Annotated in this window: 52 protein-coding genes and 4 pseudogenes; 28 read left to right on the forward strand and 28 right to left on the reverse strand. The window is 68.3% G+C overall.

Annotation, left to right across the window (positions count from 1 at the left end; all coding sequences use genetic code 11):
* Positions 1 to 205: 205 nt before the first annotated feature.
* Positions 206 to 1,141 (reverse strand): ADP-ribosylglycohydrolase family protein, encoded by a 936-nt coding sequence (locus ACFY3I_RS17380; protein WP_390861307.1) that lies wholly within the window; start codon positions 1,139 to 1,141, stop codon positions 206 to 208.
* A 165-nt stretch (positions 1,142 to 1,306) separates the two neighbouring features.
* Between ACFY3I_RS17380 and ACFY3I_RS17385 the strand changes: the two genes are divergently transcribed.
* The 8 genes from ACFY3I_RS17385 to ACFY3I_RS17420 all read left to right on the forward strand — a co-directional run bounded on the left by ACFY3I_RS17385 (position 1,307) and on the right by ACFY3I_RS17420 (position 11,023).
* Positions 1,307 to 1,708, forward strand: coding sequence for a PPOX class F420-dependent oxidoreductase (locus ACFY3I_RS17385; RefSeq protein ID WP_390861308.1), 402 nt, complete (start codon positions 1,307 to 1,309; stop codon positions 1,706 to 1,708).
* 276 nt (positions 1,709 to 1,984) lie between these two features.
* A complete protein-coding gene (locus ACFY3I_RS17390) occupies positions 1,985 to 3,034 on the forward strand; it encodes a LacI family DNA-binding transcriptional regulator (RefSeq protein ID WP_390861309.1) in 1,050 nt (349 codons plus the stop codon).
* A gap of 121 nt (positions 3,035 to 3,155) precedes the next feature.
* The gene (locus ACFY3I_RS17395) at positions 3,156 to 4,448 is read left to right on the forward strand and encodes an ABC transporter substrate-binding protein (RefSeq protein ID WP_390861310.1); all 1,293 of its coding nucleotides are present in this window, start codon (positions 3,156 to 3,158) and stop codon (positions 4,446 to 4,448) included.
* Positions 4,449 to 4,565: 117 nt separating this feature from the next.
* Positions 4,566 to 5,588: a carbohydrate ABC transporter permease gene (locus tag ACFY3I_RS17400; RefSeq protein WP_390861311.1), complete on the forward strand. Its 1,023-nt coding sequence runs from the start codon at positions 4,566 to 4,568 to the stop codon at positions 5,586 to 5,588.
* Position 5,589: 1 nt separating this feature from the next.
* The gene (locus ACFY3I_RS17405) at positions 5,590 to 6,486 is read left to right on the forward strand and encodes a carbohydrate ABC transporter permease (protein WP_390861312.1); all 897 of its coding nucleotides are present in this window, start codon (positions 5,590 to 5,592) and stop codon (positions 6,484 to 6,486) included.
* A gap of 101 nt (positions 6,487 to 6,587) precedes the next feature.
* On the forward strand, positions 6,588 to 8,396 hold the full coding sequence (locus ACFY3I_RS17410) for a glycoside hydrolase family 76 protein (RefSeq protein WP_390861313.1): 1,809 nt from the start codon (positions 6,588 to 6,590) through the stop codon (positions 8,394 to 8,396).
* A gap of 306 nt (positions 8,397 to 8,702) precedes the next feature.
* Positions 8,703 to 10,403 carry an alpha-glucosidase gene (locus ACFY3I_RS17415; protein ID WP_390861314.1) on the forward strand — a complete coding sequence of 567 codons (1,701 nt, stop codon included), beginning with the start codon at positions 8,703 to 8,705 and terminating at the stop codon, positions 10,401 to 10,403.
* Positions 10,404 to 10,483: 80 nt separating this feature from the next.
* Positions 10,484 to 11,023: a hypothetical protein gene (locus ACFY3I_RS17420; protein WP_390861315.1), complete on the forward strand. Its 540-nt coding sequence runs from the start codon at positions 10,484 to 10,486 to the stop codon at positions 11,021 to 11,023.
* A 347-nt stretch (positions 11,024 to 11,370) separates the two neighbouring features.
* Here the strand turns inward: ACFY3I_RS17420 and ACFY3I_RS17425 are convergent, their stop codons facing one another.
* The 3 genes from ACFY3I_RS17425 to ACFY3I_RS17435 are packed head-to-tail and all read right to left on the reverse strand — an operon-like array spanning position 11,371 to position 14,302.
* Positions 11,371 to 12,207: an aldo/keto reductase gene (locus tag ACFY3I_RS17425; RefSeq protein ID WP_390861316.1), complete on the reverse strand. Its 837-nt coding sequence runs from the start codon at positions 12,205 to 12,207 to the stop codon at positions 11,371 to 11,373.
* Positions 12,208 to 12,246: 39 nt separating this feature from the next.
* Entirely contained in the window at positions 12,247 to 13,275 is a 1,029-nt protein-coding gene (locus ACFY3I_RS17430) for a zinc-binding dehydrogenase (protein WP_390861317.1), read from the reverse strand.
* Positions 13,276 to 13,324: 49 nt separating this feature from the next.
* A complete protein-coding gene (locus tag ACFY3I_RS17435; RefSeq protein ID WP_365293671.1) occupies positions 13,325 to 14,302 on the reverse strand; it encodes an aldo/keto reductase in 978 nt (325 codons plus the stop codon).
* A gap of 217 nt (positions 14,303 to 14,519) precedes the next feature.
* Here ACFY3I_RS17435 and ACFY3I_RS17440 point away from each other — a divergent pair, with 217 nt between their 5' ends.
* The 5 genes from ACFY3I_RS17440 to ACFY3I_RS17460 all read left to right on the forward strand — a co-directional run bounded on the left by ACFY3I_RS17440 (position 14,520) and on the right by ACFY3I_RS17460 (position 20,040).
* Positions 14,520 to 15,410 carry a helix-turn-helix transcriptional regulator gene (locus ACFY3I_RS17440; protein ID WP_390861318.1) on the forward strand — a complete coding sequence of 297 codons (891 nt, stop codon included), beginning with the start codon at positions 14,520 to 14,522 and terminating at the stop codon, positions 15,408 to 15,410.
* Between the two features lie 294 nt (positions 15,411 to 15,704).
* A complete protein-coding gene (locus ACFY3I_RS17445) occupies positions 15,705 to 16,382 on the forward strand; it encodes a helix-turn-helix domain-containing protein (protein ID WP_390861319.1) in 678 nt (225 codons plus the stop codon).
* A gap of 338 nt (positions 16,383 to 16,720) precedes the next feature.
* Positions 16,721 to 18,235 carry a GMC family oxidoreductase gene (locus ACFY3I_RS17450; RefSeq protein WP_390861320.1) on the forward strand — a complete coding sequence of 505 codons (1,515 nt, stop codon included), beginning with the start codon at positions 16,721 to 16,723 and terminating at the stop codon, positions 18,233 to 18,235.
* Positions 18,236 to 18,416: 181 nt separating this feature from the next.
* On the forward strand, positions 18,417 to 19,874 hold the full coding sequence (locus ACFY3I_RS17455) for an aldehyde dehydrogenase family protein (protein WP_390861321.1): 1,458 nt from the start codon (positions 18,417 to 18,419) through the stop codon (positions 19,872 to 19,874).
* A 31-nt stretch (positions 19,875 to 19,905) separates the two neighbouring features.
* Positions 19,906 to 20,040 carry a hypothetical protein gene (locus tag ACFY3I_RS17460; RefSeq protein ID WP_390861322.1) on the forward strand — a complete coding sequence of 45 codons (135 nt, stop codon included), beginning with the start codon at positions 19,906 to 19,908 and terminating at the stop codon, positions 20,038 to 20,040.
* A gap of 510 nt (positions 20,041 to 20,550) precedes the next feature.
* On the opposite strand, the gene ACFY3I_RS17465 is transcribed toward ACFY3I_RS17460, so the two are convergent.
* The 4 genes from ACFY3I_RS17465 to ACFY3I_RS17480 all read right to left on the reverse strand — a co-directional run bounded on the left by ACFY3I_RS17465 (position 20,551) and on the right by ACFY3I_RS17480 (position 23,548).
* On the reverse strand, positions 20,551 to 21,609 hold the full coding sequence (locus tag ACFY3I_RS17465; protein WP_365293681.1) for a low specificity L-threonine aldolase: 1,059 nt from the start codon (positions 21,607 to 21,609) through the stop codon (positions 20,551 to 20,553).
* A 17-nt stretch (positions 21,610 to 21,626) separates the two neighbouring features.
* The gene (locus ACFY3I_RS17470; RefSeq protein ID WP_390861369.1) at positions 21,627 to 22,421 is read right to left on the reverse strand and encodes a methyltransferase domain-containing protein; all 795 of its coding nucleotides are present in this window, start codon (positions 22,419 to 22,421) and stop codon (positions 21,627 to 21,629) included.
* Complete coding sequence (locus ACFY3I_RS17475) at positions 22,396 to 22,557, reverse strand: nucleotidyltransferase domain-containing protein (protein ID WP_390861323.1); 162 nt, start codon at positions 22,555 to 22,557, stop codon at positions 22,396 to 22,398. The genes ACFY3I_RS17470 and ACFY3I_RS17475 overlap by 26 nt, the downstream gene beginning before the upstream one ends.
* A 112-nt stretch (positions 22,558 to 22,669) precedes the next feature.
* The gene (locus ACFY3I_RS17480; protein ID WP_390861324.1) at positions 22,670 to 23,548 is read right to left on the reverse strand and encodes an alpha/beta fold hydrolase; all 879 of its coding nucleotides are present in this window, start codon (positions 23,546 to 23,548) and stop codon (positions 22,670 to 22,672) included.
* Between the two features lie 110 nt (positions 23,549 to 23,658).
* On the opposite strand from ACFY3I_RS17480, the gene ACFY3I_RS17485 reads away from it, so the two are divergent.
* The gene (locus ACFY3I_RS17485) at positions 23,659 to 25,596 is read left to right on the forward strand and encodes a BTAD domain-containing putative transcriptional regulator (RefSeq protein ID WP_390861325.1); all 1,938 of its coding nucleotides are present in this window, start codon (positions 23,659 to 23,661) and stop codon (positions 25,594 to 25,596) included.
* 161 nt (positions 25,597 to 25,757) lie between these two features.
* Here ACFY3I_RS17485 and ACFY3I_RS17490 read toward each other — a convergent pair whose 3' ends face one another.
* Complete coding sequence (locus ACFY3I_RS17490; RefSeq protein ID WP_390861326.1) at positions 25,758 to 26,090, reverse strand: SMI1/KNR4 family protein; 333 nt, start codon at positions 26,088 to 26,090, stop codon at positions 25,758 to 25,760.
* Positions 26,091 to 26,212: 122 nt separating this feature from the next.
* The gene (locus ACFY3I_RS17495; protein ID WP_390861327.1) at positions 26,213 to 27,205 is read right to left on the reverse strand and encodes a 4,5-dihydroxyphthalate decarboxylase; all 993 of its coding nucleotides are present in this window, start codon (positions 27,203 to 27,205) and stop codon (positions 26,213 to 26,215) included.
* A 101-nt stretch (positions 27,206 to 27,306) separates the two neighbouring features.
* Here ACFY3I_RS17495 and ACFY3I_RS17500 point away from each other — a divergent pair, with 101 nt between their 5' ends.
* Positions 27,307 to 27,951 (forward strand): TetR/AcrR family transcriptional regulator, encoded by a 645-nt coding sequence (locus ACFY3I_RS17500; RefSeq protein ID WP_390861328.1) that lies wholly within the window; start codon positions 27,307 to 27,309, stop codon positions 27,949 to 27,951.
* 537 nt (positions 27,952 to 28,488) lie between these two features.
* Here ACFY3I_RS17500 and ACFY3I_RS17505 read toward each other — a convergent pair.
* From ACFY3I_RS17505 to ACFY3I_RS17515, 3 genes are all read right to left on the reverse strand, one after another.
* Complete coding sequence (locus tag ACFY3I_RS17505) at positions 28,489 to 28,659, reverse strand: hypothetical protein (protein WP_390861329.1); 171 nt, start codon at positions 28,657 to 28,659, stop codon at positions 28,489 to 28,491.
* A 269-nt stretch (positions 28,660 to 28,928) separates the two neighbouring features.
* Positions 28,929 to 29,207, reverse strand: a complete 279-nt coding sequence (locus tag ACFY3I_RS17510; protein WP_390861330.1) for a hypothetical protein — start codon at positions 29,205 to 29,207, stop codon at positions 28,929 to 28,931.
* A 298-nt stretch (positions 29,208 to 29,505) separates the two neighbouring features.
* Positions 29,506 to 29,916, reverse strand: coding sequence for an organic hydroperoxide resistance protein (locus ACFY3I_RS17515; RefSeq protein WP_365293697.1), 411 nt, complete (start codon positions 29,914 to 29,916; stop codon positions 29,506 to 29,508).
* Between the two features lie 143 nt (positions 29,917 to 30,059).
* On the opposite strand from ACFY3I_RS17515, the gene ACFY3I_RS17520 reads away from it, so the two are divergent.
* On the forward strand, positions 30,060 to 30,974 hold the full coding sequence (locus ACFY3I_RS17520) for an AraC family transcriptional regulator (protein WP_390861331.1): 915 nt from the start codon (positions 30,060 to 30,062) through the stop codon (positions 30,972 to 30,974).
* Here ACFY3I_RS17520 and ACFY3I_RS17525 read toward each other — a convergent pair.
* A complete protein-coding gene (locus tag ACFY3I_RS17525) occupies positions 30,919 to 31,629 on the reverse strand; it encodes a tetratricopeptide repeat protein (RefSeq protein ID WP_390861332.1) in 711 nt (236 codons plus the stop codon). The two genes, ACFY3I_RS17520 and ACFY3I_RS17525, sit on opposite strands and share 56 nt — an antisense overlap.
* Between ACFY3I_RS17525 and ACFY3I_RS17530 the strand changes: the two are divergent.
* Positions 31,598 to 31,975 (forward strand): annotated as a pseudogene (locus tag ACFY3I_RS17530) (aldo/keto reductase); the annotation flags it as partial. The gene ACFY3I_RS17525 and the pseudogene ACFY3I_RS17530 sit on opposite strands and share 32 nt — an antisense overlap.
* Positions 31,976 to 32,045: 70 nt before the next feature.
* Here the strand turns inward: ACFY3I_RS17530 and ACFY3I_RS17535 are convergent.
* Positions 32,046 to 33,452: an amidase gene (locus tag ACFY3I_RS17535; RefSeq protein ID WP_390861333.1), complete on the reverse strand. Its 1,407-nt coding sequence runs from the start codon at positions 33,450 to 33,452 to the stop codon at positions 32,046 to 32,048.
* Between the two features lie 495 nt (positions 33,453 to 33,947).
* On the opposite strand from ACFY3I_RS17535, the gene ACFY3I_RS17540 reads away from it, so the two are divergent.
* Both ACFY3I_RS17540 and ACFY3I_RS17545 read left to right on the forward strand, forming a co-directional pair.
* Positions 33,948 to 34,490: a hypothetical protein gene (locus ACFY3I_RS17540; RefSeq protein WP_390861334.1), complete on the forward strand. Its 543-nt coding sequence runs from the start codon at positions 33,948 to 33,950 to the stop codon at positions 34,488 to 34,490.
* Positions 34,487 to 34,816: a hypothetical protein gene (locus ACFY3I_RS17545; RefSeq protein ID WP_390861335.1), complete on the forward strand. Its 330-nt coding sequence runs from the start codon at positions 34,487 to 34,489 to the stop codon at positions 34,814 to 34,816. The genes ACFY3I_RS17540 and ACFY3I_RS17545 overlap by 4 nt, the downstream gene beginning before the upstream one ends.
* Here the strand turns inward: ACFY3I_RS17545 and ACFY3I_RS17550 are convergent.
* The 5 genes and pseudogenes from ACFY3I_RS17550 to ACFY3I_RS17570 all read right to left on the reverse strand — a co-directional run bounded on the left by ACFY3I_RS17550 (position 34,793) and on the right by ACFY3I_RS17570 (position 37,674).
* Complete coding sequence (locus ACFY3I_RS17550; RefSeq protein WP_390861336.1) at positions 34,793 to 35,155, reverse strand: hypothetical protein; 363 nt, start codon at positions 35,153 to 35,155, stop codon at positions 34,793 to 34,795. The genes ACFY3I_RS17545 and ACFY3I_RS17550 overlap by 24 nt on opposite strands.
* Positions 35,152 to 36,345 (reverse strand): annotated as a pseudogene (locus tag ACFY3I_RS17555) (transposase). The gene ACFY3I_RS17550 and the pseudogene ACFY3I_RS17555 overlap by 4 nt, the downstream one beginning before the upstream one ends.
* Positions 36,318 to 36,578, reverse strand: a complete 261-nt coding sequence (locus ACFY3I_RS17560; protein ID WP_390861337.1) for a hypothetical protein — start codon at positions 36,576 to 36,578, stop codon at positions 36,318 to 36,320. Before ACFY3I_RS17560 ends, ACFY3I_RS17555 begins: the two are co-directional and overlap by 28 nt.
* A 27-nt stretch (positions 36,579 to 36,605) precedes the next feature.
* Positions 36,606 to 36,815, reverse strand: a pseudogene (locus tag ACFY3I_RS17565) (transposase); the annotation flags it as partial.
* Positions 36,816 to 36,888: 73 nt separating this feature from the next.
* On the reverse strand, positions 36,889 to 37,674 hold the full coding sequence (locus ACFY3I_RS17570) for an alpha/beta fold hydrolase (protein ID WP_390861338.1): 786 nt from the start codon (positions 37,672 to 37,674) through the stop codon (positions 36,889 to 36,891).
* A 150-nt stretch (positions 37,675 to 37,824) separates the two neighbouring features.
* Between ACFY3I_RS17570 and ACFY3I_RS17575 the strand changes: the two genes are divergently transcribed.
* Positions 37,825 to 38,127, forward strand: coding sequence for a hypothetical protein (locus ACFY3I_RS17575; protein WP_390861339.1), 303 nt, complete (start codon positions 37,825 to 37,827; stop codon positions 38,125 to 38,127).
* Positions 38,128 to 38,165: 38 nt separating this feature from the next.
* Here the strand turns inward: ACFY3I_RS17575 and ACFY3I_RS17580 are convergent, their stop codons facing one another.
* Positions 38,166 to 38,765 carry a TetR/AcrR family transcriptional regulator gene (locus ACFY3I_RS17580; protein WP_390861340.1) on the reverse strand — a complete coding sequence of 200 codons (600 nt, stop codon included), beginning with the start codon at positions 38,763 to 38,765 and terminating at the stop codon, positions 38,166 to 38,168.
* Between the two features lie 190 nt (positions 38,766 to 38,955).
* On the opposite strand from ACFY3I_RS17580, the gene ACFY3I_RS17585 reads away from it, so the two are divergent.
* On the forward strand, positions 38,956 to 39,510 hold the full coding sequence (locus tag ACFY3I_RS17585) for an ATP-binding protein (RefSeq protein WP_390861341.1): 555 nt from the start codon (positions 38,956 to 38,958) through the stop codon (positions 39,508 to 39,510).
* A 281-nt stretch (positions 39,511 to 39,791) separates the two neighbouring features.
* Here the strand turns inward: ACFY3I_RS17585 and ACFY3I_RS17590 are convergent, their stop codons facing one another.
* The 3 genes from ACFY3I_RS17590 to ACFY3I_RS17600 form a co-directional block, all read right to left on the reverse strand.
* Entirely contained in the window at positions 39,792 to 40,424 is a 633-nt protein-coding gene (locus ACFY3I_RS17590; protein ID WP_390861342.1) for a hypothetical protein, read from the reverse strand.
* 40 nt (positions 40,425 to 40,464) lie between these two features.
* Positions 40,465 to 40,785 (reverse strand): hypothetical protein, encoded by a 321-nt coding sequence (locus ACFY3I_RS17595; RefSeq protein ID WP_390861370.1) that lies wholly within the window; start codon positions 40,783 to 40,785, stop codon positions 40,465 to 40,467.
* A 518-nt stretch (positions 40,786 to 41,303) separates the two neighbouring features.
* Positions 41,304 to 41,615, reverse strand: coding sequence for a hypothetical protein (locus tag ACFY3I_RS17600; protein WP_390861343.1), 312 nt, complete (start codon positions 41,613 to 41,615; stop codon positions 41,304 to 41,306).
* A gap of 73 nt (positions 41,616 to 41,688) precedes the next feature.
* Between ACFY3I_RS17600 and ACFY3I_RS17605 the strand changes: the two are divergent.
* From ACFY3I_RS17605 to ACFY3I_RS17620, 4 genes and pseudogenes are all read left to right on the forward strand, one after another.
* Positions 41,689 to 41,979, forward strand: a pseudogene (locus ACFY3I_RS17605) (transposase); the annotation flags it as partial.
* Positions 41,892 to 42,215, forward strand: coding sequence for a hypothetical protein (locus tag ACFY3I_RS17610; protein WP_390861371.1), 324 nt, complete (start codon positions 41,892 to 41,894; stop codon positions 42,213 to 42,215). The pseudogene ACFY3I_RS17605 and the gene ACFY3I_RS17610, both read left to right, overlap by 88 nt.
* 415 nt (positions 42,216 to 42,630) lie before the next feature.
* On the forward strand, positions 42,631 to 42,855 hold the full coding sequence (locus ACFY3I_RS17615) for a hypothetical protein (protein ID WP_390861344.1): 225 nt from the start codon (positions 42,631 to 42,633) through the stop codon (positions 42,853 to 42,855).
* Positions 42,856 to 43,133: 278 nt separating this feature from the next.
* Positions 43,134 to 43,481 (forward strand): hypothetical protein, encoded by a 348-nt coding sequence (locus ACFY3I_RS17620; RefSeq protein ID WP_390861345.1) that lies wholly within the window; start codon positions 43,134 to 43,136, stop codon positions 43,479 to 43,481.
* Here ACFY3I_RS17620 and ACFY3I_RS17625 read toward each other — a convergent pair.
* The 3 genes from ACFY3I_RS17625 to ACFY3I_RS17635 form a co-directional block, all read right to left on the reverse strand.
* A complete protein-coding gene (locus tag ACFY3I_RS17625; protein WP_390861346.1) occupies positions 43,478 to 44,194 on the reverse strand; it encodes an ATP-binding protein in 717 nt (238 codons plus the stop codon). The two genes, ACFY3I_RS17620 and ACFY3I_RS17625, sit on opposite strands and share 4 nt — an antisense overlap.
* A 197-nt stretch (positions 44,195 to 44,391) precedes the next feature.
* Positions 44,392 to 44,841 carry a DUF6233 domain-containing protein gene (locus ACFY3I_RS17630; protein ID WP_390861347.1) on the reverse strand — a complete coding sequence of 150 codons (450 nt, stop codon included), beginning with the start codon at positions 44,839 to 44,841 and terminating at the stop codon, positions 44,392 to 44,394.
* Positions 44,842 to 44,866: 25 nt separating this feature from the next.
* A complete protein-coding gene (locus ACFY3I_RS17635) occupies positions 44,867 to 45,274 on the reverse strand; it encodes a hypothetical protein (protein ID WP_390861348.1) in 408 nt (135 codons plus the stop codon).
* A 444-nt stretch (positions 45,275 to 45,718) separates the two neighbouring features.
* Here ACFY3I_RS17635 and ACFY3I_RS17640 point away from each other — a divergent pair, with 444 nt between their 5' ends.
* Positions 45,719 to 46,621, forward strand: a complete 903-nt coding sequence (locus ACFY3I_RS17640) for an NmrA family NAD(P)-binding protein (protein ID WP_390861349.1) — start codon at positions 45,719 to 45,721, stop codon at positions 46,619 to 46,621.
* Between the two features lie 411 nt (positions 46,622 to 47,032).
* The gene (locus ACFY3I_RS17645) at positions 47,033 to 47,371 is read left to right on the forward strand and encodes a YciI family protein (protein WP_390861350.1); all 339 of its coding nucleotides are present in this window, start codon (positions 47,033 to 47,035) and stop codon (positions 47,369 to 47,371) included.
* Positions 47,372 to 47,780: 409 nt separating this feature from the next.
* Here the strand turns inward: ACFY3I_RS17645 and ACFY3I_RS17650 are convergent, their stop codons facing one another.
* Entirely contained in the window at positions 47,781 to 48,377 is a 597-nt protein-coding gene (locus ACFY3I_RS17650; protein ID WP_390861351.1) for a TetR/AcrR family transcriptional regulator, read from the reverse strand.
* Between the two features lie 183 nt (positions 48,378 to 48,560).
* On the opposite strand from ACFY3I_RS17650, the gene ACFY3I_RS17655 reads away from it, so the two are divergent.
* Complete coding sequence (locus ACFY3I_RS17655; protein ID WP_390861352.1) at positions 48,561 to 50,189, forward strand: MFS transporter; 1,629 nt, start codon at positions 48,561 to 48,563, stop codon at positions 50,187 to 50,189.
* The last annotated feature ends 1,026 nt before the right edge of the window (positions 50,190 to 51,215 follow it).

Here is a 51,215-nt window from a genome sequence, read left to right on the forward strand (position 1 = left end):
CGGGGGGGGTCCCCCGCGGTGGACCGCGGGGGGGGGGGGGCGGGGGGGGGGCCCCCCCCCGCCCCCCCCCCCCGCCGCCCCCCCCCCCCCCGGGGCGGGGGGGGGCCCCCACGGCCGGGTCACACGGCTCCTCGGAAGAGGGTCTCGACCGGTCCAACTGTCCGAACACCCTGAATCCCCTTACCCGAGAGCCACGTGGGGGCCGTCAACGCCCGCCTCCGAGACGGTCCGCCAGTTGGAGCAGGTCCGCCAGGTGGAGCACCCGCCCGTCGAATCCGGGGAGGGGGACATGGAGCGGCCGGGTCCAACGAGCCGGTATTGCGTCCAGACCGTAGTACGCCCCGGCGAGGCCTCCGGTCACGGCGGCGACCGTGTCGGTGTCACCGCCCAGGTCGATCGCCGCGCGTATCGCGTCTTCGAAGCTGTCGGTGGTACGCAGGGCCCAGACGGCGGAGCCCAGGCAGGGCCAGACGGCACCGTTGAACTCGGTCGCCTGGTCGGGGTGCCAGTCGGGCGCGAGGACCGTGGCGTAGCGGCCGCGGTGGTCGGGGTGAACAAGACCAAGGATGCCCGGAAGCGCGGTGACGGGGTCGGTGCCCTCGAACGTGACGCGGATGAGTTCGTGGAAGAGCGCGGTGCCCTCCCAGGCCGCGCGGTCACCGTGGGTGAGAGCGGCGATGCGGCGGGCCGCGTCCATGGTGGCTTCCGGTCCGGCGGGCGCGAAGTAGACCGCGGAGGTCGATGCCCGCATGAGGGAGCCGTTTCCTGCCGCTCGTTGGTTGACCTGGAAATGGATCTTGGCGGCGAGGTCCCAGGACATGCCGTTGGTCAGGACGTCCTCGGTCTGCAGGCCGATGTCCTTGGGATCCGCTGCCGCCCAGCGCTGGAAGCGGTCGAAGATGTCCGGCAGATCCAGTCCACCCCGCCCCAGCAGGGACTCCGCGACGAGGACGGCCATCTGCGTGTCATCGGTGGCCTCGCCGGGGTCCCAGCCACCACCCCCGCACATCTCGCGCCCCGCACCGGGCGTCGGGAACCGGGCGGAGAAGGCCCCTTCGGGACCGAACTCGAAGGGGCCGCCCAGGGCGTCACCCACCGCCGAGCCCACGACCACGCCGGCGGCCCGTTGAAACCGATTCACTCAGGCAGGCTATCTGCGCCGCTGCGCGCCGTCGGTCGCGCGGCTCTGCGTTCGTGTCACCCTGGGGTGATCCGCGCCGCGTGGGATTCCGGGGCGCTGTGAGGACCGGTCCGCCCACGTGGATACCGTGGGCCCCATCCGCCGGACCTACTCCTGGAGACTCCCGTGCCCGAATCCCTCGGCGAGAACCTGGTGGCGATGCTGCGACGCCCCAGTACCTGCTACATCGCCACGACGATGCCCGACGGCTCGCCCCAGCTCACCCAGACCTGGGTCGACACCGATGGTGAGCACGTTCTGATCAACAGCGTGGAGTCGCACCAGAAGACCCGCAACATCGCGCGCGATCCGCGGGTGGCCATAGCGGTCTCCGACCCTTCGGCACCGTCCTCCTACACTCAGATCCGCGGCCGCGTGGTGCAGGTGACCACCGAGGGCGCGGCCGAACACATCGAGGCGCTGGCGCAGAAGTACCTCGGTGGCCCCTACCCCTGGTTCGGCGGCCGCGACCAGGTCCGCGTGATCTACGTGATCCAGCCCGAACACATCACGAGCCCTCGCGGCTGAACTCAGATCGCGAGGGAGAGATGGGGCCGGGGGAGGGGCCGCCCCGGCCCGCGGTGTCGTGAGGACGCAGCCGCCAAAGCCGTACGGCGAATCGAGGTGTGTGCCTGGAGATATGACTGGTCTCGCACGCCTGGGGCGGTCACCCAGCCGAACCCGTAGCCAACCGTCCGTGACTAGACTTACGCAGCATGTGCGCCACGGAGCAGGATCTCGTGGTGCGGACGTCCTGCGAGTGGTCATACTGGGTGGCTGCGGGGACCTGGGATGGAGGGGACCATGTCCCGCAGTTCTGGTGACAAGGTGCCGACCATGGTCGACGTGGCGCGCCGCGCCGGCGTCTCGCCCAGCACGGTCTCCTACGCCATGACCGGTGCTCGGCCCATCTCCGAGGCCACGCGGATCCGCATCCAGCAGGCGATGCTCGATCTCGGCTACAGGCCGAACGTCTTCGCGCGGGGTCTCAAGAGCAAACGCAGTCACATCATCGCGGTCCTGTTCCCCAAGGGCGAGCCGGGCATGAACCTCGGTTCGATGGAGTACATCTTCGGCGCGTCCGACCACGCCCAGAACCGCGGCTACCACCTGCTGCTCTGGACCTCCGGGGCAGAGCAGCTCGACGATCTCGCCGGGCTGGCCCAGCAGGGTCTGGTGGACGGCGCACTGCTGATGGAGGTCCGCCTGGAAGACCCGCGCGTCGAGGTCCTCTTCAACTCGGAGTTGACCTTCACCATGCTGGGGCAGACCGCTGACCCGGGCGACATGGACTACGTCGACACCGACTTCGACCAGTGCGCACGGCTGGCCGTCGCGCACCTCGCCGACCAGGGGCACCGGCGTCTCGGCTTCGTGCACCAGGATGCCGCGACGATCGCGTCCGGTCGCGGCAACGCGATCCGGTTGCGCGACGGCATGGTGCGGGCGGCACAGGACCTCGGAGTCGCGCTGACCCCGCTGACCTGCCAGAGCCATATCGCCGGTGGCCGCGAGGCATTCGCCGAACTGCTCACCGCCGATCCGCGGGCGACGGCCGTCATCGCGTTCAACGAACAGGCCGCGCCCGGCATCATGGCCGCCGCGGTCGAGCACGGACGGCGCATCCCCGAGGACTTCTCGGTGGTCTCCATCGACATGCCGGCGCAGGCGGCCCTGATGACGACGCCCACGATGACCACGGTCGGGCCGGTCGCCGCCGCCATGGGCAGGGCGGCAACGGAGATGTTGATCCGCCGGATCGAAGGACAGCAGCTCAGCGGCCCTTCGCAGATGCTGTTCGAAGGCGAACTGACCGTCCGGGCCAGTTCCGGCCCCGCTCCTTCCGCGCACTGAGCCGTTATCCATCCGTAACACCCAGGAAGAATCCATGCGTTGACACCCCCTCAGGGGCGCCCTAGCGTGCTCGAAACCCAGTCGAATCGTATCGATGACTGGTGATGAAGGGGAGCGTTTCATGGGTGCAAGACGCGTGTCGGCCGCAGTCGGCCTGCTCAGCGCGACGCTGGTCATAGCCGCCTGCGGCAACGGCGGCTCGGGCGGTGGCGGCGACAGTGCGACGCAGGGAGCGAACGCCCGGGGCCCGATCACGTTCGTCACGGGCAAGGACAACAGTGGCGTCCTTCCGTTCATCGCCGACGAGTGGAACAAGACGCATCCCGACGAGAAGGTGACGATCAAGCAGCAGAGCGACCAGGCCGACCAGCAACTGTCGGACCTCGAACAGCACTTCCAGGCGAAGGACCCCGGCTACGACGTGGTCACCGTGGACGTGGTGTGGACGGCCGAGTTCGCGGCCAAGGGCTGGATCATCCCGCTCACCGGCCCGAACGCCCTGGACACCACCGAACTGCTGCCGGCCACGGTCAAGTCGGCGACCTACAACGGCAAGCTCTACGCGGCACCGTACGGCTCCGACGGAGGACTGCTCTACTACCGCACCGACCTGGCCAAGAACGCCCCCACCACCTGGGAGCAGTTGATCGCCGACTGCAAGGGCAAGACCGCCAAGGGAACCATCACCGGTGCCAAGCCCGCCTGCTACGCGGGTCAGTTCGCCAAGTACGAGGGCCTCACCGTGAACGCCGCCGAAGCGATCAACGCCACGGGCGGCTCGATCGTGGGACCGGACGGACGCAGCGCTACGGTCGACTCCGCACAGTCCGCCACCGGCCTGGACTTCCTCGTGAAGGGCTTCAAGGACGGATACATCCCCAAGGAAGCGCTGGGCTTCCAGGAGACCCAGAGCCTGAACGCGTTCGAGGCCGGCCAACTGATGTTCATGCGCAACTGGCCGTACGCCGTCGCCGTCCTCAACGGCAAGGGCTCCAAGGTCGCCGGAAAGTTCGCCGTCGCCCCCCTTCCGGGCCCGTCCGGTCACGGCGCGTCCACCCTGGGCGGCCACAACCTCGGCATCAGCGCGTACTCCCAGCACAAGGCGACCGCCCTGGACTTCCTGAAGTTCATCGAGTCCGACGCGGTCCAGCGCAACAACCTGACCGTCGGCACGTTGGCGCCGGTCCTCACCTCGATGTACAGCGACCCGGCACTCGTCGCGAAGTTCACCTACCTGCCCGACCTGCTGAAGAGCATCCAGACGGCGGTGCCCCGTCCCATCACCCCGTACTACCCGGGCGTCACCGAGGCGATCGAGACCAACGCCTACGCCGCCCTGCAGGGCCGCATGACCACCCGGCAGGCGTTGACGAACATGCAGGCGGCGATCAAGTCCGCCACCGCCGGCGGCTGACCGGACGGACACAGGCACGAACTGCCGGACCGGCGCGCCCGAACCGGCGCGTCGGCCCCGGCCGATCCTCCCAGCCGATCAAGACCTCGGACGGCGTCCCCACCGCAAGGAGCAGCCATGACCGCAACCGGTCAGGTAGAGCACAGAGTCGTCAAGAAACCGGATGGCGGACGTCGCCGGTCCACGGCACGCCGACGCGCCGGCAACTCCGGCGAAGCACGACTGGCCTATGTGCTGATCGCCCCCACCCTCCTCCTGCTGGCACTCGTCGTCGGCTATCCGGTCGTCAAGGCCGTGTACCAGTCCTTCCTGACCGACCCGGGACTGGACCAGGCCACCGGCCTGTTCACCACGGGGGACACCTGGTTCGGACTGCACAACTACACGCACTGGCTCCTGCAACGGTGCGCCACCCCCGAGGGCGGCTACACCGCATGTCCCAGCGGAACCCCCGGGTCGCAGTTCTGGGGCTCGGTCGGCGTCACGGTCGGCTTCACCGTCGTCGCGTGCACGCTGGAGACCGTGATCGGCATGGTGTTCGCCCTGATGATGCACCGGGCGTTCCGCGGCCGTGCCGCCGTCCGGGTCGCGATCCTCATCCCGTGGGCCATCCCGACGGCGGTCACCTCCAAGCTGTGGCAGGTCATGTTCGACCCGCAGGGCTGCGTCAACAAGGTCCTCGGCACCCACTACGCCTGGACCTCCTCGCTGTGGCCGGCCCGGTCCGCGATCGTCATCGCGGACACCTGGAAGACCACCCCCTTCATCGCACTGCTGGTCCTGGCCGGCCTGCAGAACATCCCCGAGGAGACGTACGAGGCGGCGAAGATCGACGGGGCGAACGCGTGGCGGCGTTTCACCAGCGTGACACTGCCGCTGGTGAGACCGGCCCTGGCCGTCGCGGTCATCTTCCGCGCTCTGGACACCCTGCGCATGTACGACCTGCCGAAGATCCTGACCGGTGGTGCCAACGGAACGACGACAAGTTCGATCCTCGTGGTCGACCAACTCACCAGGGGAGTCAACTCGGCATCCGCGCTGTCCACGATCACCTTCGTCCTCATCTTCGTGATCGCGTTCGGACTGGTCCGACTGTTGAACGCCAACATCCTCGGCGCGCACGCGAAGGCGGTGAGGTGAGATGGCCACCGTCACCGCAGTCCCCGCCCGCACCACCGAGACGTCGGTCCGGCCGCGGCCGCGTCGGAAGATCCGCTGGAACACCGTCGGCACCGCCGCCACCACGGTGGTCATCCTCGTGTGGTGTCTGGCGCCGTTCTACTGGATGCTCGTGCTCTCCTTCCGGGACAGCGCCTACACCTTCTCGACCGACCTGTGGTTCAGCCACGTCACGTTCGACAACTTCACGTACGCGTTCAACGCGGACTACAACCCCTTCGCGCGGTCGCTGCTGAACAGCCTCGTCATCGGCACGGTGGTCACCGTCCTGTCCATGGTGATCGGGGTCTTCGCGGCGTACGCACTGGCCCGCCTGTCCTTCCGCGGCAAGGGCGTCGTGCTGGCGGTGATCCTCGGAGCCTCGATGTTCCCCGGCGTCGCCATCCTGACCCCGCTCTTCCAGCTCTTCAGCGGTTGGCACTGGCTGGGCACCTACCAGGCCCTGGTCCTGCCGCAGATCTCCTTCTCGCTGCCGCTGGCCGTCTACACGCTGACCAGCTTCTTCGCCGCCATGCCATGGAACCTCGAAGACGCGGCCCGGGTCGACGGCGCCACCGCCGGGCAGGCATTCCGACTGGTCATCCTGCCGCTGGCCGCCCCGGCCCTGTTCACCACGTCCATCCTGGTCTTCCTCGCATCGTGGAACGAGTACCTGCTGTCCAGCGTGCTCTCCAACGGCTCCACAGCGGTGGCGCCCTCGACGGTCGCCATCGCGAACTTCACCGCGGGACCCCACATCGTCCCCTACACGCAGACGATGGCCGCCGGCCTCGTCGTGACGATCCCGCTGATCGTCGTCGTACTGCTCCTGCAACGCCGCATCGTGAGCGGCCTGACCGCGGGCGGTCTCAAAGGCTGACCCTGCGCCCTCGCCGCCCTGTCGTCCTGCGGGAACACCGGGAACCACTCCGCGCCACTCGCGTCACGCCGTTCACCGACACCCACAAGGAGCCGCAGTCCATGAGGAACCAAACCCACGCGCTGAGAGCGACAGGGTTCGTGATCGCGTTCGCCCTGCTCGTCACCGGCCTGCTGGCCAACATCACGAAAGCGAGCGCGGCCGCGACCTTCAGCCAGTCCGACCTCGTCAGAACGATGAACTCCTTCCTCAGCAACTACTACATCAACGGAGGTGACTTCAAGACCAGCCTGACCGACGGCGGAGCCATTCACTTCTGGGAGGCGTCCTTCGACCGGGAGACCCTGACCGACGCCTCGCGACTCACCGGACAGTGGAAGGACAAGATCAGCGAGACGTACTACCGGTACGAGAACACCCATTCCGCCAACCGCTTCGGGAACCCGAAGACATGGATCGGGAACGACTCGGACTGGAACGACGACTACTCCTGGGCCACGCAGTTCGCCCTCGACGCGTACGAGGCCACGGGTGACCAGCACATGCTCGACCAGGCGAAGTGGCACCTGGACTTCTTCTACAAGGACTACTACGACAGCGCCGACGGCGGCGGCTTCTGGCGCGAGCGCACGACCAAGGACCAGAAGGACGTCCCCTCGAACGGCTTCGGGATCGCGGCGGCCGAACTGGCCCGCTACTACCCGAACGTCACGGTGCACAACAACCCGATGAACACGGACAAGACCTATCTGCAGATCGCCCAGGACACCTACAACTGGCTGAAGACCAGCTTCCTTCGGTCGGACGGCAGTCTCCAGAACTCCTTCTCCGGCCGCGACTGGGACAACAACCTCTACACCTACAACGCCGGCGTCTTCCTGGAAATGGGAGCCAACCTCTACGACCTGACGAAGAACAGCACCTACATCACCGACGGCAGGAAGGTGATCGACTTCGCGAAGGCCCACTTCACGACCGGAAGCAAGCAGATCATCGTCAACGAGGACGCTGTCGGTGAGAGCGGCCTCTACCGGCCCGACCCGGTGAACAGCTACGAGATCGTCTTCAAGGGCATCTTCCTCCGCGGCCTGTACAAGTTCATCACGATGGCCAAGCAGAGCCAGTACCTCGACTGGCTCGGCAACAACGCGCAGTCGTCGTACGACCACCGGAACAATGACCTCCCCTCGGCGGCCTTCGACCAGACCCTGACGAACGGGCGGTCGACAGGGGTGGCCTCCGGCCTCGCGGCGATGACCTACACCCTCGCCGCCCAGAAGCTCTCCGGAAAGATCGAAGCGGAGACCGGCCAGAAATACGGCACCGGGAGGAACGAATCGGCTTCCTTGGCATCGAACGGCCAACTGGTCGGAAGCATCGACAAAGCCGGGGCGGGCGTGGAGTTCCGCAACCTCTCGTCGGCGAGTTCGCTCACCTTCAGAACCGCCAGTGCCAACAACGGAGCCAGGCTCAGCCTCTATGTGAACGGCAGCTACCTCCGCAAAGTCGACTTCCCGTACACGGGGAACTGGAACTCCACGTTCGCTGACACCACCGTGTCGGTATCCGTCCCCGACGGAGCGACGATCAAGCTCCAGTACGACTCCGGTGACGTCGCGGCGAACATCGACTACGTGACCCTCACGGGAACTTCGAGCGCGACGACGTTCTACGAGGACGCCAACTACGCAGGCTCCGCGGTCTCCCTGGCGAAGGGCAGCTACACGGTGGCCCAGATCGAGGCCGCGGGTATCGCGAACGACACGATGAGTTCACTCAAGGTGCCGGCCGGCTGGACGGTCGAGGTCTTCAAGGACGGCAACTTCGACGGTACCGAGTGGACGTACACGGCCGACAACTCGAATGTGGGGGCGGCGAATGACCAGATGTCCTCCGTTCGGATCTCCTGAGCCCGAGGCCGGACTGACCGGACTCGTGGACGCACCGGGCAGGCAGACGCCCAGGTAGCGAACCGAGGACCGGCAGACGGGCGAGGTGGCGCACCGTCGGTTGGTTTGCCGACGGTGCGCCGACCGTAACTCGACAGCGAATCCGCCCCGCAATCGGGACCGGTGACCTGCCGACGGCCCACGCAACACCGAACAGTCCGCGTCGGACGCAAGACATCGATGGTCCGAACAGTCCCGGCATTCACCGATGAGATCAGCCGGCAATGCCCAGGAACGCGTGACGTCGATGCTACGAGAGGAAACACGATGAACCCCTGGTGGAAAAGCGCCGTCGTTTACCAGATCTACCCCCGGAGTTTCGCGGACTCCAACGGCGACGGCGTAGGTGACCTTCGCGGAATCATCAACCACCTGGACCACCTGGCCGGGCTCGGCGTCGACGTCATCTGGCTGTCGCCCGTCTACCCCTCTCCGCAGGACGACAACGGCTACGACATCAGCGACTACCAGAACATCGATCCGATCTTCGGTGACCTCGAAGACTTCGACGAACTGCTCGCCGGCGTCCACCGGCGCGGCATGAAGCTGATCATGGACCTGGTGGTCAACCACAGTTCCGACGAGCACCCGTGGTTCCTCGACAGCCGCAGTGACAGGACCCACCCGAAGCGGGACTGGTACTGGTGGCGGCCCGCCCGCGAAGGCATGGAACCCGGAACACCGGGAGCCGAACCCACCAACTGGAACGCCGCGTTCGGCGGATCGGCATGGGAGTTCGACGAGAAGACCGGCGAGTACTACCTGCACCTGTTCTCCCGCAAGCAACCGGACCTGAACTGGGAGAACGCGGAGGTCCGCCATGCGGTCCACGCGATGATGCGGTGGTGGCTGGACCGCGGTGTGGACGGGTTCAGGATGGACGTGATCAACCTGATCTCCAAGGACGCGACACTGCCGGACGGCCGGGTGACGGGCACCACCGTCTTCCCGGACGACTCGGCGGGTTACGTCAACGGCCCCCGCGTCCACGAGTTCCTGCAGGAGATGCACGAGCGGGTCTTCGCCGGCCGCGACGCGCTGCTGACGGTCGGCGAGATGCCGGGCGTGACCGTCGACGAGGCCATTCGCTTCACCGACCCGCGGCGACGGGAGGTCGACATGGTCTTCCAGTTCGACCATGTCTGGACCGACCGGGGCGTCGACCCGTGGCAGCTCGTCCCGTTCCGGCTCACCAGCCTCAAGGCGATACTCGGACGCTGGCAGGCGGGTCTCGCGGAAGGCGGCTGGAACAGCCTCTACTGGAACAACCATGACCAACCCCGAGCGGTCTCACGTTACGGCGACGACAGCCCTGACAACCGGGTCGCCTCGGCCAAGATGCTCGGGACCGTTCTTCATCTGCACCGCGGCACACCGTACGTGTACCAGGGCGAAGAGCTCGGCATGACCAACTATCCCTTCAGGGACGTCGCCGACTTCCGCGACATCGAGTCCCTGGGGCAGTACGCCGAAGCGATCGAGAAGGAAGGCCGGAACCCCGAAGAGGTACTGACCGTACTCCGGGCCCGGAGCCGCGACAACGCGCGAACACCGATGCAGTGGGACTCCTCGGAGCAGGCAGGCTTCACCACCGGACAGCCATGGCTTCCCGTGAACCCCAACCACGTCCGGATCAACGCCGCAGCCCAGCAGGACGACCCGGATTCGGTCTACCACTACTACCGGCGACTGATCGACCTCCGGCACACCGAACCGGCCGTGGTCGACGGGGACTTCACCATGCTCCTCCCGCACGACGAGCGGCTCTACGCCTTCACCCGCCGCCTCGGCACCACCGAACTCCTGGTCATCGGCAACTTCACGGACGGGACCGTCCGAGCGGAGATCGACGACGCGGCCGCCTGGTCGTCGTCCGAACTGCTACTGACCAACCTCGCGACCCCACCGGCCGACCTCACCATGGAGCCCTGGCAAGCGGCGATCTACCGCCGCACCGTTACCGGCTGAGCAACGAGCACAGCACCCAGCCGACCCGTTTGGTGCCATCGCGGGCGCCGCAGAGGGGCCTGCTCGCAGCCGCGGCGGTGATGGTGCTCTCCAGCTGCAAGGGCGGTGACCTCGTCTCGTACGACCTGCCGGCGAAGTCCGCCCGGTACACGTTCGAGACGAACACCGACGGCGTCAGGACGGTGTGGCACTACACCTCCGCGACGGCGACCAAGGGCGACGCACCGACACAGAGCCCGTGCATCGGCGAGCTGGTCGGCAGCAACAAGGCGGCCTGCCGCCCGGAACCCCTGATCTTCCTGCGCTACGACCTCGGCCTGGCCCTCGACAACACGGCCAAGGGCGGCGAGAACCACCAGGTGACCATCGTCGGCTACTACCAGCAACGCCTCACCGACCTGCCCAAGGTGACGTCCCTGAAGGCGGAGACCACCATCGACGGCGGCGGCACCTGGCAGCCGGCGACCACCAGGGTGACCGGCAAGAACACGTTCACCACGACGATCAAGGACCCCCGGCGGGACAAGGCCGCCAAGGGCGTCGGACTGAGGATCAGCGCGACCGACAGCCAGGGCGACACCGTCACCCAGACCATCCCCACGGCGTACACGCTGCGCTGACGGCACTGGTCGGCGCGACCCGGATCGGCGGCGGCGGGATGTGATCCGCCCACGCCCGCGCCGGAGTCCCTCGGCATACGACCGATCCCCCACTCCGGTGCGGCGGCAGAGCGACGCGGCTACGTGAAGCGTGCGTCGACCACCTCCGCCGGGGGAGTGGGGGATCGGTCGTTCCCGGCCGGGTGGCGGCGCGCAGGTGCCGGACCGGTCTCGTCGGGGCGGGTCCACGCGCCGGAATGGCCGCAGGCCCCACGGCAACCGCGCTCGCTTGTGCGTCCGCCGGCTCCAGCACCGGTTGCGCCGGTGTCCGAACCGCCGGCCGTGGATGGCGCTGAGACGGCGGCCGGTCAGCTCCCGCCACGGCAGCGCGAGGTCGCCTCCCGCCGATGCTGGTACCAGCGGCTGCCGGTGTCGAGGGTGGCGATCTGGGCCATCTGCTCGTCGGTGAGCTCGAAGTCGAAGACGGCGATGTTCTCGGCCATGCGCTCGGCACGCACGGACTTGGGGATGGCGATGACGCCGCGCTGGGTGAGCCAGCGCAGGACGACCTGGGCGACGGACTTGTCGTGTTCCTTGCCGATCTCGGCGAGCTGCGGGTTGGCGAACAGGTCGTTCCTGCCTTCGGCGAAGCCGCCCCAGGACTGGATCTGCACGCCGTGCTCGCGCATGAGGTGCTGGTAGTCGGCGCGCTGGAAGAAGGGGTGGGTCTCGATCTGGTTGACCTGCGGGGTGATCTCGTTGTTCAGGATCAGGTCGATCAGCCGGTCGGGGTAGAAGTTGGCGACACCGATCGACTTGGTCAGGCCCTCGTGGTGGAGGGCTTCCATGGCGCGCCACTGGCCGTAGACGTCGCCGAAGGGCTGGTGCATCAGGTACAGGTCGAGGTGGTCCAGGCCCAGCTTGGTCAGGGATGTTTCGAAGGCACGGCGGGTGTTGTCCTGGGCGGGCGCGTCCTGCACCCACAGCTTGGTGGTGACGAACAGCTCCGCGCGCGGGATGCCGCTGGAGATGATGGCGCGGCCGACGGCTTCCTCGTTGCCGTAGGCGGCGGCGGTGTCCAGCAGGCGGTAGCCGGCGGCCAGGGCCTTGGAGACGGCGCGTTCGGTGTCCTCGGCGGGGATCTGGTAGACGCCGAAGCCGAGGAGCGGCATCTCGACGCCGTTGTTGAGGGTGACGCTCTGCATGAGCGGGATGTCCTTCGCTGTGCGGGTGGGAGTGGGTGGTCAGGGGCGGAAGAGTGCCTTGAGGACCTGGCGGTCGGCCATGGCCCGGTAGGCGTCGGGTGCCTGGTCGAGGGCGAAGGCCTGGTCGAAGACACGGCCGGGGGCGATCGTCCCGTCCAGGACGTCGGGCATCAGCTGCTCGATGTAGGCGCGGGCGGGGCTGGCGCCGCCGGTCAGGGTGATGTTGCGCATGAACTCGGCCGGGCCGATGGGACCCTGTTCGTACTGGGGGACGCCCAGGCGGCTGATGGTGCCGCCGTTCAGGACCGCACCGAGCGCGATGTCGAGCGCCTGGCGGGTGCCGACGGCCTCGATGACCTTGTCCACACCACCGGTCAGCTCGCGGATCCGTGCTATGCCCTCCTCGTCGCGCTCGGCGACCACGTCCGTGGCGCCGAACGCGCGGCCCAGGCGGGTGCGGGCTTCGTGGCGGCCGGCGAGCACGATCCGCTCGGCACCGAGCCGCTTGGCGGCGATCACCGCGCACAGGCCGACCGCGCCGTCGCCGACGACCAGTACCGCATCGCCGCGGCCGACCCCGGCGGTGACGGCGCCATGGTGGCCGGTGGTCATCACGTCGGACAGCGCCAGCAGCGACGGCAGCAGCGCGGAGTCGGCGGCCACCGGCAGCTTCACCAAGGTGCCGTCCGCGTAGGGGACTCGGACGGCTTCGCCCTGCCCGCCGTCGACGCCGTCGAAGCCGTACCGGCCGCCGTTCCCGCACGAGATGTGCAGACCCTTGGCGCAGTTGTCGCAGGTGTTGTCGCTGTAGGTGAACGGGGCGACGACCAGATCACCGCTCTTCAGGCCGGTCACGTCCGCGCCGGTCTCCTCGATGACTCCGAGGAACTCGTGGCCCATGGGGCGGCCGGTGTCCGTGGCGGGCATCGCCCCATACGGCCACAGGTCACTGCCGCACACACATGCGGCCAGCGTGCGTACCACCGCGTCGGTCGGCTGGGCGATCTTCGGGTCGGGCCGGCTTTCGACGCGGACGTCGCCGGCTCCGTACATCACTGCTGCACGCATGAGGGTGCTACTCCAAACGGGGATCGTGCTGGGGGAGGGACGGCGACCTTCAGCGTTCGAGCATGCGGGCCTGCGCCTCGGTGTGGGTGGCGCCGGCGGCGGGCGGCAGGCTGGAGAGCCGGTCGAGCTGCTCGGCGGTCAGCGTGACCGTGTCGGCTGCGGTGTTCTCCTCGACCCGGCTGACGCGCTTGGTGCCGGGGATCGGGGCGATGTCGTCGCCCTGGGCGAGCAGCCAGGCCAGCGCCACCTGGCCGGGCGTGGCACCGGCCTCGTCGGCCAGGGCCTTGACCTCGTCGGCGAGCGCCAGGTTGCGCTGGAAGTTCTCGCCCGTGAAGCGCGGGTTGTCGCGCCGGAAGTCGTTCTCGTCGAACTGGTCGGTGGAGCGGACGGTCCCGGTCAGGAAACCGCGGCCCAGCGGGGAGAACGGCACCAGGCCGATGTTCAGCTCCCGCAGGACGGGCAGCACGCGTTCCTCGATCCCGCGAGTGAACAGGGAGTATTCGGACTGGACCGCGGTGACGGGCTGGACGGCATGGGCCCGGCGGATGGTGTCCGGGCCGGCCTCGGAGAGTCCGAAGGCGCGGACCTTGCCCTCGGTGATCAGCTCGCCAACGGCGCCGGCGGTGTCTTCGATCGGCGTGTTCGGATCGACGCGATGCTGGTAGTACAGGTCGATGTGGTCGGTGCCCAGCCGCTTCAGAGAGCCCTCGACCGCGGTGCGGATGTTGGCCGGTCCGGAGTCGAGGTTCCACGCGCCCTCCCCGGCGTGTGAGACCAGGCCGAACTTGGTGGCCAGCACCACCTGGTCCCGGCGGCCCTTCAGCGCCCGGCCGAGCAGTTCCTCGTTGGTGTAAGGGCCGTAGATCTCGGCGGTGTCGATGAGCGTGACGCCGAGCTCCAGCGCCCGGTGCACGGTCCTGATCGACTCCGCGTCGTCGGTACCGGAGCCGGTGTAGCCGTGGGACATGCCCATCGCGCCCAGCCCGATCCGGGAAACCTCCAGGTCACGCAGCTTGATGTACCGCATCTCGCCCTCTTCCGATCATGGGGTTGTCCGGCCTTTCGCTTCCACCCGGTCCGGCAGGCGGTGCCCGGGAACGCGGGTGGCGGCGAAGGGTGGCCGGCGTCTTCCTCATCCACCTTCGCTCTGACGGCTCAGGCGTGGCAGGGCGGGCTCTTCGGGGGTAATGACAGGGCCCCCCTCCCGCCCGGGCAGCGGGTGCCCATCGGGTGAGACTGGAGTCATGGCATCGACGAACGCGCACAGCGAGGGCGCCGAGCTGGGCCGCTACCTGCGCGCCCGCCGCACCCAGACCAGCCCCGAACACGTCGGCCTCACCGTCGGCGCCGGCATCCGCCGCACCCCCGGCCTGCGCCGCGAGGAGCTGGCCACCCTCGCCGGCATCAGCATCGACTACTACGTGCGCCTGGAACGCGGCAAGGAGACACGCCCCAGCCCCACCGTCCTCGACTCCCTCGCCCGCGCCCTGCACATGGACGATCAAGAGCACCAGCATTTGCGGGAGCTCGCCGCCCGCGCCGCCCGCTACGCCCCCGAACCTCCGCCCGCTCCCAGCCGCACCGTGCGCCCCCACCTGAAACTGCTGCTGGAATCGCTGCGCCCGAACCCCGCCTACGTGATCAGCCGCAGCATGGACCTGCTGGCCTGGAACCCCGGCGGCCTCGCCCTGTACGCGGGCCTGGAGGACTGGCCGGCCAAACACCGCAACCTCGCCCGCTACCTCTTCCTCCACCCGGCCGCGCCGGACCTCTTCGGCGACTGGGACCGGCAGATCACCGGCTGCGTCGCCCGGCTCCGCGCCGTCGCCGGCACCGCCCCCGACGCTCCTGACCTGACCAACCTGGTCGGTGAACTTCTCCTCAAGAGCCCCGACTTCGCCCGGCTGTGGGAGCGCTACGAGGTCACCGGCCGCAAGCCCACCCAGAAGACCTTCAACCATCCCCGCGTCGGCACGGTCACACTCACCTCCCAGTCCATGCATCTGGAAGGCACCCCCGGGCAGCGTATCGGCGTCTACACCGCCGAACCCGGCACCCCCGACCACGACGCCATGATGCTCCTCGACATGACCGCTCCCGCCCCCGCGCCCAGCCAGGAGATCCCGAACACCTGACCTTGACCGTCCCTCTCGCAAATGCGGGGCCGGACGGACTGGCGGGGATGACGCAGTGGGCACTGTCCGTGCGGTCGGGAGGCCGGCGGGTGGGCGGCGGCGGGTCCGGGCTTGGTCCGGATCCGGTCGGCCGTCTGCTCGGCGGGCAGCGCGAGTGCGGTCAGCCGGCCCCGTTGGAGTCCTGCGGTGCCCTTCAGTTGCACGCGTCGCAGCGGGGGCGAGAAAGGGAATATCGCATTACGTTTGGGGTGGAGTGTCCAGCCGGTGCCCTGTCGGCACGCGAAAGGGCGAGCGATGATGGACGGCTTCCCGTCGGAGCGTGTTTCTGCGGGGGGACGCCTGGGCCGGAACGACGGGGTCATCCGTAGTGCCTTTGGGCTCATACGTGTCCTCGCCCAGGCCGGGCATCCGGTGGGCGTCACGAGGCTGGCCGCGGCGGCGGGCCTGCCCAAGGCTACGGCACACCGGATCTTGGAACAGTTGGCGCGTGAGGGTGTGGTCGAGCGCCGTGACCACGAATGGGAACTGGGAACAGGGCTGCACGGGTTGTCACGAGCCACCTTTCAAGCCGACCTGGCCGGTGTGGCTCAACTCCGTATGCATGCGGTGACCCGTGCCACGGGGGCGACGCTCTTCCTGTACCTACAGTCACCTGGACAGCCGCTCGCTGCCGTCACCCGTTCCTACGGGACACGGATGGGCAGTGCCGCGACCGCCTCCGAGCAACGACACGGCGGCGAGCATCCGGCTTCCGCCGTCTGGCGTGCTCTTGACCAGGGACGACTTGCGGCGGAGTACGGGGAGGCACACCCGGAGATCGACTGCATCGCCACGCCCGTGGCCCTACCCGCCGGTGGCGCCGTGATTCTTACCCTCGCTGAGCCCAGGGGCGTGAACCTGGAGCCGTTCAAGCGTCCGCTGGACCGGACCATTGACTTGATCCTTTCCGACTGGCGCCGACTTGATCCCTGACGAAGAAGAATATCCGAGTGCAACGCCACTTCGGACCGGTGCGGCTTGCCAATTCCCTGGGGTGGGATTCGACGTGACATTTTCGAGCCGCATGATCGGTGAACCTCTCGGCTGACGGATAAACCAGGTGCGGCCCGTTCCTCGTGAATCGATCGGAAGCGCGACCGGTGGTTCCAGGGGTGATCGGCATCTCTGTGGCGACTCTCGGGATCCTGTTTCACTCAGCGGAACGAGAAGTCTTCCGGCTGATTTTTCGCGCTATCCCTGTAACAGCGCGCATGGCGCTCCGAAATCCCCTCCCTGGTGATTTCGACGCGTTTGGAGGAGCCATGCCATCGATGATCGAGAACTTCGACCACATTGTGATCGGGGGCGGGACGGCCGGGTGCGTGATCGCCGCCCGGTTGTCCGAGGACGACAGCTTGCGAGTCCTCCTGGTGGAGGCGGGCGCGGCGCGCGCCTCGGCTGTCAAGACCACGCCGCCGGCTTGGCCGGCACTGCTGCGGACATCCGCGAACTGGGGCGATGTGACGGTCCCGCAGCGGGCCACCGGGACCAGAATTCCGGTCGCGAGTGGGCGGGCACTCGGCGGTGGGTCGGCCATCAACGCGATGAATTACGTTCGTGGCCATCGCAGCAGCTACGACGCGTGGGCGAAGGCCGGCCTCGCGGGATGGGGGTTCGAGGACCTGCTGCCCTGTTTCAAGCGTACCGAGACCACCCTCGGACGGGATCCGGCACTGCGCGGGACCAGCGGCCCTTTGCGGGTGGGCGCACCGGACCCTCCACATCCCACTGTCGCGGCCATGCTGGCGGCTGCCGTGGAGTCCGGTCATCCGCGCGCGGCCGACATCAGCGGTGGAGCGGAGGAGGGATTCGGATGGTCTGATCTGAACATCGTCGACGGACAGCGGCAGAGCGCCGCTGACGCCTACCTGGTCCCTGCGATGGGACGTCGCAATCTGACGGTGGTGACCGAAGCGCTCGTGCACCGGTTGCACATCAGCGGCGGCCGGTGCACGGCAGTGGAATATCGCACCGCGGCCGGCAGCGTCTCGGTCGCCTGTGCGGCCGAGGTGGTCCTGGCGGCCGGCAGCCTCAGGTCACCGCAACTGCTGATGCTTTCGGGCATCGGGCCGGCGGGACATCTGCAGGAAATGGGTGTCGACGTTGCGGTGGACCTGCCGGGTGTGGGGGAGAATCTGCACGACCACCCGATGTCCGACGTCGTGTATCGGGCCTCCCGTCATGTCCCGGCGGGGATGAACAATCACGGTGAGGCGTTCGGACTGGTGCGCAGTCGGCCGGGGCTGGACGGTCCGGACCTGCAAATACTCTTCCTCGACGTTCCCGGTCACATTCCGGGGACCGACGTGCCCGAGACGGGACGGGGCTACACCATCGCCGTCGCCCCGATGCTGCCTCGGAGTCGGGGCTCCGTCCGGCTGGCTAGCGCAGATCCGGGCAGCCGGCCGGTGGTGGACCCCAACTACTACGGCGACGAAAGGGACTTGGACGTCGTCGTCAGGGGACTGCGTCTGGCCCGTGAGATCGGCGAGGCGTATGCGCTGGGCGAATGGCGTGAGCGTGAGGTCCTGCCGGGACTGAACGTGACAGACGATGCCGGTTTGCGGAATTTCGTACTCAAGACCCTTACCACCTACAACCATCCGGTCGGCACCTGTCGGATGGGCGTCGACCCGCAGGCTGTTGTCGACGGCAACCTGCGTGTCCGGGGAGTTGAGGGGCTGCGGGTCGCCGACGGTTCGGTCATCCCTTCGATCCCCTCGGCCAACACCAATGCCACTGTCTGCGCCATAGCGGAGCGGGCCGCTGAACTGCTGCGGACCTGACAGGCTCCGGCCCGTGTGCGGCCGAACAGGCAGGCCATCGGCGCGCCGGCCTGGTCGCCGACTGCCGTCGACCGAGGACGGACCGTCGCCTGCCCCCATCCTCGGGCGTCCCGTCGCCTGCCTTCATCCTCGGGCGTTGAGGTCCGAACGCGGCACGACGCCCCGAACACGGAGAACCGTCATGACACTCACTGCCGAAAACGCCGTTCAGCAACTCCTGATCAACGGCACCTGGCAGCACGCTGCCAACGCGGCTGTCTACACGGCACACGACCCGTACACGGGCGGCGTCGCCTCAAGGGCCGCAGCGGCCGGTCCCGAGGACGTCGTCCTCGCGGTCCATGCCGCCCAGCATGCCTTTCCTGCCTGGGCGGCACTGACGCCGGGCGAGCGCCGACGCGTTCTGTGGACGGCGGCCGAAAGGATCGAAGCCCGGTCGGATGAGATCTCCCGGGCCACCACGGCTGAAATGGGCGGTCACGCCCGCTGGGGTGCCTACAACACCGCCGTCCTGGCTGAGAAGTTCCGCTACGCGGCGGGTGCTGTCCACGAAGCCCTCACCGGCGAGGTCATCCCATCCGAAACACCGGGTCGCACCTCGGTCGCGATCAGAAAGCCGGTCGGTGTGATCGCCTGCATGGTTCCTTGGAACGCGCCCGCCCTGCTCGTCGGCAACTCGGTGCCCAATGCGCTGGCTGCCGGCAACACCGTGGTGATGAAGGCGTCGGAGCAGACTCCGCGTACCCATGGTCTGATCGCCGAGTGCCTCACTGAGGCGGGGCCGCCGGACGGGGTGTTCAACCTCGTCACCAACGCACCTCAAGACGCCCCTGCCGTGGTTGACGCGCTGATCGCTCATCCGGCCGTGCGGCGGGTGCACTTCACCGGTTCGACCCGGGTGGGCCGCATCATCGCTGAGAAGGCCGCCGCGCACCTCAAACGGGTCGTGCTCGAACTCGGTGGCAAGGCGCCGATGCTGGTCCTGGCCGACGCTGATCTCGAACAGGCCGTCAGCGTCGCCGCCTTCAGTTCGTTCGCCAACTCCGGCCAGGGCTGCATAGTCACCGAACGCGTCATCGTCGAGCGCACTGTCGCGGAGGAGTTCACACGGCGCCTGGCCGCCCTCGCCGAAACCCTCACCTACGGGGACGGCCGCGACCCGCACACCGCGCTCGGCCCGCTCGTCGGACCGGACAGCACCAGGCGGCTGTCCGACCTGGTGGAGGAAGCGGTGTCGGACGGCGCACGGCTGCTGACCGGCGGTGTGGCCGACGGTCCGTGTTTCGCACCCACCGTGCTGGCAGACGTTGCTTCGGACATGCGGGCCTGGCGTGAGGAGTCTTTCGGCCCGATCGTCGGCGTCGCTGTCGCCGACGGACCGGAGGAAGCCCTGCGGATGGCCAACGACAGTGACTTCGGACTCTCCGGGGCCATATTCACTCGCGACATTCCTCTTGCTCTGGACCTCGCCAAGCGCATGGATGTCGGCATGTGCCACATCAACGGCACGACCCTCGACGACGAACCCCAAGCGCCATTCGGCGGGGTCAAAGGCAGCGGCTACGGAAGATCCGGTGGGCGAGCCGGCCTGCAAGAGTTCACGGAGGTCGAGTGGATCACCGTCGAAGGCCCCCGGTAGCCGCACTCCCTCATCCTGCGGAATCTCCGCCGTGCGGAACAGTCCGCACCCACCGCACCCGGACCAGCCTGCCGGCGACTGCCAGGCCGCCCTCGACGAGTTCCTCGACCGGCTCACGGACGTTCTCATCCCGCCGGGCAACAACTCCGCGCCCGCGCCGAGCTGATCCGCGCCGAGAACCCGTCGGCGTTCGCGCGGAGGGTCCGCTCCGCGTTCCCCTTCGCCGGGCCGTTCGCCGGCGGCACCGGCTGCGCCGAGATCCCCAGGCTCTCGCACGCGGAGACGAACGACGCCGACACATACACCCGGCCCTGGTCCACCACCGTCTCCGGCATGATCACCGGCTGGGCGGCCGCCTGCTCCAGCCGCGCGCGCGGTGCGACCAGCCGTGCGTAGGAGATGACGGACCGCTGCTGTCGGCGAGGGGACCGGTGTCCTGTCTGCGCGCACGGGGGCGACAGGACACCGGCTGCCAATTGAACAATTGAAGCGGTAGGGGATCTGTTTCTCGCTTGACGAGCCTTGCAGCGGCTACTGCCACTGGTCCGAGGCCGTGGCGCCTCCTGGAGCGGTGCGGTGGGTGCCGGGGTGGGCGGGTGCTGTCCGGGTTCGGGCTCGACTCCTCGGGTCGTGAGGGTGTTGTCGCGGGCTGTTCGCCGGTGGGCGGGTTCGGGGTTCAGGCGGTGTGGCGACGGACGGCTTCGAGGAGTTGGTCGATGTCCTCGGTGGTGTGGGAGAAGGCGGTGACGAGGCGGACGACGCCGGGCTCATAGCGGTCGTGGTAGAAGGCGTAGCCGTCGGCGAGCAGGCCCTGGGTGACGTGGGCGGGGAGGCGGCAGAAGAGGATGTTGGCCTGTGGGGTGGCGAGGAGTCCGATGCCGGGGACGGTTTTGAGGCCGTCGCCGAGGCGGGTGGCCATGGCGTTGGCGTGGCGGGCGTTGGTGAGCCACAGGTCGTCGGTGAGGTAGGCGTCGAGCTGGGCGGTCTGGAAGCGCATCTTGGAGTTGAGCTGGCCCGCGCGTTTGGCGCGGAAGGCGAGTTCGTCGGCGAGGGCGGGGTCGAAGGAGATGACGGCGTCGGCGGTCATGGCGCCGTTCTTGGTGGCGCCGAAGGACAGGACGTCGATGCCGGCTTTCCAGGTCATCTCGGCCGGGGTGACGCCGAGGTGGACGAGGGCGTTGGCGAACCGGGCGCCGTCCATATGGGTGCGCAGGCCGGCGTCCTTGGCGATGGCGGTCAGCTCGCGGATCTCGGGCACGCTGTAGACGCTGCCGCTCTCGGTGGCCTGGCTGATGCTCATCGCGGAGGGCTGGACGCTGTGGACGTCGCCGGCGCGGTGGCCGACGGCCGCGCGCAGGGCGTCGGGGTCGAGCTTGCTGTCGTCGCCTGGGAGGCCGACGAGCTTGGCGCCGCCGGTGAAGAATTCGGGGGCACCGCATTCGTCGTGGTGGATGTGGCTGTCGCGGTGGGCCAGGACGCTGCCCCACGGCGGGGTGAGGGCGGCGAGCGCCAGGCCGTTGGCGGCGGATCCGGTGGAGACGGGGAAGACGTGGACCTCGTGGTCGAAGACTTCGGCGAGCCGGGCGCGGGCGCGGTCGCTGAAGGGGTCGTTGCCGTAGGGGAGGACCTGTCCGAGAGCGGCCTCTGCGACGGCCTGGGCTATCCGCGGGGAGGCTCCGGCCATGTTGTCGCTGCTGAAGGACAGCCCGGAGGGGGTGGTGGCAATGGTGGTCATGCGGGGATCCTTATGGTTCAGGTGCTGATGGGGGAGGCGAAGACGACGGTGATGTCCACGGCGTCGGCGCCGGTGCGGTAGAAGTGCGGGGCGTCTCCGGCGAACGCGAGCATGTCGCCCGGGCCGAGGTCCTGCGGGGCGTCGACGGGGCCCGCGGTGACGGATCCGCTGGAGATGAGCAGATGCTCGATCGTGCCGGTGGCGTGGGGGACACCGGCCAGCTCGGTCTCGGGCCGGATCCGCAGGCGCCAGAGCTCCAGGCTGTTGCCGCTGCTGATCCGGCCGACATGGTTGAGGACGAAGTTGCCGACCGTGGCGTCGAACTCGTCGTCGGCGAACGGCACCTGGGGCAGTGCGGCGAGCCGCACGTCTGCTCCCGGAGCCGCCGGCGCGGCCTGGGCGGCCATGTCAGGCTCGGCGTCCACTGCCGTCACCTTCGCTCCCCGCTCACATGCAAGGGCCGCGACGGTGCCCGTGCCCGTCCCCACATCGAGGACCCGCAGACCCTCCCCGACCCCGGCAGCGTCGAGGAGCGCAGACACTGGATATGCGCAGAGCTTGGCAAAACTCGCCGCATAGGCATGCGCCTGTCCCGCCCACCCCCGTCGTTCGGACTCATCGAACGCCGTCTGCACTACGTGTCCCCTCCCCGGAACAGCTTCCGCCGCGACAACATCCTGCTGAGCCGACGCTAGTCCATAGCTGATCAACAACGCCCAGAGATCAGAACCACGGTTCAAAGCAGGAGCGCAGCAGACCAGCGGTCGGCGCAGAGGCGTCCTTCGCTCAGGCGAACCAGTCGATGTCCGCATGGTCACGCGTGACCTCGCCGATGAAGAAGTCCACGGCCCAGCCCCCGCGGAGCCACACCTCCACGCCCAAGGCTTTCGCGATCTCCACCGTCTCGCCGGTCAGCCGGAGCTGCCGAACACTGCGTTCCCTGTCCACAGCCGTGCACGCTCCGTGGCCGTTCCAGCCGTAGCAGCCCCGTCCCGATTGCCGGCCTCGTGAGCGTGCGAACGCTGCCCGTCGTGGCACCGGCTCGTCGAGTGGAGGGGGCTCAGCGGGCCAGAAGGTCCTGGATCAGTGCCGTGATTTCGGCGGGTGCCTCCTCGGCCATGAAGTGCCCTGCTCGGGTCAGCCGGTGCTTCAGGTCGGGCGCCCACGTCTTCCACACCGCTGCAGCGTCATAGCCCAACCGTGCGCCCCAGTCCTGCTGGACGACCGCGACGGGCATGGCCAGCTGCGATCCCGCGTCCAGGTCCGCTTGGTCGTGCACGACATCGATCCCCGCCGAGGCCCGGTAGTCCGCGACGATCGACGTGACCGCCGCGGCGCTCGCCCGCAGGTACTCGGAACGCACGTCCTCGGGCATGGCGGCCGGGTCGTCGGCCCAGGCGTCGAGGAACGACCCGAAGAACGCGTCCGCGCTGTTGGCGATCATCGTCTCGGGCAGTCCCGGCGGCTGCGCCATCAGGAAGAGGTGGTAGCCGACCGCCGCCGGCGCGCCGTGCAGGACGTTCCACATGTCAAGGGTCGGCACGATGTCGAGGATGCCCAGATGCGTGATGGTCTCCGGATGGTCCAGCCCAGCGCGGAAGGCGACCAGGGCTCCCCGGTCGTGGCCGACGAGGGCGAATCGCTCGAGGCCGAGTGCCGCTGTCAGGGCCACGACGTCGGCGGCCATGGTGCGCTTGGCGTACACATCGGGGCCGGTGGCCGCAGGTTTGTCACTGGCACCGTAGCCCCGCAGGTCAGGGCAGATCACCATGTGGTTGTCGGCAAGCCTTTCGGCGACGTGCCGCCACATCAGGTGGGTCTGGGGGAATCCGTGCAACAGCACGACCGGGCTGCCGGTGCCGCCCACGGCTGCAGCCAGCTCCACACCGTCCACGCCGGGCAGTCTGATGTAGTCGAAGCCGGGAATGGTGAGCGTCATGGAAGGCCGTCCTTTCGGTTGGAAACTGACCGGATCAGCCTGGGCTACGCCGATCAGCGATCGATCAGCACGGTCGGGCGCAGCCACTGTCCGGCACGGAGGATGAGGGCATGCGAATCGACGTTCTCGGTGCGGTGCGGGCGCTCCACGACGACGGCGCCCTGGTTGACCTGGGCGGGCCCCGCCATCGCGAGGTCCTGGGCCGGCTCGTCGCCGCAGAGGGTCGGATGGTTACCACCGAGACCCTTGTCAACGACCTGTGGGCGGATCCACCGGCCCGGGCCGTGGGCGCGTTGCGTACGTTCGTCGCCGCGCTGCGCCGGGCCCTCGAACCCGACCGGCCGCCCCGCGACCAGCCGCGCATGCTTGTCACCGAGGGTCCTGGCTACGCTCTGCGCCTGCCCCGCGAAGACGTCGACGCCTATCGGTTCCAGGACGCTCTGGCCCGAGCCCGCAGCACCCCCGACACGGTGACCGACCTCGGCGAGGCACTCGCGGCCTGGCGCGGTCCCGCCTATGCCGACGTGACCGGTTCGGCCTGGGCTCAGCGTGAACGGACACGGCTGGAGGAACTGCGGCTGGAGGGGGTGGAACTACGCGCCCGTCTCCTCCTCCGCTCCGGGGACGGCGCCGATCTCGTCGCCGAACTGGGCGCCCACGTCGCCGAACATCCGTGGCGCGAGCCGGCCTGGGGGCTGCTCGCCCGGGCGCTCCACCGCGCGGGCCGCCAGGCCGACGCGCTGTCCACCCTGCGCCGTGCCCGCACGATGCTCGTTGATCAGCTCGGGCTCGACCCCGGTGCCGAACTCCGGAGTCTCGAGTCGGACATCCTCAACGGAACCGTGTCTCCCGAAGGTGCACGAACCACGTGGGCCGGCCACGGAGTCCGTCTCGGCCCACGCACCACCGTGGACCTGGCCCGCACACTTGCCCTGGCGGGCGGCGACGCACTCGTCCACTCCCGGCGCGATCGCCTGGTCGCCGTCCAGGCGGCGGAGCGCACAGGAGACCTCTCCCTGACCGCCCGGATCATCGGCGCCTACGACGTGCCCGCCCTCTGGAGCCGGTCGGACGACCCCGAGCAGTCCCGCGCCGTCGTCGCGGCTGCCGAACGCACGCTGACCGCGCTCGGCACCGGCGGCCCCACTGATCTGACCGCCCGCCTCCTGGCCACGATCGCGGTGGAGAGCCGCAGCGCCGACCTGTCCGGGGCTGAGCTGAAGCGCGCACACGCAGCGGCACACCAGGCTGAGGCGCTGGCACGGGACCTGGCCGATCCCGCCCTGCTGGCGTTCGCCCTCAACGGGGTGTTCCTGCAGTCGTTCACCCGTCCCGGGCTCGCGGCGGAACGGGACCGGGTCGGCGCTGAGATCCTCGACCTGGCCACCCGGCACGGACTGCCGAACTTCGCCATTCTCGGCCGTCTCGTCCGCCTGCAATCCGCCTCGGCCCTCGGCGACCTCGACGCCGCAACCGCGCATGCTCAGGAAGCCGACCAGCTTGCTGGCACGATCGAGTCGCCCCTTGTCTCCGTCCTTACCAGGTGGTTCAGGGCACGGGTCATGGCGGCCCGCAGCACCGAACCCGGCGGACCGACCGCCGCCACGACCGCAGCGCACTACCGCGCTGCCGAGGAGGCCCTCCGGACAGCCGGAATGCCAGGACTGCACCGCGGACTGTTCCCGCTCGCACTCCTGGGACTGCGCCTGCTGCACAACCGGCCGGCACCCACCGACCCGCACCTCGACTGGGGGCCGTACCGACCCTGGACGCGCCCTCACGTGCTGCTCGCCCAGCACCGGGACAAGGAGGCCCGAACCGCTCTCGCAGCGGTGCCCGACCCACCGCATGGCCATCTGCAGGAGGCCATGCGGTGTCTGATCGCCCGCGCCGCGGTACGCCTCGACGAGCACGGAATCGCCGCACACGCCGCGTCCTTCCTGCGCGATGCCCGTGCCGAACACGCCGGCGCCGCCAGTGGAATGCTGACGCTGGGCCCCGTGGCGCAGTACCTGGCCGAAGCGGAGGGATGCGCCGCGAGACCCTGATCACCTGGCCGACCGATGGCCTCGCCGCTCACTCTTGGCGCGGCCAGCCTGAAGTCGGCGCTTTGAAGCCAGCGACCGTGAACCCGCACGATGGAACCAGTGGACGTCCGTAGTGCGCACCGGACGTCCCTGACGCGCGGGCACTGCGCGCCGACAGCGGCTCAGCCCGTGACGGCCGCCACCCCCACCACATCGCAGCCGCTCGCTCCTGTGGGCCTTTGCTCCTGTGGCCCTTCAGCGAGCAGCACGCACTGGCCTAGCAGAAAGGCGCGACGAGCCTTTGCGCAGCCGGGTTCAGCGGCTCCACCATGTTGCCCCAGCAGTGCCTTGAACTCCGGATGCAGCTCGAAGCCGAGCCGCGACTGCAGCACGATGAGCAGTTCGGGGGCCGCCGGTCTTCGCGACATCGAGTGGATTGCGGGCGAGTTCGCCTGGAGCCATGACTCAAAGCTAGTCCACTCACGCTCGAACGCAGGAAGATCCATCCGCGTCATGCGCCGAACATGCGCGGCCGTACCTCTCGTTCGCTTCCCGGCAAGGTCGCCTGGTCTAACCGACAGGAGTCGAACGCACCTGCTCGGTTCGACGCATGAGACAGGGCTGGTCGCGCTGTCGCTCAGGTGTCGAGCAGGGCGGGGACGATGATGTCCTCGCTGGTCATCAGCCTTTTCGACAGGCCCTGTTGGTAGTGGTAGCGCAGAAAGGTGTCGAGTGCCTTGCGGTTCGCGGCGAGGCCGTAGGGCCACCAGTCCTCGCCCAGCAGCGCCCGGTTCTCCTCGAAGTGCCGACTGAACCAGGGAGTCACCACGCCCATGTGCTGCTTCAGCGCACCGTGGCGGTACTTGTTCTGGGCGATGTCCTTGGCCTCGCAGAAGGCACGGTAGACCGAGGTCATCAGCTCGGTCTGCCCTGCAAGCTCCCGGGGGACGGCGACGATGTGCATGGCGGGGAAGATCCCGGTGCGCCGGTAGTAGTCGCGCTCAACGGTCTCGTAGTCCGGGAACAGGCGGGCGACTTTCGTCGAGCCGTCGAGCAGTGCCTGGGGGACGTCGACCGAGATGAGTGCATCGATCTCGCCGGACTCGAGCATCGCGCCCAGCGTTTCGCTGTCGGCCGCGTGCCGCACGTCCACCCCTTCCGGCACGGGCTGGGGAATCCAGTCGAAGGCGGGTACGGGGTGGTCGGTGCCTCCGATGACCCAGCGGGACTGGTCGGGGGTCACTCCGTACTCGTCGGAGAAGATGCCCTTGATCCACACGCCGGGGTCGTGACCGAACATCGCGAACTCACCGATCGTCCTGCCCGCGAGATCCTGGGGCTTCTCGATCCCCGCCGCGGTGTTCACGAAGACGGACGAGTGCCGGAAGTTGCGGTTCGGGAAGATCGGCAGTGCGAGGAACGGTGATTCATCGAGGTCGAAGGTGCGCAGGAAGTAGGTCAGGCCGTACTCGGCGACGTCGTAACGCCGCTCGACGGTGCGCTGGAAGATGTCCGACACCAGAGAGGCCGTCTCGAAGGCGGCGTCCACGTCGCCGATCGGGACGCGGCCGTCGAGCAGTGCCTCGGTGTGCTCGTAGGCGTAGGCGGCGATGCGTAGCTTCGGGGTCACGATGAGCCCTCACTTCCGTGAATGAGCATTCACTTTTAAGCTAGGGTTACGGGCGACACTCGTCAAGGTAAATGTTCATTCACGTTGAAGGAGGGCCGGCCGTGCCGCGACTCACCCCCGAGCGCCGCGAGGCCAAGCGCGCCGAGATCGTGGCGGCGGCGCGCCGCTGCTTCTCACGCGACGGCTTCCACCAGACCTCGATGCCCGACATCGCCGCCGAGGCCGGAGTCTCGGCCGGGGCGCCCTACCGCTACTACGCGAGCAAGGACGACATCATCCTCGCCATCGCAGGAGACGCGTTCCGCCTGATCTTCACGCCCATCGAGCAACTGGCCGCCGGCGCCACCGGCGCCACCGTCGCCGACCTGGTCGCCGCATCGCTCAAAGCGCTGAGCGCCGAGACCGTCACCGACGCCGCGGGACACGACGTGCCCGTCGAGGAACTGCTGCGCTGCGCCGTGCAGACATGGTCGGAACTGCTCCGCAACGATGCCGCACATGCCCACGCCCTCGAAGGCTTCGAGTCCGTACGCGGCAGCATCGCCGGCGCCCTGCGCCGCGGCCAGACGGCGGGTACCGTGGCGCCCGCGGTGGATCCCGAGCACGGCGCACGCGTGGTGATGGGCCTGCTGCACGGATTCCTGCTGCAGCGCGTGGCCTTCGGCCTCACCGACACCGTGGGCTTCAACGACGACATCCAGACCCTGCTGCAGAACCCGGGGCGGCCGGACACCAGACCGAGGTGAGTGGCAGCGCAGGACCCCGCCCGGCAACTGACGGGCCTGTCCAGTCAGTCGCCGGTCCTGGGCGTTGAGGGGCAGGCGGCTGGCAGGGCTGACGGCCCGGTCGGCGTGGGCGCTGCGGGCCGACTGGGTTCATGGCCGAGGCTGCTGGCTCGCCGAGCGCGAGACCGCCCTGGCCGGCCGCGGTTCTGCCGGAGCGCAGACCCATGAGGTCGACGACGAGGCCGGAGCGCAACGTATCCGCAGGACAGCGACCACCGCGCGGGATGCCCTGAAGGGCCGGCCCAAGCGCAGTGTCGGCCTCATACGGGAGCTCGTGCACGCGGCGAACCACCGGAAGCGATCCCCGGCAGGTCGACATGGACGGCAAGCCGATGGACGGCACCGGTGCGTCGTACGCCTGGTTCGACGGTATTGGAACTGCCCGAATGGTTCCCCCGTTCCGAGAGCCGGCGCTACGATCTGACGAAGTGTGAGGGGAGTACTCCCTCGCGGCGGTGTCGTCAGCACGGGTCCGAGTAACGACCCCGGTGCCGTCGGTCAGCTCTCGTAGCCGGCGGAAGAGACCTCCAGGCCACCAGTCATGTCCTGGTTCGGGTGGAGGTCGAGAAGCTCCCACTTGGGTGAGAGCTCCAGACCTTTCAGCCGGACGAGGCTGAAGGGGTTTCCTGTGAGCGTCCTCTCCGGCATCGATCCACTCGTGTTCGTCATCGGCGTCGTGGTTGTTCCTGTCTGCAGACTGGCCGGGCTCCTGATCGCCCTGCGGGGCACGGATCCTGGTGACCGCCCAGCGATCATTCGTGCGTTGGCGGAGCTCTTCCGAGCCAAGCGGTCAAGGCGTCGGTGAGCTTCCTTGCATGGTCGACGTGGACGGCTGCCCCCCATCAGGTGCTCCGCCGGTGCCCCGCCGGCCGACGTCAGCGGCGTAGGGGCAGTGGTCACAGGACCGGGCCGAGAGGTCTCCGCCCATGCCCGATGAGTTAGCAGGTGGCGAAGTCGCAGGCGAAGCTGAGGAGGAAGAAGAAACCGAGGACGGGCCACAGAACGGCCACCGCGACCAGACATATGGCCGTCCAGCGCGACCGCTTCCGGGCCAGCTGCTGGACACGATCCGGGTCCTCGCCCTGTGCCACCGACGGCTGCCTCCAGTCGGCTGTCCTGACCCAGATCACGACCAGGATGATCCACACGACAACGTCGGAATACCCGAAGTACTTGCTGAGTTGATAGACGGACTGGCCATCAGCGATGAAGATCACGAGCAGAGTGTAGATCCCTGCTCGGCGGGCTCCGGCCTCAACCGCTGCAGGAGCGCCGCGCATGCCGCGTGGCCACCATGGCGTTCAACAACCCATGGCGGCCGACAGCGTACCGACCACGACCGATGCCCTGTGCGCCCGCTCCACGGGTGGTGCCAGAAGCCGGAGGCCCGGTGCTCCGCGGACCGGCCCCCCCGGGGGGGGCGCCGACATTCGTGAGGGAGGTGATCCTGTCGGCACGGTACCGCCCAACGGCGCCGGGTCGGGGCAGGTCAGGCCTCGATCCGGTCGGCGGTGGTTACTCGGCGAGCAGTTCGACCGGGATGTTGCCGCGCGTGGCGTTGGAGTACGGGCAGACCTGGTGGGTGGCTTCGATGAGCCGGTGACCGACTTCTCGCGGCAGGCTGTCCGGTAGCTTCGTCCGCAGGCTGACTTCGAGCTGGAAGCCGCCCTGTCCGTTCGGGACGAGGCCGACCTCGGCGGTGACCGACATGCCCGACACGTTGATCTTTTCCTTCTGCGCCACCAGTTGCATGGAGGTGGCGAAGCAGGCCGCATAGCCCGCCGCGAAGAGCTGTTCGGGGTTGGTGCCGTCGCCGGTGCCGCCCAACTCCTTCTGAAGAGCGAGCTCGACGTCCAACTTGCCGTCCGAACTGAAGGCGCGGCCGTCGCGGCCGGTCGCCTTCGCGACGGCGGTGTACAGGCTCATGTCCTGCCCTCCTGGTAGACCGATCGGTCAATCTGTCTGGCGCACTCAGCGTATGGAGGCCGGGACCTGCTCCCCATGGCTCACCGTCTCCGTTTCATGTCTGATCGTCTTGTGCGTAACGGCCTCCCGAATACGATCGGGCAATGGACCTGCTCAGCGATGCGATCGGCGTCATGCGTACGGGGCGCCCGCACTCCAGTGAGATCCGCAAGCACGCACCGTGGGCAGTACGGGCCGAGCCGTTCTCCGGGACCGGCTTCCATGTGGTCCTGGAAGGGACATGCTGGCTGATCCCGCCGGCAGGCGCCGCGATCGCCCTGAGCGTCGGCGATGTGTTATGCCTTCCGCACGGCTGCGGGCACGCTCTGGCCGACAGCCCGTCGACGACGCTGTCGGGTGCGCCCTCGGCCTCCCTGCGGGAGATGGTGCCGAGCGCCGAGGGCGGCGAGGGAGCCACGACGGTCCTGCTGTGCGGCGCATACACGCTCGACCAGACCCGGCCACATCCACTGTTCGAGGAACTGCCCGAGGTCATCCACCTTCCGGCGCGTCTCGGCCACCGCACGCCGCTCCATACCGCCGTCAGCCTGCTCGGCGACGAGATCGCCCACCCCGTCCACGGAACCGAAGCAGTCGTGTCGGCCCTGCTGGACATCATGCTGCTGTACATCCTGCGGGCCTGGTTCGACGAGCAGACCGACGATGGCCGGGCCACCGGGTGGGCCGCGACGCTGCGCGATCCGGCGATCAGCGCAGCGCTGCGCCATATCCACCAGGATCCCGCCGTGCAGTGGACGGTCGAAGCGCTGGGCGCGAAAGCCGGACTGTCGCGCGCGGCCTTCTCCCGCCGGTTCACCTCGCTGGTCGGTAAACCGCCGCTGGGCTACCTGACCTGGTGGCGGATGACGCTGGCGGCGCAACTGCTGCGCGACAGCGACAAGCCCGTACAGACCGTCGCGCAGCGCACCGGATACACCTCCGAATTCGCCTTCGCCAAAGCGTTCAAACGGGAGTACGGCTTGGCCCCCGGTCGGTACCGCCAGCAGTCGCGGAGGTAGTCCCGTCAGCACCTCGTGACGACGACGGTCTCTTCTCGGACGCCATTCGGGAGCGCTCCGCGTGGGCCCAGGTGTACTCGGGATCGATGGCGAGCGCGCGGTCCAGGTCTGCCAGCGTGTCCTCGCAGCGTCCCTCGATGCGGTAGGCCTCGGCGCGGCTGGCCCGGGCCCACTCCTGCCTGGGGCCGAGTTCGAGGGCATGGTCGAAGTCGGTGAGGGCCGCGGCGCGGTGCCCGGCTGTCAGGTTGATGTGCCCGCGCACCACGTGCGTCCAGGCATCGGGGGTGACGCGGATCGCCTCGTCCGTGTCAGCGAGCGCTGCCGTGGCGTTTCCCATCTGCTGGTGGGTGTGGGCGCGTTCCACGAGGGCGTCGTGATGCTGCGGGTCGAGGGCCAGGGCCGCGGTCAGGTCGGCGAGGGCTGCCTCGTTCCGCTTGGCACGCCGGTGCATGTGCCCGCGCACGATTCGGGCGCGCGGCCGTCCCGTGGTGTCCGTGCCCGCGTGGGCGAGCAGGGCGTCGAGGATGGCCAGGACGGCCGCGGTGTCGTGCCGGGACGCGACGGTCAGCCGTTCTGCCCAGGCCTGCAGGCCGTCGTCCTCGGTGTCGGTCCCGGCCTGGGGCACCACCGTGCAGTCCGAGTACAGCCTGTTCACGCGCGATCCCGAGGCGCGGCTCCTGCCGGTCCTGCGCGAACTGGACATCGGCTTCGTCCCCTTCTCCCCCCTCGGCCGCGGCTTCCTGACCGGCGCCATCCGCTCGCGGGCGGACTTCGACACCACCGACTTCCGCGCCGACAACCCCCGCTTCACCGAAGCCAACTTCCAGCACAACCTGAACCTGGCGGACCAGGTCGCCGCCGTCGCCGCCGAAAGCGAGGCCACCCCCGGACAGGTCGCCCTGGCATGGCTGCTGGCCCAGGGCGAGGACATCGCCCCGATCCCGGGCACCCGCCGCGTGGAAAGCGCTGAGGAGAACACCGCCGCCGACGCCCTCCACCTGAACAGGGCCAGGCAGACCTGCTGGACACAGCATCAGTTTGGCGATGCTGTTGTAGCCCGTTGCCGGCTTGTCACAGGGAGGGGTGCTGGTCGCGGACTGGGCTGAGTGTTTCGAGGAGCGAGGCGAGGTGCAGGATCGTGGACTCCGCGTAGGGGTTGGCGACCAGCTGTACACCGATCGGCATTCCGTCGCTGCTCGTGCCGAACCGCATCGAGAGGGCCGGATGTCCTGTCAGGTTGAACGGGACGGTCGTTGATGACACATGGAAGGCGCCCATGGTCCGGCCGTCGAGTGTGAACTCGCTGAGCTGGTGTTCGTGGGCGGGGATCGTCGTGACCGGCATCAGCAGTGCGTCGTAGTGGTGGAAGTACTCCGCGAATCCGTCCCGGAGCCGTTCGACTGCCTGCTCGGCCTGGACGTAGTCGTCCATGGATGTGTCGGGTAGTTGCGCCACGAACTTGGAGTAGCTGAACATCTGGTCCTCGTGGCCGGCTGTGACCTGCTGGAAGGCTGGTTTCACTTCCATGATGCTCAGCTTGTTCCAGAGTTCCAGTGGGTTGTCGCGCTCGAGAGCCGGGATGCTCACGGAGTCGACCTGCGCTCCAGTTGACCGGAGGGCTTCCGCGGCCGCGCGGACGGTGGCGGCGACCTCTGGGTGGGTGGGACCGAGTCCCGAGTCGACCAGCCAGCCCAGGCGCACGGGCCGGTCGGGTGAGGTGCCCAGGCCTGTGTCGAAGTCGCGCGGGACGGTGGCGAAGCCGTCGTCGCCGTCGGGTCCGGCCAGCAGTGCGTACGCGAGTGCCAGGTCGCGGATGCTGCGGGCCATGGGCCCGACGTGCCAGTTGCGGCGTGGTTGCCGCGGCCAGATGCCCGTCATCGGGATGCGTCCGTGGGTGGGTTTGAGGGCCATGATGCCGGTGTCGGCCGCCGGCCCGCGCACCGAGATCGACAAGTCGGTGCCGAGTCCGAGGGGCGACATGCCGGCCGCGATGGCGGCGGACTCCCCGCCGCTGGACCCGCCGGACGAGCGGTTCACATCCCAGGGGTTGTTCGTCCTGCCGGTCAGGAGGTTGTCCGTCTCGACCCAGTAGGAGAACTCCGGGAGATTGGTCTTTGCCAGAAGGATCGCGCCGGCGCTCTTCATGCGTGCCACCGCGGTGGAGTCCGTGTCCGGGATACGCCCTGCGAAGATCGGGGAACCTCGCTGGGTTGGCACGCCGGCGGTGTCGAAGGAGTCCTTGGCCGTGAAGGGCACACCGTGCAGGGGGCCCACTTCGCCGCCGGCTGCGAGGGCCTCGTCCGCCGCTCGCGCGGCGTTCAGCGCTTCGTCGACGCGCGTGACGACGGCGTTGAGCCTCGGGTTCGCGGCCTCGACACGGTCGAGGTGTGCCCGCACCACCTCCACCGAGGAAACCTCCCCGGTACGGATCAGCTCCGCGAGTTTGCTCGCGTCGACATGGATGAGATCGACAGTCATGATGAAGCCTCTCTGACACCGGTCTGCGCCTACTGTCCGACCCGTAATCCGTGGCACTGCCCGGACTCCATGTGCCGTGGGCGGCGAGGTCGTCAGGCGCGGAGACCTGGTGGGCGGCTGTTACGGCACGGCCGGACGCCCAGGCCGCCATGCGACGACGCGATCATGCCGACCCCGGTCCCACGGTTGCCCAGGGCCTCGCCGATCGCACGGCTGCCGTCGTGGGCGGACACTCGCCGCTCACGACGCCCAGACGGTCGTCTGCTTGATCCAGCCGACTGTCTCCATGATTCCCGCTTTGCCCGCGCGGCGCACCGTGTGCGGCATGTCCGAACCCGGTCCCACCCTGGGGCGGCGGCGAAACGGCTGACCTGGCCGGGCAGGCGATCCGCGAAGACATCGGGTCCATTCGCCAGGACCGGCGTGCTGCCGGCCTGCACGGCACAACTTCTCCCACAGGTCTACGCTGATTTTGAGAGCCAGAAGGAGATCGTCATGACCCATAACGTCTCCGCGGCCCGCCCTCCGGTTCGCGCGCCCTCCCGCCCCGTCACGCGGCTGGAGGTCGCCGTCGACGAGGACTACGAACAGTTCCGGGCACGCTACGAACAGGCCGTTCCGCCACTCGACTACGAGCGCACCTTCGATCTCGTTACGCAGCAGGCGCCGTGGAGCGCCGTGATCGACCTCGCCGAAGAAAACGGCCCGCTGGGCTTCATGATCTACTGGAAGTTCGACGCCCAGCCGCTGTTCGGGCTGGCCGGCAACCGTGCCCGCTGTACCGAGTACCTGATGGGCAATCACACCATCGCCGAGCGCATGTACCGGCATGACGCAGGATCCCTCCTCTACGCACCCCTGCGCACCACGATCCACGAGTCGCCCTCGGGCGAGACGTTGTTCGCCATCGATCGGCCGAGCGACACTGTTGCCGCACTTGGCCGCTCCGACATCACCGATGTGGGGCGCGAGCTGGACCGCAAGGTCGGAACCCTCCTGCGCCACCTCGGTACCTCGGTACCTGATGAACTGACGTGAAGGACCACACCAGCGGCACGAAACCGGGTTACCGAGTCGACGAAGTCGATGTTCGGGGTCTGCGAGGGGTGGCGTCGCCGCAGCCGAGGCATCTGTCTGTCGAGAAGGGCTATGACTTCGACGAGCCTGTGCGGGCCATGTGCGCAAGGGCGCGTGACCGTGCCCGGCCCGCCTACGCCGGCCAGCCCGCCGCCCGACCGCACGACGGGGCGGTCGTGATCGGTGACGTGCAGTACGACTCTCCGAGCCGCGACGACCGCTCGAACTGGTCGCTGAACAAGACAACTCACGTTGCCATGCGGTCAATTTCCCGGGATGAGTCCTGAGAACACGGCGCGGTCGTAGAGCCGCTGGTGCCACTCGTTGGCGTCGGGTTCCGGCTTGGTGGTGAACGCGGGGTTCGGGCCGGTTTCGACGAGGTGGAGGAGCTTCCAGGCGACGCCGTAGCAGTCGTCCGGGCCGAAGCAAAGGACGAGCGCGCGGGCTTCCTCCTTCGTGACCGGTTTCGGGATCGCGTTGAGTTGCTTGATGCGTCTGTCGATCTCTCCTTCGCTCGCGTCCCAGTCGGGGAGCGGGCCGTCGGCGACGAACGTCCGCACTTCGGGTCTCATGGACGAATGATCGGCTTGCATCGCCACCACGGGCAAGGCGTCTTCGCTGGTCACGCGGCTGCTGCCTCTGCCGGTGTCGGCGCGGGGAACGCCGACTGCTCGTCGAAGAGTTCCCGCTTGTGGAGGCAGTGGTAGAGCTGTCCGATCATGCGGTTGAAGAGGTTGCGCTGGGCGGCGGCGTGCCAGTCGCCGTGCTCGCGTCGTCGCCGGTAGTGGGCGTTGGCCCCAATGGAGGCCCGCAGTGAGGCGAAGGCCCATAGGTAGCCGGCGTGGTTGAGTCGGTCGTTCTCTACCCTCCGCCCTCCGCCGGGTGATGGACGACTTCTTGCCGGAGACCCTGGTGACGGGTGAGGAGCCCGCGTACGCCTTCAGACCGCGGGCGTCATTGAAACGGGTGCGGTCGTCCCCGGTCTCAGCCGGGATGCGGGCGGCGAGCTGGATGCCGAGCCCGGGGAAGCTCAGCAGGATCTCGGCGTCCGGGTGCTGAGGGAATGTTTCCTCCACCGCCTTCGCGAGATCGTCGGCGGCGGTGCATGCGGCTTCCAACTGGACGAGTAGGGCGCGTATCTGCTTGCCCAGAGCCGCTTCGACGAACGGTGGCTGGTGGGCCCAGTCGGCGCGGAGCGCGTCATGGAGACGGTCGGCTTCGGCCGTGTGCCGCGTTGCCGGCCGGAGCGCTTGAGGGCGGTCTGCAGCAGGGGGCGGGTCAGTCGGGCCGCCCGGCTGGGGGTGGGTGCGGCCTTGAGGAGTTCGCGGGCCTCGGGGCGGCACAGGCCGTTGGCCCAGGTGGCGAGGGCGTTCAGGGCAGCAGGGTAGTACTCGCGTAACAGGGAGCGGAGTTGGTTGGCTATCCGCTGCCGGTTCCAGAGGGCGTCCTGCTGGGCGCGGGCCAGGACGGCGATGGCTCGGCCGAGGTCACTGTCGTCTGGCAGGGGCCGGTGGGCGTGCATGTCGGTGCGCAGGATGTTCGCCAGGACCAGGACGTCACCGGGGTCGGACTTCTTGCGTGTGACCGCGTGGCGGTCGCGGGCTGCTGCCGGCGGGTTGATCGCGAAGACCTTCCGCTTGACTTGGATCTCTTTCAGTACCGGGATGAACTGTGGGCTGTCGGCTGCCTGCCCGGCGGTCAGTATGAACGCCAGGGGGCGGAACTTGCGGTCGGCGGCAAGGTGGACCTTGGTCTGCCCGCCCCGCGAGCGTCCCAGGAGGGCGGCCTTCAGCCGGAGTTTTTGCCGGCGCCGGATATGCCGCCGCTCTTCCCGTTCAGGATCCACTTCGGCGTCCTGTCCGCTCCGTCCTTCAGGACAGCCCCCTTTGGCCTGGTCTTCTCCTCCTCGGTGGCGGCCTCCTCCAGAGCGGCGATCACGTCCTCGCCCAGGTGTGTCCCGGCAGCGTCGTGGTGAGCGCGCGCGGTGGTGGAGTCGACGCTGACCAAGGACGAGTTCACCTCGCCCCGCATGGCGGCTTCCGTGACCATTCCCTCCAGCGGAGCCTCGAAGACACCCGCGTCACGCCACTGCCGGAGGCGGTTCCAAACGGTCGACCAGGCACCGAACTCGTGCGGCATCCCACGCCACTGCCCGCCGGGCCGGAACCTCCAGATCACACCCCCGAACTGCTGCCGCAGCCGTTCGGGGGACGGTCCGCACCTGCCGATCGGCAAGTACGGGCCGACGAACTCCCATTCGCTGTCGGTAAGTTGCGGGCGCTCCAGTCAAGATGATCTACCCGGTCAGGCCCTCCCGTAAGAGCCGATCCCGCAGACTGATCAAGATTCGGTACGCGCCCTAACGGGCAAGGAACGGACCAAGTGCAGCGATGAGTTCGGTGGGCGTGTCCAGGGCGATGAGATGCGCGGCGGCAGGGAACTCGACCAGTGTGGCGCCGGGGATCTCGGTGGCGTAGCGGCGGGCGATGTCCTGGAAGTCGGCGACGTCGAGCTTGCCGACGGCCACCAGGGTGGGGACGCGGACGGCGGCGAGGTCGCCGGTCGCGGGACCCTGGGAGTGCTGCCCGACGATGTCCTGATTCACCAGCGATGTCCGCACCGCGCCACAGAGCCGGTCGGCCAGTCCGTCGGCCACGTCGTCCCAGCCGCGAGCGGGGCCGCGCAGCCACATGTCCAGGTTGATCTGTACGGCGGCGTCCAGGTCGCCCTCCTCCAGGGCCGCAGTCTCGGCCTCGTCGTACGCGATCATGTCCGCAGACCAGTGATAGCGCGGCCAGGGCGCGGCGAGCATCACCAAAGAGTGCACCCGATCGGGGTGAGTGAGCGTGAAGTCCAGCGCCACGCGGGCACCCCAGGACGCGCCCACGAGCCGGACACGGTCGTGGCCGAGGTGGTCCAGGAGACGGAGCAGGTCGTCGGTCTCGCGGAACGGGCCGCGGGGAGGCGCGGACTCGCCGAAACCGCGCAGGTCGTAGCGGATCACGGTGTGTCGTTCCGCGAGGGCGGGCACGACTGCGTCCCACATGTGGTGATCGGCGACACCGGCGTGCACGAGCACGACGGGCGAGCCTTCACCGGCCATGTCGTAGGAAAGATGTCCAAAGTCATCGTTGGGCATGAGCATGCCTGGATGATCGCAGAGCGGAAACGTATGAGCCAGTAAAGGTGCAGATCAGGACATGATCAATCGATGGGGTTAACTCTCGGGAAAGAGCTCGATCCTCTCCCAGGTCACTCAGTGATCAGGACTCGGTCTCGAGGTGGCTGCTCCGGGTTGCCTCGGCAAAGCTCCCACGCCGGGACGCGGAGCCGGACGGGCCGCGTCCCGGCGCGGGAGCATGAGCGGAACGGTCTGTGGAGGCGGACGTCGGCCGCCTGGGACCGGCTGCGCTGCCACATCCCCGACAACACGCGCCCCTCTCCCTGCCTGTACAACCTCATCCGGATCCGCGTCCAGCGGATCTACCACCTCCAGTCCGTCCGCAACACCTGCGCTCACCCCCTGCAGCGACCACTGACCCAGAAGGACCTCGACCGTGCCCTGGTCACTGCCTACGCCCTCCGGGCCCACCTGTGAACGCGACGGCGGACCATCGCAAGGTCCGGCTGGCCGGTTCACGTCGGGGTGCGCCATCCGGGTTCCAGGAGGTCGAGGAGGGCCTGGAAGGCTTTGTGGGACCGATCCCAGTGGCCGTCAGCCAGCGGGGCGATCAGCAGGCCGAAGGAGGCGTCGGTGAGCAGGGTGGCCTGTGTGTGTGCCTGCTCCTCGGTCATGCCGAGGTTGCGGAAGACGGTGGTGAACAGGAGCGTCCATTCGGCGACGATGTCGCGCATGACGGATCCGTAGCGGTGGGGGTGGAGCACGCTGGCGCTCATGATCTCGAAGTAGAGAGGAAGTGCCGCGCGGACCTCGGGGTCGCTGAACTGCCGCCACACCTCTTCCAGGAAGCGGCGTAGGTCCGCGGGGCTGGTGGGCGCGCCGACGGTCGCAAGCAGTGCTCGGGTGCGCAGGAGGGGCCGGCGCTCGTAGATGTCGAGGGCCTCGGTGACCATCTGTTCCTTGGTGCCGAAGTAGTACAGGAGCATGCGGTCGCTGGTGCCCAGGGCCTTGGCGAGAGGGCGCAGGGACAGGTCCGTGACGCCGTTGCGCGTGACGTACTCGCGGACCCGGTCGAGAAGTTCGCGTCGCTTGGCTGGATCGGGCGGGCGGGGCATGAAGGCTCCTGGGTGCGGGCGGCCAGGAACCCCCGACTCTCCGCTACGGGCGGTTTGGGTATGTATTTACTGTAGCGGCAGCTACGTATATATTTAAGATGTAGCGACTGCTACGCACGGGGTCTGGCGTACGCCAGGCGTGATCACCGGCAGGCCGTCCGCCCGGTCGGCAGCGAAGGGACTGATCCCCATGGCCACCTGGGTCATCGGATACCGCACGGCCTCTCGCCGGGTAAGGAAGTCCTCTCGCACCACTGCACCGTCATGGCTCGCCCGGCAGTGGGCTCTGTGGTCCCGCCTGCTCGCGCCGCTGCGGCCGCTCGACGCACCGCGCGGCTGCGCCACCGCCTGGGATGCCTCATGGCCGCTGCCGCGGGAACTGACCTCCGTACGCCAGGCCCGGCACCTGGTGGCCACGCAACTGAACGACTGGGACGTGACTGACCTCGCCGACACCGCCGAGCTCCTGGTCAGCGAACTGGTGACCAACGCGCTGCGGCACACCCGTGGCCCGCTCCGGCTCAACCTGCAGTTGCGCCACTTCCGCCTGCTGTGCGAGGTCGAGGACACCGAAACCTCCAGCCCCACACGCGGCGCCGCCGACGTGGATGCCGAGAACGGCCGGGGCATCGAACTCCTCGACCTGCTCGCGGACGCGTGGGGCAGTGTCCGGACGGCCACCGGCAAAACCATGTGGTTCGTACTGCAGGCCGAGGCCCGGCCTCGTGAGACGCAAACGCCGTGATGCCATGCCCGCGGCTACGACCCGCGAACGCCCGCAAGCGTGCTGCCGGTTTCTGACGTGAAACCAGTGCCGGACCGCTCCGTCACTCTGACGTGTCCGGCGACTCCTGATGCCCTCGGCGGTCGTCGCAGCCGACCACGGACAGGCCGCCCTGGACCGACTCCTGTAACGGCTCACCGAGGTCCCTGCCCCCGCCGGACCGACGTCACGGCAGCTCGGCGGCCCGGGCCACCGCAAGCCTGCTGCCGATCCTCGACATGTGAAACGGACCTACTCCGTGATCACGCGGTTCCGGGGTCGGCTTCCGGCGACAGAACCGGGTATCCAATCTGCCTCAGATCCTCGGCAAGGTCAGCGACGCCCAGGTCCGGATTCATCGCCATTACGACGCTCTGGGTGAGAGGTTGCAGCGCATAGACGTGGCGGACGGCCTCGATGTCCACAGTGACCTCGTAGTACTCCTGCGCGAACTGCTGATACGCCTCGGGGCGGCCATCCACCAAGACGTCGAACAGCCGTTCTGCGCTGCCGCCGTCCGCCACGCCTGAAGGCAGGGCCTCGGCCCTCCCGGCCCTCCATAGCGAGTCTGCCTGTTCACGCCAGAAGCACACGGTCGCCCGCGGTATCCCGTCGTGTCCGCTGAACGCTGCCTCCGAAACGTTGTGGACAAATGCCTCGGGCACCCCGTCGAACAGCCCTGGCCATGGAACAGGAGGTGTGACCCGGTAAGGGCTCATGGGCGACTCGTGATCGAAGCCGCGGGCATAGGCACCTGCCGGTGAGAATACGATCGAGTAGTCATCGCCGCACCCGTCACGCATGGAGGCCATTTCCTCGGTCCGCGACCACCGCGAGTCGAACGAGTAGAACCGGGACTCCCAGTCCGGGCTCATGATGGCGTCGAGGACGGCCATGGCCCGGGAGCGGTCGCGAACGATCGAGATCTCCGGCAGCTTACGGATGACTTTTTGGACAGACACAGTTCCATCCAAGCTGATCCCACGGACAACGCGCACACCGTCCGTGCACCCCGGCGATCCTGTGAGGGCTTTGGTGGCCGGGTGTGGCGATGTGATCCGCGGGGGCCTCACGTAGTGCGGCCAGGCTGAGGAGCTGGCGGCCGATGGTCACGCCCAGCAATGTGGAGGCCGGCGTAGCACGCGGTTCGGGATCTTCGGGAGCGGATACGGCGGCGCCGACACTGTTGATCTGCCGGCCGAGGGAGGCGCGGACGTGGTCGGCCGCAGTCTGCTCCGTGAGCATGGATCGCATCATCGCCGGCGTGCCCTCGGGAAGACCCCCGAGCTTGAGGCCGAGCGAGGCCAGGAGCTGATCGACGAGCTCGTCGGTGTCCGTGGCCGTCAGCGGGGCGGGAGCCACCTGCCGCCGGAAGACAGAAGCTTGCGAGCGCGCAGCAATGACGTACCGGCAGCGCCCCGCAGACTGGCGGTGATCGTAGGCTGAGAGGGCTCGGGGCGCGCGATGGAGGTTGTCTTGCCCCGCAGCATCTGGTCCTGCGCGATCAGCTTCGGCCTGGTCACTTCTTTGAACGACCTGAATCGAATTTTGGACCGGGACCCTGACAGCCGGCAGTGCCTCGGTCCTCGCCGTACCGCTGCTCTGAGCCCGCCCTCGACACCCTCCGCTGGTCCGTCACCCGTTTCCGCCGTGGTCGCGGGCTGGACCCATCTCCTTCGGCGGTCCCTGGGAACGGATTCACGCTTGAGAGGGAGCGCTTCAATTCGAGTAGATGCTTGTTTCAGAATGACAGCTGCGTCGGGGTCCGCCTCACGTCAGGCGGGGTCCCCCAGTAGTTCTGCGACCTGCCGGGCGGCTTCGTCCGGTGGCAGTTCAGCTGGCCAGTGGAGCTGTTCAGCGTCGCCCCGGATGGGGTTTTCATCGCGATCCAGGGGAATGAACTGCCAGTCGTTGCCGTGCCGCCAAAACACGACCACCCCGTGGGGCCATGCAGCACGGCCGTTGGTCCACCAGAATGCTGTCCCGCGAGCTTCCTCGTGGCGCTCGTCGGGGCCGCATCCGATGGCGGCGCAGGCCGCGGCGAAGGCGGCATCGGCGGTACGTCGATCCTGCCAGAACGAAGCCATGGGCCGATGTTACCGACGCCCTCCGCGAGTCCGCGATCTTGCTCCTGGCGATCTTGATCGGCAGGCTGTGCGAGTGCGTGCTGACCTTGTTCCGGATGCCCTGTGGGAACGCGTGGCCCCGCTGCTGCCGCCCGCTCCCGAGCGTCGTCGTCGCTACCCCGGACGTCTGCGCGCTCCGGACCGGTCGGCGCTGGCGGGCGTGCTGTACGTACTGCGGACCGGGGTTGCTTGGCGCGACGTACCAGCAGAGAGCGTGGGCTGCTCCGGAGTCACGGCATGGCGCAGGCTGCGCGACTGGACCGAAGCCGGCGTGTGGCCCCGCCTACACGCCGTCCTGCTGACCGAGCTTCGGCGAGCGAACGCGACCGCCCCATCCGCGCGACGTTGTCGGGCTGGCTGGCTTCCAGGCTTCGCGACGCCTCCGACGAGATCGTCGCCCGCGACTACGCACTGGCGGCGATGATCGAACACGAGGCCGGCATGGAAGGCTACGACCCGCAGGTGGGGCGCCCGATCTCTGAGCCGGCTCCTCAACAGGGCGTCACCGTCATGTCTGCGACTTCAGGCGATCTACGCAGGCGCTTCGGCAACGACTCCTGAATCCCAGGTTGTCAACGGATTTGGACCGTCCGAGGCCAACGGATGACAGGCATACGACCTCTTGGAGTCTGCAGGCTGAGTTCCGTTCCGGCTGCACAGCAGCGGAGTACGGCAACCACCGCGACCGGTCCCGTCCCCTAGCGTCCTTTTAGACCCGAAGCGCGGTCTGTACGACCGTCACTGACCGATCTGTCTAGAGCTACGGATCAGAAGTCCTCCGTGCCACATCTGGGAGCGGCAGCGGGTTGTCGATCAGGGTTGCGCGGTGGGCTGACCGGCCCCGGAAACACTATGTGATCGATCTGGACGGGATACGTCGAGACCAGCGGAGAGCCGTCACCGATCGACGGCTCCGGTCCGACCACGCTACGGTCCCGCCATGTCTAACCATGCGCCCGATCCATTCAAGGAAGTCATGACGCGAGAGTCCCTCGCCGACATGATCGACGGCCTCTGCGACGACTTTCGCCGGCGGGGTGAGGAGTGGGAGAACCTCACCGTGGAGGACTACCTCAGTGCGCTCGCCGCGTGGATCACTGCCTCGCCCGGCTCATACCGGTACCTCGGCGAAGAGATGCCGCCGGACGGCGACTGGACGTTCTTTGCGCGGGCCCTCAGTGCAGCCGTCATGTACGAGTAGTCGAAGGGCCGTGCCACTCTCGTGCCAGAACACGCGGGGACTCACGGGTGAGAACGTCGATGACGGGCAGCAACGTCTGTCGGTGAGTGCCAGCAGGCTAGCCGGGTGCCTCCCAGACTTCGGCGTCGAGCAGCGTCATTCCCGGTACAGGGCACGCCTGCCGCCTGCGACGTTGCAGCCGCGTGGCGTCCTCTCGCTGCGTAAACTTTTGGCTCGTGTGCTGGTCTGTGATGTCTACGCGCACATTGAGACTCCCGTTCGACCCGAAGGACTCAGACGTGCCCGACCGACCTGAGATTGTCTGCATCTGCGGCTCTGTTCGGTTCATGGACGAGATGAGCGCGGCGAACCGTGATCTGACCCTCGCAGGTGTCATCGTCGTCGCGCCCGGCGTCTTCCTGCGCGACGGAGATCACGAAGCAGACGAGTTGATCACCAACGAGCAGAAGACCGCGCTGGGCGCCCTGCACCTGCGCAAGATCGACCTGGCTGACCGGGTTCTGGTCGTCAACCCCGGCGGGTATATCGGTGAGTCCACGAGCAGGGAGATCGCGTACGCCCAAGCCACCGGCAAGCCGGTCTCGTTCACCGATCCTGCCTTTGGCGACACCGCTGTGATCAGTTAGCGGCTGACTGCTCGGCCTTGTTGCGAGTGTGAGCGAGGCGGTAGGAGCCGGCGCCGGTCTCGATGATCGTGCCGTTGAAAGTGAGCCGGTCGACGATCGCGGTGCAGAGCCGGGGGTCGGTGAGGTTGTGGTCCAGCCGCCGAACGACTCGTTGGAGGCGATGGGATGGCCTTGTTCTCCTCCTGTTCGGTCAGCACCTGGAACATCAACTCGGCTCCATGCCGGTCCAGTTCCATGTAGCCCAGTTCGTCGATGCACAAAAGATCGGCGCGCCCGTAACGGGCGATGGTCTTGCTCAGCTGCTTTTCCTCCGCATCCTCGACCAGCTCGTCAACGAGCTTCGTTGCCAGGGCGTACTTCGCCCGGCAACCGGCCATCGCCGCTTCGGTCCCTAACGCGAGCAGCAGGTGCGACTTGCCCGTGCCGGAATCACCGATCAGGCAGAGAGGCTGTGCCTTCTTCGCCCACTCGGAGGTGGCCAGGGTGTGGATCACGGCGGGATCGATGCTTGGGTCGGGGTCGAAGTCGAATTCCCTGACCGACTTCTGCCCTCGGGAACGCGGCGGCCTTGGTCCGGCGCTCGGTGCGACGCCGGGCCCGTCGCACTCGGCCAGCAACAGCTCGGCGAGGAAGGTGAGGTAGGACATCTGCTTGCGGGACGCCTGATCGGCCAGGTCGGGGAACTTCGCGCGGATGGTCGGCAGCCGCAGCATGCGGCAGGCCCCTACCACGGGGCGGTCTCCGCCACCTGCCCACTCATCCGGTGACGGCTTGGAGTACTCACGGCAGCGACTTCTTCGGTGCGGCGGGACGGCGGTGCAGCATCCGCTCATAGGCGGCCGGCGCTGCCCACGCTGATTCGACGGGGACTTCACCGTGCTCCTCCCGCACGACGAGCGGCTCTACGCCTTCACCCGCCGCCTCCTGCTGGGGCGGCCCGCTCGCCTCGTTCGCTACGGTGGCCGCGCTGGTCGGTACCGCCTACGCCGCACCACGCTTCGCCCGCCGTATCGCGATCCGCCGCGCGGTCCGTGAGCTGCTGCGTGAGGTGTCCGGCGTGTGAAGCGCCGCCCCGCTGTGTCGGTCGGGCGACGTCGATGCCGAGCTCGGTGTCCGGGCAGCACCCGGTGCAGGCGGTGAAGCCGCGGGGGTCGTTGACGAGCCCTTGGCGGGCGAGGTCGGCCTCGATGGGCCTGCTGCGGGTGAGTGTTTTGGTGCAGCAGCTGGTGTGGATGAGCGCGTCCTGCCCGGCCTTCTCGGGGAGTTCGACGATGAACCGGGTCGGCGTGTGGACTGCGGTGTCGCGGCGGTCGGTGAGGGCCGGGGGCCGAACCGCCTCCGGATAGGCCGGACAAGGCATGTGTCGAGCATTACTGCGCACCGCTTCACGGCGTTCGAAAGCGGGCCACGATCCGGTGTGCGTACTGATCTTCCGGGCCGAAGTCCTGGGCCACTTGATGAGCCTCCTGGACCCGATTGGCCTCGCACAGCAACCGAACGAGGACGTACAGAGCGTCAGGGTCACGATCTTTGGCGCGGCTGCGGAGAGCCGCCTCCATCCCCTGATCGCGGAGCGATCTGTTGAGTCTCCGACGTGCATGGACATCCGTGAGACCGAGCTCCGTGAGCTCGGTGAACCGCTTCGCGCGGGCGAGTAATTCCATGTGCCACAGATGGTTGCCGTGCATGTGGTGATCGGAGGAGTAGCACTCGGCGTGGGCGCTCACCAACGTGATGGCCGCGTCCCAATCCCGGAGCTGTTCCGCCGCCCGGGCCTGCTCGAACCAGTCCACAGGACGAGTATCGCGTAGCGCTGTCTCCCACGGCGTGGTGGGAGTGGTCGCCGATGAAGGCCCGCGAGGCCCAAGCGCCGCCCGCCGTCCGCTAAATACCCACTCTCCTGCGCCTGCGCCCGGGATGCACGGCTCACGGATTCACCCTCCCTAAATAGATGCCGCTTGCCATCTATCGTACCTTCTGTTTAGATGTTGAAAAGCATCTATTTTGGGCAGTGGGATCACTTGGCGGGCCGGGACGTGGCCCCGCCTGCTGCCCTCCGGTGGCGGACGGCCCGGCGTGGGCATCTGCGGAGCCGCTGACCGGCGCCGCGGGACCTCTGTGACGTCGCTGTCGGGATCAGCGGTGATGCCGGTGGGGCGCTGTCTTGCTGACGGTTCGCCGGCGCTCTGGTCACACCTCAATCAAGTTGTTCCATACCCCTCGAAGGAGTCAGGCCGATGGTCGCCAGCAATCTTGTTCTCGTTCCCGGTTCCGGCGGTGTGGGCCGTGCCGTTTTCGAGGAGCTGCGGGCCCACGGTGTGCCGGTGCGGTTCATGGTCCGGCGTGAGGACGAGCGGGCGGCCGAGCTGCGGGCGCTCGGTGCTGAGGTCGTCATCGGTGATCTGACCCGGCCGGAGACGGTGGCGGCCGCGCTGCAGGGCGTGACGCGGATGTACTTCGCGATGGCCGTGTCGCCGGACCACCTGCTCGCGGCGACCGTGGTGGCCTCCGCCGCCAAGGCGTACGGGAAACTGGACGCGCTGGTGGACCTGTCACAGATGACGGTGTCGCAAATGACCGCCAGCAGCACCGGGGAGTCGCACCAGCAGCGGCTGCACTGGCTGGCCGAGCAGGTCTTCGACTGGTCGGGTCTGCCGGTCGTGCACATCCGGCCGACGGCCTTCCTGGACACTCCGCTGTTCACCATGATGGCGGCGCAGTCCATCCAGAAGAGCGGAACGATTGCCCTGCCGTTCGGTACGGGACGCACCTCGCCGGTCGCCGTGGACGACGTCGCCCGGACTGTGGCCACCGTGCTCCGCGCCCCGGCCGCCCACATCGGACAGGTCTACGAGCTGACCGGACCCCGCTCGGTCGACATGACCGAACTGGCCGCGGAGTTCTCGCGGGCGCTGGGCCGGCAGGTGACCTATGTGGACGTGCCCGCGGAGAGGTGGGAAGCCCAGCTCCCGAAGATGGGGATGGCGCCGCACCTGTTCCAGCACGTCGCCACGATGGCCCGGCTGCACCGGGAGGACCGCTACAACCGCACCGCCGACGGCGTCCAGCGGGTGACGGGTGCTCCCGCGCAGTCGGTCGAGGAGTTCGTGGCCGCCCGCAAGGACTTCTACCTGGGCTGAGCCGCGCGGTGGCCTGCTGACCGCTTTCAGCGTCATCCCGGAAAATGCGACGGAGCGCCGACATCGCTCCGCCCGTGTGCGCCGTGTCCCCGCCGTGACGCTCTCCGGCCCCGCACCCCAGCCGGGGCCGCCGAGGCCGCGCGGGCCGTGCTCGGCCGGGACCCTCGAACAGCCGGCCGGGTGAACGGGCATGCCGCCCCGCTGGGCGGCTCCGGGTGCGTGGGGACGAACCCCGGAGCCCGCGGCCGCCCCGCCTCCGTGGCGGGGCGGCCGGCGTGGCCGTCGCAGCAGCGGCGCCCACCCCCACGGCCACCTGAGGATCCGCTGTCGGTCGAGAGCGGTCCCGGTTTCCCTCACATGAGGCGACAACTGCTGTCGCCTTCGATATGGAACTCAAGAAGGGTCTTGATCATGCAGTACATGGTGCTGATCTACCAGAACGAGTCGAACGACGGTCTGATGGACTGGCCTCAGCTCGGCAAGGACTACAGGGAGTACGCGGCGGCGGCTGTACGAGCGGGCGTGATGCGGGGAGGGGAAAGGCTGCAGCCCTCCGCCGCTGCGGCCACAGTGACGGTCCGGGACGGTGAACGGCTGGTCACCGACGGCCCGTTCGCCGACGCGGGGGACCAGCTCGGCGGGTTCTTCGTGCTGGAATGCATGAACCTCGATGAGGCGCTGGAGTGGGCGGCACGCTGCCCCGGCGCCGGTCACGGCACGGTGGAAGTCCGTCCGGTCATGCCCACCTGACCGAAGCGGCAGGCCCGGACGGCTCTCCCGAGTCAGAGCCGAGCGCACCGACTGCGGGCCGGGGTGATCGACCTCGTCAGGGGCCTGGATATCGGGGGAGGGGGAGCGAGGCCCTTCCCAGGTCCTGCCGTGCCTGCCTGCGCGCGGTACGACGTCTGTCATCGGCAACGTCGAGGGCGGACCATCCGGATGGATGGTCCGCCCTCGACTTCTGTGGAATGCCGCCTTCAGCCGGCCGGCCGGTGCGACGCCACCGTCAACGCATCACCCTGGTGAGGCGGTCCTCCTGCTGGATCCGCAAGCAGCCGCTTCCTGCAGGGCGTTTGCCCCGGGAGCGCACGCCGGCCGAGGCCGCTGGACGGCTCCGCCGTGCGCGGGTGGTGGCAGGCCGTGCCCGTCCGGATCCCGGTCAGTCGGTGCCCTGCGCTTCGGACTGTCCGTTGGTGTTCTCGGTGAGAGCGGTAAGTGCGGCCCGCAGCACTTCTTCGGAGATCGGGTTGCCCCGGGTGGCGCGGGCGAGGGCGAGGGCCCCGACCAGTGTGCACAGCTGGGCCATGCCGTCGTCGTCGCCGGTGGCCAGCCTGGCTGCGCGGTTGCGTACCCCGTTGATGTAGAGGTCGCGGGAGCGGGCGGCCTGGTCGGGTTCACGTCCGAGGTCGGCGGCGAATCCGGAGACGGGGCAGCCTTCCCCGGGGTGGTCGCGGTGCCAGATCGAGAGGTAGTCCTCGATCATCTTCTGCCGGACGGCTTCGTGTTCCTCCGCGGATTCATCGGTGCCGTCGGCCGCCTGATGTGCGCCCTGATCGGCGAAGGCATGTGCGATGGCCTCGTCGACCAGGTCGTCCTTCGAGGCGAACTGCTTGTAGAACCCGCCGTGGGTCAGTCCGATGGTCTTCATGAGGTCCGCGACGCTGACCGCGGTGCCCTTCTCGCGGAACATCCGGGAGGCGGTGGCCACGACGCGCTGCCGGTTCTCCTGCGCCTGTGCCCGGGACACGCGGCCCATGCAATCACTCTCCTCAAATGGATGTCGCTTGCCATCTATCTTAGCTCTCTGTTTAGATTGGTGGTGACATCTATTTTGGTGGCCGGGATCCGGCAGGCCAGGAAGCCCCCCTTCCCGCCGCTGTCCGGCACCGATGGACTGCGCCAGGCAATCAGACAACCATCGACAGCACTGGAGACCCCCGTGGCATCACCGCCCACCCCCGCCGAGCCCTCCACGCCGCAAGCGTCCGCACCTTCCACGCCGCCCGTCCAGCGGCGCGTGTCCGAGGCGGTCCACCGCCGACGCTGGGCCATCCTGGCCGTGCTCGCGTGCAGCCTCCTGGTGGTGATGCTGGACAACTCGATCCTCAACGTGGCGACGAAGACCATCGCCGAGCCCGCACCGGTCGGACTCGGCGCCACCCAGGGCCAGCTGGAGTGGGCGGTCAACTCCTACACGCTGGTCTTCGCCGGGCTGCTCTTCACCGCGGGCCTGCTCGGTGACCGCCTCGGCCGCAAGAAGGTGCTGCTCTTCGGCATGGCCGTGTTCGGTGTGGGATCGGTGCTGTCCGCGGTGTCGGACTCCTCCGGGCAGCTCATAGCCTTCCGCGCGGTGATGGGCTTCGGCGGTGCCTTCATCCTGCCCGCCACCCTCGCGATCATCATGAACGTCTTCGAGCCCGCGGAGCAGCCCAAGGCCATCGGCATCTGGACCGGCGTGGTCGGCTTCGCCATCGCCGCCGGCCCCATCACCGGCGGCATCCTTCTCCAGCACTTCTGGTGGGGGTCGGTCTTCCTGGTCAACGTGCCGGTCGTGGTCGCCGCCATGGTGGCCATGACGGCGATCGTCCCCGACTCCAAGGACCCCCGGCCCAACAGACTCGACCCCGTCGGTGTACTGCTGTCGATCGCCGGACTGGCACTGCTGGTCTACGGCATCATCAAGGGCGGCCAGCTCGGCGACTTCACCCAGCCCGAGGCCTGGGTGACGATCCTGGCCGGCGTGGCGGTCCTGGCCGGCTTCGTGATGTACGAGGCCCGCAGCGACCATCCCGCACTCGACGTCACCTCCTTCCGCAACCGGCGGTTCTCCGCCTCCGTCGCAGCCATCGGCCTGGTCTTCTTCGCCCTCCTGGGCGTCACCTTCTTCAGCGTCTTCTACAACCAGAGCGTGCGCGGCTACAGCGTCCTGCAGTCCGGCCTGCTCGTGATACCGCTGGCCGTCTCGCAGATGTTCTTCGCCCCGCGAGCCCGGCTGGCCGTGGCCCGCTACGGCATTCGCACTGTGTGCGCCGGCGGTCTCGTCCTGACCGCCGTGGCCTTCGCGGGCTTCCTGCTGCTCGGCCAGAACACCCCGATCTGGGTGCTGGAGGTGCTGTTCTTCCTGATGGGCACCGGGATGGCGCATGTGATGCCGCCCGCCACCGTCATGATCATGTCGTCACTGCCGCGGGAGAGGGCCGGCTCGGGATCCGCCGTCAACAACACCTTCCGGCAGGTCGGCGGAGCCATGGGCGTCGCCGTGCTCGGCTCGCTGCTGTCCACCACCTACCGCAACGGCATCAACGGCCACCTGGACGTGCTGCCCGCCTCCGACCGGCACGCCGCAGGCGAATCCGTCCAGGCCACCCTCGCCGTCGCCAACAAGCTCGGCCCGGCCGGCAAAGCCCTGGTGCAGCCCGCACACGACGCCTTCATCCACGCCATGCACGTCACCGCGCTCGGAGCTGCGGGCGTCGCCCTGCTCGGCGCGGTCGTCGTGCTGCTCTTCCTGCCCGGCAAGGCAGCCGCCGACTCCGGCGGAACCGAACCCCAGCGTCAGACCGCCTGAACAGATCCACTTCAGACCGCCTGAACAGATCCACTTCGCCGGCCCGCACCACCCACGGTGCGAGCCGGCGAACCGCCTACCGGATCGCGCAGGAAGCACTCGCCAACGCCCGCCAACACGCCCCCGGCAAGCCCGTGCACGTCGCCCTGTCCGGTACCCCGCGCGAGGGCCTCATCGTGAAAGTGGTCAACGCCCTCACCGCCACCACGTTCTCGCGCGCACCGCGTGGGCCGCCTGGCGGTCGGTCAGATTCTCCGTCCCGAGACCAGGGCGAGCCCGCGACCCAAGCCCCCGACCTCAGGCTCCACTCCTCAACCACCCACAAAGGCGGAGATCAGAGGCATTCACCCAATTGGGCAACGGGGTCATCGAGATCTTCTACAACCGCCGGAGGCGACATTCAGCACTGGGCTACCGCACCCCCATCGAGTACGAACTGCTCTCCGCAAGAGACACCATCCACGCAGCCAGTCAGCCACCGCAGCTGGAACCCAAACCGTGGGGCAGGTCAAGATGTCACCCGATCGTGCGGCAGACACCAACACCAACTGGCCGCTTGACATAGAATCGTCAACGGCTTGCTGCGGCAGTACTTCCGACTTGTATGGGGGTAGCGGTGTTGTGATCGGGTTGGCCGCCCGTAACGTGCCGCAGGACGCAGGGCAGGCTGACTCGAGTACTTCCTGCCGCCCGCAAGGGCTGGCTCTCTTTGGGTGTGTCGACCTGCCCGGTGTCCGTTCGCGGCTTGACTCAACAGAGGCATGATCACCGGCCACCCCACGTTTCTCGAAGTCGGGATGTCAGCTGCGGATTTCACCGAACCGACGACCGAGAAAGAAGACCGCCGATGATGCTGATCGGCATCGATCCGCACAAGTCGACCCACACGGCCACGGCCGTCGATCCCGGGACCAACCGTGATCAGGCATCGATCCGCATCGACGGGACTCTCCAGGAATACCAGCGCATGCTGGACTGGGCTCGCCAGTGGCCCCAGCGGCGATGGGCCGTCGAGAACGCCAGGGG

Origin of the sequence: Streptomyces sp. NPDC001068, from assembly GCF_042897315.1 — a bacterium.
In the GTDB taxonomy this organism is placed as follows: domain Bacteria; phylum Actinomycetota; class Actinomycetes; order Streptomycetales; family Streptomycetaceae; genus Streptomyces.

What these genes read in the sequence shown, in the direction of transcription:
- ACFY3I_RS17430 (WP_390861317.1), bottom strand. Translation starts at nt 13,275, where the DNA reads ATGCGTGCAGCAGTGATGTACGGAGCCGGCGACGTCCGCGTCGAAAGC.
- ACFY3I_RS17505 (WP_390861329.1), bottom strand. Translation starts at nt 28,659, where the DNA reads ATGACGAACACGAGTGGATCGATGCCGGAGAGGACGCTCACAGGAAAC.
- ACFY3I_RS17615 (WP_390861344.1), top strand. Translation starts at nt 42,631, where the DNA reads ATGACGCGAGAGTCCCTCGCCGACATGATCGACGGCCTCTGCGACGAC.
- ACFY3I_RS17405 (WP_390861312.1), top strand. Translation starts at nt 5,590, where the DNA reads ATGGCCACCGTCACCGCAGTCCCCGCCCGCACCACCGAGACGTCGGTC.
- ACFY3I_RS17540 (WP_390861334.1), top strand. Translation starts at nt 33,948, where the DNA reads ATGACCCATAACGTCTCCGCGGCCCGCCCTCCGGTTCGCGCGCCCTCC.
- ACFY3I_RS17440 (WP_390861318.1), top strand. Translation starts at nt 14,520, where the DNA reads ATGGCATCGACGAACGCGCACAGCGAGGGCGCCGAGCTGGGCCGCTAC.
- ACFY3I_RS17480 (WP_390861324.1), bottom strand. Translation starts at nt 23,548, where the DNA reads ATGACGCTCACCATTCCCGGCTTCGACTACATCAGACTGCCCGGCGTG.
- ACFY3I_RS17415 (WP_390861314.1), top strand. Translation starts at nt 8,703, where the DNA reads ATGAACCCCTGGTGGAAAAGCGCCGTCGTTTACCAGATCTACCCCCGG.
- ACFY3I_RS17410 (WP_390861313.1), top strand. Translation starts at nt 6,588, where the DNA reads ATGAGGAACCAAACCCACGCGCTGAGAGCGACAGGGTTCGTGATCGCG.
- ACFY3I_RS17470 (WP_390861369.1), bottom strand. Translation starts at nt 22,421, where the DNA reads ATGCGGACATCGACTGGTTCGCCTGAGCGAAGGACGCCTCTGCGCCGA.
- ACFY3I_RS17600 (WP_390861343.1), bottom strand. Translation starts at nt 41,615, where the DNA reads ATGGCTTCGTTCTGGCAGGATCGACGTACCGCCGATGCCGCCTTCGCC.
- ACFY3I_RS17645 (WP_390861350.1), top strand. Translation starts at nt 47,033, where the DNA reads ATGCAGTACATGGTGCTGATCTACCAGAACGAGTCGAACGACGGTCTG.
- ACFY3I_RS17630 (WP_390861347.1), bottom strand. Translation starts at nt 44,841, where the DNA reads ATGCCTTGTCCGGCCTATCCGGAGGCGGTTCGGCCCCCGGCCCTCACC.
- ACFY3I_RS17455 (WP_390861321.1), top strand. Translation starts at nt 18,417, where the DNA reads ATGACACTCACTGCCGAAAACGCCGTTCAGCAACTCCTGATCAACGGC.
- ACFY3I_RS17390 (WP_390861309.1), top strand. Translation starts at nt 1,985, where the DNA reads ATGTCCCGCAGTTCTGGTGACAAGGTGCCGACCATGGTCGACGTGGCG.
- ACFY3I_RS17450 (WP_390861320.1), top strand. Translation starts at nt 16,721, where the DNA reads ATGATCGAGAACTTCGACCACATTGTGATCGGGGGCGGGACGGCCGGG.
- ACFY3I_RS17560 (WP_390861337.1), bottom strand. Translation starts at nt 36,578, where the DNA reads ATGGTCACGGAAGCCGCCATGCGGGGCGAGGTGAACTCGTCCTTGGTC.
- ACFY3I_RS17445 (WP_390861319.1), top strand. Translation starts at nt 15,705, where the DNA reads ATGATGGACGGCTTCCCGTCGGAGCGTGTTTCTGCGGGGGGACGCCTG.
- ACFY3I_RS17425 (WP_390861316.1), bottom strand. Translation starts at nt 12,207, where the DNA reads ATGCAGAGCGTCACCCTCAACAACGGCGTCGAGATGCCGCTCCTCGGC.
- ACFY3I_RS17610 (WP_390861371.1), top strand. Translation starts at nt 41,892, where the DNA reads ATGGCGCAGGCTGCGCGACTGGACCGAAGCCGGCGTGTGGCCCCGCCT.
- ACFY3I_RS17535 (WP_390861333.1), bottom strand. Translation starts at nt 33,452, where the DNA reads ATGACTGTCGATCTCATCCATGTCGACGCGAGCAAACTCGCGGAGCTG.
- ACFY3I_RS17420 (WP_390861315.1), top strand. Translation starts at nt 10,484, where the DNA reads ATGGTGCTCTCCAGCTGCAAGGGCGGTGACCTCGTCTCGTACGACCTG.
- ACFY3I_RS17595 (WP_390861370.1), bottom strand. Translation starts at nt 40,785, where the DNA reads ATGATGCGATCCATGCTCACGGAGCAGACTGCGGCCGACCACGTCCGC.
- ACFY3I_RS17485 (WP_390861325.1), top strand. Translation starts at nt 23,659, where the DNA reads ATGCGAATCGACGTTCTCGGTGCGGTGCGGGCGCTCCACGACGACGGC.
- ACFY3I_RS17490 (WP_390861326.1), bottom strand. Translation starts at nt 26,090, where the DNA reads ATGACGCGGATGGATCTTCCTGCGTTCGAGCGTGAGTGGACTAGCTTT.
- ACFY3I_RS17400 (WP_390861311.1), top strand. Translation starts at nt 4,566, where the DNA reads ATGACCGCAACCGGTCAGGTAGAGCACAGAGTCGTCAAGAAACCGGAT.
- ACFY3I_RS17580 (WP_390861340.1), bottom strand. Translation starts at nt 38,765, where the DNA reads ATGCCCCGCCCGCCCGATCCAGCCAAGCGACGCGAACTTCTCGACCGG.
- ACFY3I_RS17640 (WP_390861349.1), top strand. Translation starts at nt 45,719, where the DNA reads ATGGTCGCCAGCAATCTTGTTCTCGTTCCCGGTTCCGGCGGTGTGGGC.
- ACFY3I_RS17650 (WP_390861351.1), bottom strand. Translation starts at nt 48,377, where the DNA reads ATGGGCCGCGTGTCCCGGGCACAGGCGCAGGAGAACCGGCAGCGCGTC.
- ACFY3I_RS17625 (WP_390861346.1), bottom strand. Translation starts at nt 44,194, where the DNA reads ATGCTGCGGCTGCCGACCATCCGCGCGAAGTTCCCCGACCTGGCCGAT.
- ACFY3I_RS17465 (WP_365293681.1), bottom strand. Translation starts at nt 21,609, where the DNA reads ATGACCACCATTGCCACCACCCCCTCCGGGCTGTCCTTCAGCAGCGAC.
- ACFY3I_RS17520 (WP_390861331.1), top strand. Translation starts at nt 30,060, where the DNA reads ATGGACCTGCTCAGCGATGCGATCGGCGTCATGCGTACGGGGCGCCCG.
- ACFY3I_RS17570 (WP_390861338.1), bottom strand. Translation starts at nt 37,674, where the DNA reads ATGCTCATGCCCAACGATGACTTTGGACATCTTTCCTACGACATGGCC.
- ACFY3I_RS17590 (WP_390861342.1), bottom strand. Translation starts at nt 40,424, where the DNA reads ATGGCCGTCCTCGACGCCATCATGAGCCCGGACTGGGAGTCCCGGTTC.
- ACFY3I_RS17395 (WP_390861310.1), top strand. Translation starts at nt 3,156, where the DNA reads ATGGGTGCAAGACGCGTGTCGGCCGCAGTCGGCCTGCTCAGCGCGACG.
- ACFY3I_RS17435 (WP_365293671.1), bottom strand. Translation starts at nt 14,302, where the DNA reads ATGCGGTACATCAAGCTGCGTGACCTGGAGGTTTCCCGGATCGGGCTG.
- ACFY3I_RS17585 (WP_390861341.1), top strand. Translation starts at nt 38,956, where the DNA reads ATGGCCACCTGGGTCATCGGATACCGCACGGCCTCTCGCCGGGTAAGG.
- ACFY3I_RS17515 (WP_365293697.1), bottom strand. Translation starts at nt 29,916, where the DNA reads ATGAGCCTGTACACCGCCGTCGCGAAGGCGACCGGCCGCGACGGCCGC.